The sequence below is a fragment of the Pseudomonas sp. BCRC 81390 genome, from assembly GCF_030341915.1.
In the GTDB taxonomy this organism is placed as follows: domain Bacteria; phylum Pseudomonadota; class Gammaproteobacteria; order Pseudomonadales; family Pseudomonadaceae; genus Aquipseudomonas.
On sequence record NZ_JATAAG010000009.1, the window covers coordinates 55,392 to 111,964 of the forward strand.

At 63.4% G+C, this 56,573-nt stretch carries 51 protein-coding genes (2 of these 51 cut by a window edge); 21 read left to right on the forward strand and 30 right to left on the reverse strand.

Features of this window, described 5'->3' with window-relative positions:
• The 9 genes from QSV36_RS03965 to QSV36_RS04005 form a co-directional block, all read right to left on the reverse strand.
• Nucleotides 1–199: the beginning of a formate dehydrogenase beta subunit gene (locus QSV36_RS03965; RefSeq protein ID WP_289130054.1), read on the reverse strand. Its footprint begins 1,361 nt before the window's first position; 199 of the gene's 1,560 nt are visible here — the first part of the coding sequence; its start codon is at nucleotides 197–199; its stop codon lies off the left edge, out of view.
• Complete coding sequence (locus QSV36_RS03970) at nucleotides 193–675, reverse strand: formate dehydrogenase subunit gamma (RefSeq protein WP_289130056.1); 483 nt, start codon at nucleotides 673–675, stop codon at nucleotides 193–195. The genes QSV36_RS03965 and QSV36_RS03970 overlap by 7 nt, the downstream gene beginning before the upstream one ends.
• Nucleotides 676–982: 307 nt before the next feature.
• On the reverse strand, nucleotides 983–1,639 hold the full coding sequence (locus tag QSV36_RS03975) for a DUF998 domain-containing protein (RefSeq protein WP_289130058.1): 657 nt from the start codon (nucleotides 1,637–1,639) through the stop codon (nucleotides 983–985).
• A gap of 110 nt (nucleotides 1,640–1,749) precedes the next feature.
• A complete protein-coding gene (locus QSV36_RS03980) occupies nucleotides 1,750–2,409 on the reverse strand; it encodes an HAD hydrolase-like protein (protein WP_289130060.1) in 660 nt (219 codons plus the stop codon).
• A 100-nt stretch (nucleotides 2,410–2,509) separates the two neighbouring features.
• Entirely contained in the window at nucleotides 2,510–3,064 is a 555-nt protein-coding gene (locus QSV36_RS03985; RefSeq protein WP_170029128.1) for a helix-turn-helix domain-containing protein, read from the reverse strand.
• A 125-nt stretch (nucleotides 3,065–3,189) separates the two neighbouring features.
• Nucleotides 3,190–4,548, reverse strand: coding sequence for an aspartate aminotransferase family protein (locus tag QSV36_RS03990; RefSeq protein ID WP_289130062.1), 1,359 nt, complete (start codon nucleotides 4,546–4,548; stop codon nucleotides 3,190–3,192).
• A 67-nt stretch (nucleotides 4,549–4,615) separates the two neighbouring features.
• Nucleotides 4,616–5,389, reverse strand: coding sequence for a gamma-glutamyl-gamma-aminobutyrate hydrolase family protein (locus tag QSV36_RS03995; protein ID WP_289130064.1), 774 nt, complete (start codon nucleotides 5,387–5,389; stop codon nucleotides 4,616–4,618).
• 75 nt (nucleotides 5,390–5,464) lie between these two features.
• Nucleotides 5,465–6,811, reverse strand: a complete 1,347-nt coding sequence (locus QSV36_RS04000; RefSeq protein ID WP_289130066.1) for a glutamine synthetase family protein — start codon at nucleotides 6,809–6,811, stop codon at nucleotides 5,465–5,467.
• Between the two features lie 27 nt (nucleotides 6,812–6,838).
• Nucleotides 6,839–7,393 (reverse strand): helix-turn-helix domain-containing protein, encoded by a 555-nt coding sequence (locus QSV36_RS04005; RefSeq protein WP_289130068.1) that lies wholly within the window; start codon nucleotides 7,391–7,393, stop codon nucleotides 6,839–6,841.
• 195 nt (nucleotides 7,394–7,588) lie between these two features.
• Here QSV36_RS04005 and QSV36_RS04010 point away from each other — a divergent pair, with 195 nt between their 5' ends.
• The 7 genes from QSV36_RS04010 to QSV36_RS04040 all read left to right on the forward strand — a co-directional run bounded on the left by QSV36_RS04010 (nucleotide 7,589) and on the right by QSV36_RS04040 (nucleotide 16,611).
• Complete coding sequence (locus tag QSV36_RS04010; protein ID WP_289130070.1) at nucleotides 7,589–7,936, forward strand: metalloregulator ArsR/SmtB family transcription factor; 348 nt, start codon at nucleotides 7,589–7,591, stop codon at nucleotides 7,934–7,936.
• Between the two features lie 19 nt (nucleotides 7,937–7,955).
• Nucleotides 7,956–9,239, forward strand: coding sequence for an arsenic transporter (locus QSV36_RS04015; RefSeq protein ID WP_289130072.1), 1,284 nt, complete (start codon nucleotides 7,956–7,958; stop codon nucleotides 9,237–9,239).
• Between the two features lie 27 nt (nucleotides 9,240–9,266).
• Nucleotides 9,267–9,737, forward strand: a complete 471-nt coding sequence (locus QSV36_RS04020; RefSeq protein WP_289130073.1) for an arsenate reductase ArsC — start codon at nucleotides 9,267–9,269, stop codon at nucleotides 9,735–9,737.
• A gap of 240 nt (nucleotides 9,738–9,977) precedes the next feature.
• Nucleotides 9,978–11,966 carry an acyltransferase family protein gene (locus QSV36_RS04025; RefSeq protein ID WP_289130075.1) on the forward strand — a complete coding sequence of 663 codons (1,989 nt, stop codon included), beginning with the start codon at nucleotides 9,978–9,980 and terminating at the stop codon, nucleotides 11,964–11,966.
• Nucleotides 11,967–12,338: 372 nt separating this feature from the next.
• Nucleotides 12,339–13,349 carry a tRNA dihydrouridine(20/20a) synthase DusA gene (gene dusA / locus QSV36_RS04030; protein WP_289130076.1) on the forward strand — a complete coding sequence of 337 codons (1,011 nt, stop codon included), beginning with the start codon at nucleotides 12,339–12,341 and terminating at the stop codon, nucleotides 13,347–13,349.
• 285 nt (nucleotides 13,350–13,634) lie between these two features.
• The gene (gene tal, locus QSV36_RS04035; protein WP_289130077.1) at nucleotides 13,635–14,561 is read left to right on the forward strand and encodes a transaldolase; all 927 of its coding nucleotides are present in this window, start codon (nucleotides 13,635–13,637) and stop codon (nucleotides 14,559–14,561) included.
• Nucleotides 14,562–14,760: 199 nt separating this feature from the next.
• Entirely contained in the window at nucleotides 14,761–16,611 is a 1,851-nt protein-coding gene (locus tag QSV36_RS04040; protein WP_289130079.1) for an alkaline phosphatase D family protein, read from the forward strand.
• A 139-nt stretch (nucleotides 16,612–16,750) separates the two neighbouring features.
• On the opposite strand, the gene rssC is transcribed toward QSV36_RS04040, so the two are convergent.
• Nucleotides 16,751–17,233 (reverse strand): anti-sigma factor antagonist RssC, encoded by a 483-nt coding sequence (gene rssC, locus QSV36_RS04045; protein WP_051098867.1) that lies wholly within the window; start codon nucleotides 17,231–17,233, stop codon nucleotides 16,751–16,753.
• Nucleotides 17,230–18,414, reverse strand: a complete 1,185-nt coding sequence (gene rssB / locus QSV36_RS04050; RefSeq protein WP_289130083.1) for a two-component system response regulator RssB — start codon at nucleotides 18,412–18,414, stop codon at nucleotides 17,230–17,232. The genes rssC and rssB overlap by 4 nt, the downstream gene beginning before the upstream one ends.
• A gap of 280 nt (nucleotides 18,415–18,694) precedes the next feature.
• Here rssB and QSV36_RS04055 point away from each other — a divergent pair, with 280 nt between their 5' ends.
• A complete protein-coding gene (locus QSV36_RS04055; protein ID WP_289130085.1) occupies nucleotides 18,695–18,994 on the forward strand; it encodes a PilZ domain-containing protein in 300 nt (99 codons plus the stop codon).
• A 55-nt stretch (nucleotides 18,995–19,049) separates the two neighbouring features.
• Here QSV36_RS04055 and QSV36_RS04060 read toward each other — a convergent pair whose 3' ends face one another.
• Nucleotides 19,050–19,757 (reverse strand): MlaA family lipoprotein, encoded by a 708-nt coding sequence (locus QSV36_RS04060; protein WP_289130087.1) that lies wholly within the window; start codon nucleotides 19,755–19,757, stop codon nucleotides 19,050–19,052.
• Nucleotides 19,758–19,956: 199 nt separating this feature from the next.
• On the opposite strand from QSV36_RS04060, the gene pcrP reads away from it, so the two are divergent.
• Nucleotides 19,957–20,520 (forward strand): HAD superfamily inactivated hydrolase PcrP, encoded by a 564-nt coding sequence (gene pcrP, locus QSV36_RS04065; RefSeq protein WP_289130089.1) that lies wholly within the window; start codon nucleotides 19,957–19,959, stop codon nucleotides 20,518–20,520.
• A 122-nt stretch (nucleotides 20,521–20,642) separates the two neighbouring features.
• On the forward strand, nucleotides 20,643–20,906 hold the full coding sequence (locus QSV36_RS04070) for a DUF4404 family protein (protein WP_004376395.1): 264 nt from the start codon (nucleotides 20,643–20,645) through the stop codon (nucleotides 20,904–20,906).
• A 34-nt stretch (nucleotides 20,907–20,940) separates the two neighbouring features.
• Here the strand turns inward: QSV36_RS04070 and queF are convergent, their stop codons facing one another.
• A complete protein-coding gene (queF, locus tag QSV36_RS04075) occupies nucleotides 20,941–21,771 on the reverse strand; it encodes an NADPH-dependent 7-cyano-7-deazaguanine reductase QueF (protein ID WP_289130092.1) in 831 nt (276 codons plus the stop codon).
• A gap of 225 nt (nucleotides 21,772–21,996) precedes the next feature.
• Here queF and cinR point away from each other — a divergent pair, with 225 nt between their 5' ends.
• Both cinR and QSV36_RS04085 read left to right on the forward strand, forming a co-directional pair.
• Complete coding sequence (gene cinR / locus QSV36_RS04080; RefSeq protein WP_289130093.1) at nucleotides 21,997–22,677, forward strand: two-component system response regulator CinR; 681 nt, start codon at nucleotides 21,997–21,999, stop codon at nucleotides 22,675–22,677.
• Complete coding sequence (locus QSV36_RS04085) at nucleotides 22,674–24,026, forward strand: heavy metal sensor histidine kinase (protein WP_289130094.1); 1,353 nt, start codon at nucleotides 22,674–22,676, stop codon at nucleotides 24,024–24,026. The genes cinR and QSV36_RS04085 overlap by 4 nt, the downstream gene beginning before the upstream one ends.
• A 39-nt stretch (nucleotides 24,027–24,065) precedes the next feature.
• Here the strand turns inward: QSV36_RS04085 and QSV36_RS04090 are convergent, their stop codons facing one another.
• Genes QSV36_RS04090 through QSV36_RS04100 form a run of 3 tightly spaced genes read right to left on the reverse strand, consistent with a single transcriptional unit; the run spans nucleotide 24,066 to nucleotide 27,309 of the window.
• Nucleotides 24,066–25,307, reverse strand: coding sequence for a lipoprotein-releasing ABC transporter permease subunit (locus tag QSV36_RS04090; protein WP_289130095.1), 1,242 nt, complete (start codon nucleotides 25,305–25,307; stop codon nucleotides 24,066–24,068).
• Nucleotides 25,308–25,367: 60 nt separating this feature from the next.
• Nucleotides 25,368–26,051: a lipoprotein-releasing ABC transporter ATP-binding protein LolD gene (gene lolD, locus QSV36_RS04095; RefSeq protein ID WP_289130096.1), complete on the reverse strand. Its 684-nt coding sequence runs from the start codon at nucleotides 26,049–26,051 to the stop codon at nucleotides 25,368–25,370.
• Nucleotides 26,052–26,058: 7 nt separating this feature from the next.
• A complete protein-coding gene (locus tag QSV36_RS04100; protein WP_225777045.1) occupies nucleotides 26,059–27,309 on the reverse strand; it encodes a lipoprotein-releasing ABC transporter permease subunit in 1,251 nt (416 codons plus the stop codon).
• Nucleotides 27,310–27,402: 93 nt separating this feature from the next.
• On the opposite strand from QSV36_RS04100, the gene QSV36_RS04105 reads away from it, so the two are divergent.
• Nucleotides 27,403–27,987 carry a PilZ domain-containing protein gene (locus QSV36_RS04105; RefSeq protein WP_289130100.1) on the forward strand — a complete coding sequence of 195 codons (585 nt, stop codon included), beginning with the start codon at nucleotides 27,403–27,405 and terminating at the stop codon, nucleotides 27,985–27,987.
• Nucleotides 27,988–28,019: 32 nt separating this feature from the next.
• Complete coding sequence (locus tag QSV36_RS04110) at nucleotides 28,020–28,742, forward strand: glycerophosphodiester phosphodiesterase (RefSeq protein WP_225777043.1); 723 nt, start codon at nucleotides 28,020–28,022, stop codon at nucleotides 28,740–28,742.
• A 42-nt stretch (nucleotides 28,743–28,784) separates the two neighbouring features.
• Here QSV36_RS04110 and sthA read toward each other — a convergent pair whose 3' ends face one another.
• The 3 genes from sthA to QSV36_RS04125 all read right to left on the reverse strand — a co-directional run bounded on the left by sthA (nucleotide 28,785) and on the right by QSV36_RS04125 (nucleotide 33,019).
• Nucleotides 28,785–30,179 carry a Si-specific NAD(P)(+) transhydrogenase gene (gene sthA / locus QSV36_RS04115; protein ID WP_170029103.1) on the reverse strand — a complete coding sequence of 465 codons (1,395 nt, stop codon included), beginning with the start codon at nucleotides 30,177–30,179 and terminating at the stop codon, nucleotides 28,785–28,787.
• Nucleotides 30,180–30,382: 203 nt separating this feature from the next.
• Complete coding sequence (locus tag QSV36_RS04120) at nucleotides 30,383–31,381, reverse strand: FAD:protein FMN transferase (protein WP_289130105.1); 999 nt, start codon at nucleotides 31,379–31,381, stop codon at nucleotides 30,383–30,385.
• A 174-nt stretch (nucleotides 31,382–31,555) separates the two neighbouring features.
• The gene (locus tag QSV36_RS04125) at nucleotides 31,556–33,019 is read right to left on the reverse strand and encodes a glyceraldehyde-3-phosphate dehydrogenase (RefSeq protein ID WP_186690505.1); all 1,464 of its coding nucleotides are present in this window, start codon (nucleotides 33,017–33,019) and stop codon (nucleotides 31,556–31,558) included.
• A gap of 166 nt (nucleotides 33,020–33,185) precedes the next feature.
• Here QSV36_RS04125 and mfd point away from each other — a divergent pair, with 166 nt between their 5' ends.
• Genes mfd through QSV36_RS04140 form a run of 3 tightly spaced genes read left to right on the forward strand, consistent with a single transcriptional unit; the run spans nucleotide 33,186 to nucleotide 40,545 of the window.
• Nucleotides 33,186–36,635 (forward strand): transcription-repair coupling factor, encoded by a 3,450-nt coding sequence (gene mfd / locus QSV36_RS04130; protein WP_289130110.1) that lies wholly within the window; start codon nucleotides 33,186–33,188, stop codon nucleotides 36,633–36,635.
• 9 nt (nucleotides 36,636–36,644) lie between these two features.
• On the forward strand, nucleotides 36,645–37,217 hold the full coding sequence (locus QSV36_RS04135) for a CsiV family protein (RefSeq protein WP_289130111.1): 573 nt from the start codon (nucleotides 36,645–36,647) through the stop codon (nucleotides 37,215–37,217).
• A 1-nt stretch (nucleotide 37,218) separates the two neighbouring features.
• Nucleotides 37,219–40,545: a DEAD/DEAH box helicase gene (locus tag QSV36_RS04140; protein ID WP_289130113.1), complete on the forward strand. Its 3,327-nt coding sequence runs from the start codon at nucleotides 37,219–37,221 to the stop codon at nucleotides 40,543–40,545.
• A 191-nt stretch (nucleotides 40,546–40,736) separates the two neighbouring features.
• Here the strand turns inward: QSV36_RS04140 and nagZ are convergent, their stop codons facing one another.
• Genes nagZ through QSV36_RS04155 form a run of 3 tightly spaced genes read right to left on the reverse strand, consistent with a single transcriptional unit; the run spans nucleotide 40,737 to nucleotide 43,030 of the window.
• The gene (gene nagZ / locus QSV36_RS04145; RefSeq protein ID WP_289130216.1) at nucleotides 40,737–41,735 is read right to left on the reverse strand and encodes a beta-N-acetylhexosaminidase; all 999 of its coding nucleotides are present in this window, start codon (nucleotides 41,733–41,735) and stop codon (nucleotides 40,737–40,739) included.
• Between the two features lie 22 nt (nucleotides 41,736–41,757).
• Nucleotides 41,758–42,282, reverse strand: a complete 525-nt coding sequence (locus QSV36_RS04150; protein WP_289130116.1) for a L,D-transpeptidase — start codon at nucleotides 42,280–42,282, stop codon at nucleotides 41,758–41,760.
• A gap of 40 nt (nucleotides 42,283–42,322) precedes the next feature.
• Nucleotides 42,323–43,030, reverse strand: coding sequence for a TetR/AcrR family transcriptional regulator (locus QSV36_RS04155; RefSeq protein ID WP_289130118.1), 708 nt, complete (start codon nucleotides 43,028–43,030; stop codon nucleotides 42,323–42,325).
• Nucleotides 43,031–43,281: 251 nt separating this feature from the next.
• Between QSV36_RS04155 and lexA the strand changes: the two genes are divergently transcribed.
• Entirely contained in the window at nucleotides 43,282–43,890 is a 609-nt protein-coding gene (lexA, locus tag QSV36_RS04160) for a transcriptional repressor LexA (RefSeq protein ID WP_114170995.1), read from the forward strand.
• A gap of 13 nt (nucleotides 43,891–43,903) precedes the next feature.
• On the forward strand, nucleotides 43,904–44,380 hold the full coding sequence (gene sulA / locus QSV36_RS04165) for an SOS-induced cell division inhibitor SulA (protein ID WP_289130120.1): 477 nt from the start codon (nucleotides 43,904–43,906) through the stop codon (nucleotides 44,378–44,380).
• A gap of 48 nt (nucleotides 44,381–44,428) precedes the next feature.
• Here the strand turns inward: sulA and QSV36_RS04170 are convergent, their stop codons facing one another.
• The 7 genes from QSV36_RS04170 to QSV36_RS04200 form a co-directional block, all read right to left on the reverse strand.
• On the reverse strand, nucleotides 44,429–44,662 hold the full coding sequence (locus QSV36_RS04170; protein ID WP_289130121.1) for a hypothetical protein: 234 nt from the start codon (nucleotides 44,660–44,662) through the stop codon (nucleotides 44,429–44,431).
• 50 nt (nucleotides 44,663–44,712) lie between these two features.
• Nucleotides 44,713–45,228: a DUF6586 family protein gene (locus tag QSV36_RS04175; protein ID WP_289130123.1), complete on the reverse strand. Its 516-nt coding sequence runs from the start codon at nucleotides 45,226–45,228 to the stop codon at nucleotides 44,713–44,715.
• 90 nt (nucleotides 45,229–45,318) lie between these two features.
• Nucleotides 45,319–47,928 (reverse strand): type I DNA topoisomerase, encoded by a 2,610-nt coding sequence (topA, locus tag QSV36_RS04180; RefSeq protein ID WP_289130125.1) that lies wholly within the window; start codon nucleotides 47,926–47,928, stop codon nucleotides 45,319–45,321.
• 100 nt (nucleotides 47,929–48,028) lie between these two features.
• On the reverse strand, nucleotides 48,029–48,280 hold the full coding sequence (locus QSV36_RS04185; protein ID WP_170029092.1) for a DUF1653 domain-containing protein: 252 nt from the start codon (nucleotides 48,278–48,280) through the stop codon (nucleotides 48,029–48,031).
• 77 nt (nucleotides 48,281–48,357) lie between these two features.
• Nucleotides 48,358–49,533, reverse strand: a complete 1,176-nt coding sequence (gene fadA, locus QSV36_RS04190) for an acetyl-CoA C-acyltransferase FadA (RefSeq protein ID WP_289130127.1) — start codon at nucleotides 49,531–49,533, stop codon at nucleotides 48,358–48,360.
• Between the two features lie 31 nt (nucleotides 49,534–49,564).
• Nucleotides 49,565–51,712, reverse strand: a complete 2,148-nt coding sequence (fadB, locus tag QSV36_RS04195) for a fatty acid oxidation complex subunit alpha FadB (RefSeq protein WP_289130128.1) — start codon at nucleotides 51,710–51,712, stop codon at nucleotides 49,565–49,567.
• Between the two features lie 518 nt (nucleotides 51,713–52,230).
• Nucleotides 52,231–52,668, reverse strand: a complete 438-nt coding sequence (locus QSV36_RS04200; protein WP_289130129.1) for a hypothetical protein — start codon at nucleotides 52,666–52,668, stop codon at nucleotides 52,231–52,233.
• A 110-nt stretch (nucleotides 52,669–52,778) separates the two neighbouring features.
• Here QSV36_RS04200 and QSV36_RS04205 point away from each other — a divergent pair, with 110 nt between their 5' ends.
• Nucleotides 52,779–53,219 (forward strand): universal stress protein, encoded by a 441-nt coding sequence (locus QSV36_RS04205; protein ID WP_056806485.1) that lies wholly within the window; start codon nucleotides 52,779–52,781, stop codon nucleotides 53,217–53,219.
• A 117-nt stretch (nucleotides 53,220–53,336) separates the two neighbouring features.
• Here QSV36_RS04205 and QSV36_RS04210 read toward each other — a convergent pair whose 3' ends face one another.
• Nucleotides 53,337–55,265: an ATP-binding cassette domain-containing protein gene (locus QSV36_RS04210; RefSeq protein ID WP_289130130.1), complete on the reverse strand. Its 1,929-nt coding sequence runs from the start codon at nucleotides 55,263–55,265 to the stop codon at nucleotides 53,337–53,339.
• A gap of 221 nt (nucleotides 55,266–55,486) precedes the next feature.
• Between QSV36_RS04210 and QSV36_RS04215 the strand changes: the two genes are divergently transcribed.
• Nucleotides 55,487–56,573, forward strand: the 5' portion of a protein-coding gene (locus QSV36_RS04215; protein WP_289130131.1) for a transglycosylase SLT domain-containing protein. Its footprint extends 839 nt past the window's final position; the window shows 1,087 of its 1,926 coding nt (coding positions 1–1,087); its start codon is at nucleotides 55,487–55,489; its stop codon lies off the right edge, out of view.

The window sequence follows — 56,573 nt, forward strand, 5'->3', positions numbered from 1 at the left end:
TGAGCGGGCCAAAACCCAGGCGCCCTTGCGCGCTGTCGCACTCCAGCAGTGGCTCCAGCCAGTAGAGCCCACGTGAGCTGGTGCGCTGGATGTCCACCGCCAGCTGGCGGCGTTCGGCCTCGCGCTGCAAGGCATCGGCGACCTGGTCGGCGCCAACCGCACGGGCGACCGAATCACAGGAAATGTACAGCTTCAGCATGCGGCGTCCTCCCGGCAGGCGTTGACCAAGACCCGCAGGCGTTCGGGAGTGAGGCGCGCATGTACCTGGCCATCCAGCTCCAGGGCCGGCGAGCAGGCGCACGCCCCCAGGCAATAGACCGGGCGCAGGCTGATGGCCCCGTCGGCGCTGGTGCCATGGTCGTCCAGTGCCAGCTGTTCACGCAGCTGCGCGGCCAGCGCCTCGGCGCCACGGCTCTGGCACGACTCGGCGCGGCACAGGCGCAGGGTATGGCGTGCCGGCGGCGTAGTGCGAAAATCGTGGTAGAAACTGATCACCCCGCGGACCTCGGCCAGGCTGAGGTTCAGGGCATGGGCAATCTCGGGGACGGCGGCATCGGGGACATAGCCGATGGCGTGCTGGATGGCATGCAGGATCGGCAACAGGGCGCCGGGGGTATCCTTGTCGCGCGCCAGGATGTCGTGGATCACGGGCAGGTGGAGCAAATCATCAGGCATACAGCGGACCTCGGCATCACGGACCCGCCTGAATGGTTGTATGGGCAGGTATCCGGCGTGTTCTGCTGCGGCGCGCCGGCCACGTCACGGTTGCGTGGTGCCAGCGGCCTCCTTGCCTGCGGCCGTACGTCTGCGCGTACTGGTCCGAGGCATCCTGCAAGCATGGCACTTGTGGCGCCGGAGGGTTGCGTGCGAACGACCAGGCGCATCCTGAAACCGACGCGGGGTTCGCACTGCTGTTCGGGCTGCGCGGGCGTACTGTTGCAGGTGCGGCCTGGTGATCAGTGCTTCCGCCTTTGGCAGGCGTTCACAGATGCCGCTGGAGCACCGCTGCAGGCTGTGTCTGGTGGCTACGCAGCGCAGCCCATGCCAGCGCAGCGACCCAGACCACAGACACGCCGTAATTGAGTCGCTGATACAGGCCAAACCCGTGTCCGTCGGCCATGGCTTTGCCCATCATCGCCACGGTGGCGATTGCCAGGACCAGACAAAGCGCAGAGAAGCCTGCGAACACCGACGAGCAGAGCAACCGCTTGCCCAGCCAACACCCCAGCGCGCTCGCCAGCGTCAACGACAGGAACATGACCAGGCCTGCCGCATTGTGGATGTGCTGGGAAATGGAAGGCTGTGCCGGTACGCAGCCCTCGTCACAGGCGAACAGGCCCGTGGCGAAACTGGCCAGGCCGTGAAGCAATATCAACGCAGCGCTGAACAGGGCCAGGCGCGAACCGGCGAAACGGCGCGCCACACCCAACGCGAAAAGCGCGAACAGCAGCCCCAGAGGGAAATTGTTCACCCACGCGGAATACGCATGAGTCGGGGCGCCCTTCGCCCCTAGCTGGCTCATCGCCTGATCGAGGTGGCTGTAGCCCGGATAGCCAAGCGCGGTCAGGGATACGCCAAGCAGGAGCCAGACTGGAATCAAAAGCCCTGCGCCCAGCAAGGCCCGGTCGGTGTTGTTCATGTTGATGCACTCCTTTGCCAGTGATCGATTTCGTCTCGTACAAAACCGCTTCATATCAGGGGAACACGTCAGCCATTACGTTGCCGTTGTTGCAGCGTGCCGAGGGTGATTTACAGTATGCCGTTTGCCGTACTCACCGCCCTGGGGCGTGCTGCCAGGCGCCGCAATTCGCCCACCTCGGCAAACCACTCATGGTCGTGGAGCGTGCGGAATGCTTCAGGGGTACCGTAGCCCCAGGCAACCGCGCCAAATGCGATACCCGCTGTCGCTGCGGCTTCACCATCGGTGGGTTGGTCACCTATATAGATGACCTGCTCTGGCGCCACGCCGAACTTGCGCATCACCCGACGCAAGCGCGATGCCTTGCCGAAAATGGAAGCCCCGCACTCAAAGGCGCGGATATGGCGACAGCTGGGGCCCAGCACTTGCGTGACATTATCCCTGGAGTTGGAAGACACCACTGCCAGGATCAGCCCCTGCTCATCAAGCTGGCTCAACGTATCGGCGATGTCCTGGAACAGCGCGATCGAGCCGCGATGTTTCTTCATCAGGCCGATGAAGGTTCGCGCTACCAGCGGTAGCTTCCAGCGCGGCATGCCGATATGCGACATGATCTCCCGGGCCCCGAGCTTGCGTAAAGCGTCCAGTTCTTCGGGGTGAATACGGCTGAAGGCATGCTTGTCGGCAACCTGGTTGAACACCGCAACGAAGAATGGAAAGGAATCCGCAAGCGTGCCGTCAAAGTCGAAAATGGCAAGCCGGTATGTCATGAGAGGTTCCTTCCTGGCGTGCTGGCAGCCTTCCTGACAGCCGCATGGTCCTGTACTTGATGCCCAAACGCGTTGGTAAGCGTTACCAGCCTTGAGTGCTTCAGCTGAACACCCAGAGCACCCGGGTGGGCTTGTCGGTCAGGTTGGCGTAACGAAAACTGGCATGCGGTTGCAGCTGAAAGCTGTCACTGGCGCGCAGCGTTACCGGCTCGCCGCCATCCAGCCAGACGGTCAGTTCGCCTTCGAGCACGAAGCAGCCCTGTTCCGAGCTGTCGTCGAGGTACTCCTCGCCGCTGCTGGCGCCCGGCTCCAGGTGGCTGTCGAGCATGGAGAATGCCCCCGATATGGTGGGCGATGCCAGCACATCGGTGATGCCGCCGGCCAGATGAAGCGTACGGCGCTCGTGTGGCCGGGTGACCCAGTCGAGCTCACGCGGTTTGTCCAGCTTGTAGAAATAGGCGGTGGAGACACCGAGTTCTTCGCTGATGGCCGTGAGGTCGGCCACGGTTGGCCGCGAGACGCCGCGCTCGACCTGGGAAAGAAAACCCACCGAACGGCCAATGCGCTGGGCCAGTTCGCCCAGGGTCAGGCCCTTGAACTTGCGCAGGTCGCGAATCAGTACGGCCAGGCCTTCGATCTCTTCGTGCACTTTCATGTTGAATCGCGACTATCGGACGGGAAAATTGATGCCCTGAAAAGTACAGGATTCATTGCACAAAGCAAGGTTTCACGTGGGCAGATCGGGGCCGCCTTGCGGCCCCGGATGGCCCTGGCTGGCGCTTAACGAACAGCCTCGTACGTCAGGTCCAGGCACTTGCGGGCCTTTTCCACCAGTTCGTCGATTTCCGCGATGCTGATCACCAGCGGTGGCGCGATGATCATGGTGTCACCGACAGCGCGCATGATCAGGCCATTGTCGAAGCAGTGCTGGCGACAGATCATGCCGACCCCCTTGCCTTGGTAGCGGGCGCGGGTGGCCTTGTCCTGCACCAGCTCGATCGCACCGAGCATGCCCAGGCCGCGCACCTCGCCCACCAGCGGGTGGTCGGCCAGCTCGCGCAGGCGCTGCTGCAGGTAGGATGCGGTCTGCTCGCGCACCTGCTCGATGATCTGCTCGTCGCGCAGGATGCGCAGGTTCTCCAGGCCCACCGCAGCCGCCACCGGGTGGCCGGAATAGGTGAAGCCGTGGTTGAAATCGCCGCCTTCGCTGATCACCTTGGCCACTTCATCACGCACGATCACGCCGCCCATCGGGATATAGCCGGAGGTGAGGCCCTTGGCGATGGTCATCAGGTCGGGCTCGAGGCCGTAATAGTCGCTGCCGAACCACTCACCGGTTCGGCCGAAGCCGCAGATCACCTCGTCGGCGACGAACAGGATGTCGTACCGGGCGAGGGTTTCCTTGACCTTCGGCCAGTAGGTCTGCGGTGGAATGATCACGCCACCGGCGCCCTGGATCGGTTCGGCGATGAAGGCAGCGACGTTGTCCACGCCAACCTCGAGGATCTTCTTCTCCAACTGCTCGGCCGCCCACACGCCAAAGTCGGCCTCGGTCATGTCGCCGCCTTCGCCATACCAGTACGGCTGCGGGATATGCACGATATCCGGGATCAGCCCACCCTGCTGGTGCATGCCGCTCATGCCCCCCAGGCCTGCGCCGGCCACGGTGGAGCCGTGGTAGCCGTTGATGCGGCCGATGATCACCTTCTTCTGCTTCTGGCCCTTGATCGCCCAGTAATGACGGACCATGCGCAGCACGGTGTCGTTGCCTTCGGAGCCGGAGCCGGTGAAGAACACATGGTTCATGCCTGGCGGGGCGACATCGGCGATCGCCTTGGCCAGCTCCAGCGCCGGCGGGTGCGCGGTCTGGAAGAACAAGTTGTAATACGGCAACTGCTTCATCTGCCGGCTGGCGACCGCGGCCAGCTCATCGCGGCCGTAACCGACCGCCACGCACCACAGGCCAGCCATGCCATCGAGTATCTGGTTGCCTTCGCTGTCCCACAGGTACACACCCTTGGCCGAGGTGATGATGCGTGGGCCCTTCTCGGCCAGTTGCTTCACATCGCTGAACGGCGCCAGATGATGGTCGCGGCTCATCGCCTGCCAGGCCAGGGTTTGGGAATTCTGTTCACTCATTGCTTTCACTCCATCTGCTTGCGCAGCCGGGCTGCGCCGTATTTTTGTAAGTTGCGAACGGTGCTGCTCAGGCGGACAGCATCAGCTTCTGGCGCAGTACCGAACGTTGCCGGCAGGCCTTGCCGAAAGACTGGAAGATGGTCAGGTAATGCGGGTTATCCATGACTTGGAACTCCGGGTGCCATTGCACGGCCAGGGCGAACCCCTTGCTGTGCTCCACCGATATCGCTTCGACCAGGCCATCGGGTGCCAGCGCTTCCACCCGCAGCCCGGGGGCCAGCACATCGATACCCTGGCCATGGATGGAGTTGACCTCGATGAGCGCCGGCAACCCCATGCGCTCGAGCATGCCGCCGGGTTCGACATGCAGCGCGTGCCGCGGGCCATACTGCTGCTCGATGGGCTCGTCCTTGCCTTCGCGATGGTCCATGAACAGCCCGGTCTCGTGGACGTTCTGGTGCAGGCTGCCGCCCAGCGCGACGTTCATTTCCTGAAAGCCGCGGCAGATGCCAAGCACCGGCACACCGGCGGCAATGGCCGCACGCATCAGCGGCAGGGTGGTGGCATCCCGCAGCGGATCGTGATGGGTGCCGGCAGCACTGGCCGGGCCCCGGTAGTGGAACGGTTCGATGTTGGACGGCGAACCGGTGAAAATCAGCCCATCCACCACGTCGAGGATATCGGCGCTGTCAATCAGCTCGGCGAGGCTGGGGATCACGATCGGCAACCCGCACGCCGCCTTGGCCGCCGCCCGTGCGTACTTCTCGCTGATGGTCTGGGTGGCATGCTGCTCGATCACGCGGGTGCATGCGGTAATGCCGATCACGGGCACACGTGGCATATCTTCCTCCGGCAAATCCATGTTGCGCGTTGTATTGAAACGCTGGAAAGAGAGGGCTCGGGGGAGCCCAGGTCGCTACAGGAACCAGCGGTATTCGCGGGCGTCGATGTGGCGCATGAAGTCCTGTTGCTCCTGGTACTTGTTTTCGCAATAGACCATCACGAACTCACTGCCCAGTCCTTGGTTGACCACCGGGTGATGACGCATGGCAGCCAGCGCACTGAAGGCCTCCTTGGGGAAATCGATGCCGCTCTGGCGGTTGTCGTTGAGCGGGGCGATGGGCTCGACGCCCCGGTCCAGGCCGTGCTCCATGCCGGTCAGAATGGCCGCCAGCACCAGGTACGGGTTGGCGTCGGCACCGGCCAGGCGGTGCTCGATGCGCAGGTTGCGCGGGTCGGACTCGGGGATGCGAATGCACGCATCGCGATCTTCGAAGCCCCAGCTGGCCTTGCTCGCCGCATTGACCATCGCGCCGTAGCGGCGGTAGGCATTGTGGTTCGGGGCGAAGATCGGCATGCAGTGGGGCAGCAGCTCCAGGCAGCCTGCCACGGCATGGCGCAGCTTGCGTTGCTCGTCAGCCGCCAGGATGTTGTTGCCGGCATCGTCGTACAGGCTGACGTGCACATGCATGCCGCTGCCCGGCGCCTCCAGGTACGGCTTGCTCATGAAGCTGGCCCGATAGCCATGTTTCATCGCCACACCACGGGTGCTGCGGCAGAACAGTGCCGACCAGTCGGCTGCGCTCAGGGCATCATCGCTGTGGAAGAAGTTGATCTCGAACTGGCCCGGGCCCAGCTCGGCGGTGATCACGTTCGCTGGCACGCCTTGCTCGTTGGCAACGTCGACCATCTCGTGCAGCACCGAGGCAAAGCGCGACAACCGCTCGATGTGCATGTTTGGCTGGTCATCCGGGTCGCCGCTTGCCGTGTCGCGCGGGTACTGCGGCAGGCCGTTGGCCAGTTGGCGGTCGAACAGGTAGAACTCCAGCTCGAAGGCCACCACCGGATGGATGCCGCGCCTGGCCAGGCGCTGCAGCACGCGGGCCAGCACCTCACGCGGCTCGAATTCGATCGGCTTGGCAGTGCCGTCGGAGGTGATCAGCATCTGGGCAATCACTTCCTGCTCCCAACGCACCGGCTTCAGGGTACCCGGCACCAGGCGCCGGGCGGCATCCGGGTCGCCATCGGCGAAGCAGTAGTCACCGATCGGGTACAGGCCACCCTGGGTGCCCAGCAACACACAGTTCTGCGGCAGCTTCAACGGCGTGCCGGCAGCCACCTTTTCCAGCATGTCCATGGGGTAGCGCTTGCCGTAGAAGTGCCCGGGGATATCCAGCGCAATCAGGTCGACATAACGTATTTCTGGGTATCTGGCGCGAAATGCGCGCACTTCTGCCAGCAGATCCGGAAAGATGACACTCATCTTCTTGTCCTTGTGAGGTGAACGAATTCAGTTGAAGACCCAGAGCACACGGGTGGTGTTTTCCGTCAGGTTGGCGTAACGGAATTGCGCGTGGGGGTGCAGCTGGAAGCAGTCGTTGGCCTGCAGGGTCACGGCATCACCGTCGTCCAGCCACACCGTGAGTTCGCCTTCGAGCACGAAACAGCCCTGTTCGGAACGGTCGGTCAGGTACGGCTCGCCACTGCAGGCGCCTGGCTCGAGACGGCTGTCGAGCATGGCAAAGGCACCGGTGATGCCCGGTGAAGCCAACACATCGGTGATGCCCGATTCCAGGTACAGCGTGCGCCGTTCATGAGGGCGCGTGACCCAGCTGATGCCACGGGGCTTGCTCAGGTTGTAGAAGTACGCGGTGGAGACGCCGAGCGCTTCGCTGATGGCGGTGAGGTCGGCCACGCTCGGGCGCGAAACCCCACGCTCGACCTGGGACAGGAAGCCCACCGAGCGGTTGATGCGCGCGGCCAGCTCGCCCAGGGTCAGGTTCTTGAATTTGCGCAGGTCGTGAATAAGGATCGCGAGGGCTTCAACCTCTTCGTGCATCTTCATCGATTCGGACTGCCGTGAAATTTTTAGAGTTATTTTTCATGAAAAAATACAGTAAAAATTTCACGAGTCAAGTCCGCTCGCTTGCTTGAAGGTGGTGTCGCGATGGCAAGCCGTCTGGCTCGCGGGCTATCCGCTACTTGCTCATAACATATGGAAATACGTATATTCGACTATCCATATGTAAAGAGCCCCAGCATGATCAGTCCTCCAGAACTCTTCAAAAGCCTGGCCGATGAAACCCGCGCACGTGCCACCCTGCTGATTGCCAGCCTCGGCGAGCTCTGCGTATGTGAGCTGATGTGCGCCCTGGGCGACAGCCAGCCAAAGATCAGCCGCCACCTGGCGCAACTGCGTAGCAGCGGTTTGCTGCTGGACCGCCGCCAAGGCCAATGGGTGTATTACCGCCTCAACCCGGCCCTGCCCGGCTGGGCCATCGAGTTGCTGCAGGTAACCCTGAAAGCCAATGCCCAATGGCTGCAAGCCAATACCGAGCGCCTGCAGAACATGGACGGTCGCCCTGTCCGAACCAGCGCCTGCTGCTAAATCACCTTTCGAGCCTGCCATGCTAGTCGCACTTACCGTTTTCCTGTTCACCTTGATTCTGGTCATCTGGCAGCCCAAGGGCCTTGGCGTCGGCTGGAGCGCCGCGCTCGGCGCGCTGATCGCGCTGGCTGTCGGCGCGGTGTCGCTGGGCGACATCCCGACCGTGTGGGCCATCGTCTGGAACGCCACTGCCACCTTCATCGCCGTCATCATCATCAGCCTGCTGCTGGACGAGGCCGGCTTCTTCGAGTGGGCGGCGCTGCATGTGGCACGTTGGGCCAACGGCAGCGGCTACCGCTTGTTCGCCTTTTGCGTACTGCTGGGCGCCGCGGTATCGGCGCTGTTCGCCAACGATGGGGCGGCACTGATCCTCACGCCCATCGTGATGTCGATGCTGGTGGCCTTGCGCTTCTCGCCAGCAGCCACCCTGGCTTTCGTCATGGCGGCGGGTTTCATCGCCGACACCGCCAGCCTGCCGCTGGTGGTGTCCAACCTGGTGAACATCGTGTCCGCCGATTATTTCGGGCTGGGGTTCGCCGAGTACGCCTCGGTGATGGTGCCTGTGAACCTGGCGAGCGTGGCCGCCACCTTGCTGGTGTTGTTCCTGTACTTCCGTCGCGACCTGCCGAAGCAGTACGCCGTCGAGGCCCTGCCGGTGCCGCGGGCGGCGATTCGCGACCAGGCGACGTTCGTGGTGGGCTGGTGGACGCTGCTGGTCCTGCTGGTCGGCCTGTTCGCCCTGGAGCCGCTCGGTATCCCGATCAGCGCGGTCGCGGCCGTGTGCGCGGCGTTGTTGTTCGCGGTCGCCGCCCGCGGCCATCGGATTTCCACTCGCCGCGTGCTGCGTGAAGCGCCGTGGCAGGTGGTGATCTTTTCCCTTGGCATGTACCTGGTGGTCTACGGCCTGAAGAACGCCGGGCTGACCGACTTCCTCAGCCACCTGCTCGAGCGCTTTGCCGAGCAGGGCGTGTGGGGCGCCGCCATCGGCACCGGCCTGCTGTCGGCAGTGCTGTCATCGGTGATGAACAACATGCCCAGCGTGCTGGTCGGCGCCCTGTCGATCCAGGCCAGTGGCGCCGAGGGGCTGGTGCGCGAAGCCATGGTCTACGCCAACGTCATCGGCTGTGACCTGGGGCCGAAGATCACCCCGATCGGTAGCCTCGCCACGCTGCTGTGGCTGCATGTGCTGGAGCGCAAGGGAGTGCGTATCACCTGGGGTTATTACTTCAAGGTCGGCATTTTGCTGACCCTGCCCGTCCTGCTGATCACCCTGTCGGCGCTGGCATTGCGCCTGAGCCTCTGATATCCGCCCCCGCGCGAGGAGTTTTCCATGCGAGTTCTGTTCATGTGCACCGCCAACAGTTGCCGCAGCATCCTTTCCGAAGCCCTGTTCAACCATATGGCACCTGCAGGGTTCGAGGCGATCAGCGCCGGCAGCTTCCCCAAGGGGCAGGTGCTGCCGCGCAGCCTCACTACCCTGCAGCAGGCCGGCATACCCACCGACGGCCTCAGCAGCAAGGGCAACGATGCCTTCGCCGGCAACCCGCCGGACATCGTCATCACCGTCTGCGACAAGGCCGCCGGCGAAGCCTGCCCGGTATACTTCGGCACTGCCCTGAAAGCCCATTGGGGGCTGGAGGACCCATCCGAGGTCAAGGGTGACGAAACGCTGATCGACGCGGCCTTCCGCGCTACCCTGGGGCATATCCGCAAGCGCTGCGAAGCGTTTTTCAGCTTGCCGTTTGCCTCGCTGGATCGCGACGGGTTGCAAAAAGAGCTGGAGCGCATCGGCGCGCTGTGATTTCTGGCGCCAGGCGAGACGAGTTGAAACAGGCAATCCTGGCCAGCTACAGGATGGCGAAAAGGAACCGTCCGTTGCTCCTTCTTTACTTGAGCGTATACCGGGAAAAGCCGATACCCCGATGGGAAACGCATGTTTACGCGCCACACCAACCTGTCCCTGACATCACGACGGCATCAGTTGTAGAATCCGCAACCTTTACCACTCCTTACCAGGGCTGCGCCCTCCGAAAGGGATTTCATGAGCAAAGCATTAGCGTACCGCCCGGATATTGACGGTCTGCGGGCCGTGGCCGTCCTGGCGGTTACGATCTTTCATTTCAGCAAGCAGTGGATGCCAGGTGGCTTTGTCGGCGTCGACATTTTCTTCGTCATTTCCGGCTATCTGATCACCGGCATCGTCGCCAGGCAGATCGCTGCAGGAACCTTCTCATTCGCCGACTTCTACATGCGCCGCGTTCGACGGATCTTCCCGGCAGCGCTGTTCGTCACGTTGGTGACACTAATAGCCGGTTCCGCCCTGATGCTGCCGGCGGATGCGCTGCAGCTCTCCCAATCAGCTGTCGCCGCGACCTTCTCGGCAGCGAACATTTTCTTCTGGAAGTTTCTGGATACCAGTTACTTCGCAGCATCCTCCGACATGGTGCCGCTGCTTCACATGTGGTCACTCGGCGTCGAGGAGCAGTTTTATCTGGTATGGCCAGGATTGCTCTTACTGTTGCTCAAGTTCGGTGGGCGCAGACTTGTTGTGCTGACGGCCTGTCTCGCTGCGGTGGCCTCGTTCTGGTACGGCCAGTCCAGACTCATTGCAGACCCTACGTTCGCCTACTACATGCTTCCTTCGCGGGCCGGAGAGCTTTTGATCGGTGCGCTCGCCTACTTCAGTTGTGAAGCAGCGCGCGATCGGATCACCGCTCGCGCAGCCTCAGGCCTGGCTTATGCCGGCGCCGTATTGGTGATTCTGTCCTTGATCTTCATCCGTGAAGAGGACGGATTCCCTGGTTTCATCTCCGCTGTACCGGCCTTGGGCGCAGCGCTGATCATCGCGGGATGCGCATTCTCCTCGAACCTGGTGGGTAAGCTGCTTGCGCTGAAACCCATGACTTCCGTTGGCCTGATTTCGTTCTCCCTGTACCTCTGGCACTGGCCCGTTCTGGCGCTTTACCGCTATTCGTTCGGCGAACTTACCCTGTTCGGTGGGCTGGCATGCGCTGCAGCGATAAGTGCGCTGACACTGGTCTCTTACTTCTGTATCGAAAAGCCGTTCCGCAATTCGAAGAGCAGCCTGAAAACGTTGACCATCGGCATGGCTGCCGCCTCGGTCTGTGCGGTATCTGCCATGACCATTCAATCGAACGGTATGTTCGGCCCACTCACGCCGAATGGCTATGCTGAAAAGCTCAAAGCGCTGGATGACAACACAGGCCCCGCCCACGCCTACCCGTACGTATGCCAAGGAATGCCAAAGCCTGGGATCATTTCTAACCCGAAATGCGTCGTGGGCACTGGCCCAACGGATGCGATCCTCTTCGGTGACTCCAATGCCGCTCATTTCATGGGCTACTTCAAAGTGCTGGCGGACCACTACGGCTTCTCGCTGCGAAACCTTGAACACCCCTCTTGCCCACCTTTCCCCGGAAACCTGAGCCAAAAGTATGTGGTCAAGGGCTATCAGGAAAGCTGCCCAGCCTTCAACCAGATGGTTCGGCAAAATCTCGCCCCATACAAAACAGTCATTATTGGCGGAACCTGGCAAGGGTATTCACAGAACCCAAACTTTGAAGCGGACATGCGCGAAACGCTCAAGCAACTGACCGCAGCCGGAAAAAACGTCATCATCGCGCTGCGCGCACCCGGCTTTGTCGACTACGACAAAGAGTGCACCCGTAAATCGGTGAAAATACCGTTTGCCGATTGCGAAAAACGCTCTGCCTACGCGGATAAGGGCGACCTTTCCGCAAACGAAAAGATTCGCTTGATAGCGAAGGGCTTCGTCAACGTCCAGACATTCAGCATTCGTAACCTGATTTGCAAGGACGGAACTTGTTCTGCCTACCTGAACGGCAAACCACTGTATTACGACCCGGGCCATCTGAGCATTCCAGGCTCGGAAATGCTGGGGGTCGAGGCGATCAAGCACAACCTTGTTCCGACCGAAGTCTTGTCGCTACTGCTGCCGAAGCAGGCCGTCGGTTACGTTTCCCAGGAAAACAGCAAGCTGCGCGAGTAGCGGTCGGCCGGCAGACGTCACCCCAAGATCAGGAAGCCCTGTAGCAGGCGGGAGCCGGCATTGCTGTCGGCTGTCGCAGGCTTTAAGCAGCAGGACATGTGACCGTTTTCGGCGGTACTGGCCGCCGGTTTCAGACGGTATTGGGTTAACAAGCAGGTTTCGGGCGAACGTCCGGGGTTCTTGATAGACTAGGCCAACTGTTTCCCGAGGCGGATCTGGACGGTACAGCTGACCGTCCCATCGCCCCGCCCTGCTTTGACCGCTGCCATGATTTCCGTTGGTACAAACGTCTTTGGCGGTGGTACATCGTACCAATGCCGCACCAAAAACGCCCCAGAACCCCGGAAAGCGGCACAAACCGTGTAGACCAAAATGCCCCTAGAATCAGCCTCGAAGCCACAAACCACGCGCCCTGAGCCTTCTCGCCGCTTCAGCGTTGCGCCGATGATGGACTGGACCGACCGCCACTGCCGGTTCTTCCTGCGCCTGCTCTCCAGGCAAACCCTGCTTTACACCGAAATGGTCACCACCGGCGCCCTGCTGCACAACGACGCCCAACGATTCCTGCGCCACGATGCCTCCGAGCACCCGCTGGCCTTGCAACTGGGCGGCAGCGTGCCGGCCGAGCTGGCCGCCTGCGCCCGCCTGGCCGAAGAAGCTGGCTACGACGAGATCAACCTCAACGTCGGCTGCCCCAGCGACCGGGTGCAGAACAACATGATCGGCGCTTGCCTGATGGCCCACCCGGCGCTGGTGGCCGATTGCGTGAAGGCCATGCGCGATGCGATGTCGACCCCGGTGACGGTCAAGCACCGCATCGGCATCAATGGCCGTGACAGCTACGCCGAGCTGTGCGACTTCGTCGGCCAGGTGCGCGAGGCCGGTTGCCGCAGTTTTACCGTGCACGCACGCATCGCGATCCTGGAAGGGTTGTCGCCGAAGGAAAACCGCGAGATCCCGCCGTTGCGCTATGACGTGGCGGCGCAGTTGAAGGCGGACTTCCCGGATCTGGAAATCGTGCTCAATGGCGGCATCAAGACCCTGGCCGAATGCCAGGCGCACCTGCAGACCTTTGATGGCGTGATGCTCGGGCGCGAGGCCTACCATAACCCCTACTTGCTGGCCGAGGTGGACCAGCAGCTGTTCGGCAGTGAAACGCCGATTGTCAGCCGTAGCGAGGCGCTGGCGCAGTTGCGGCCTTATATCGTCGCGCACATGCAGGCCGGCGGCGCCATGCATCACGTTACCCGGCATATCCTGGGGTTGGCCCAAGGGTTCAAAGGCGCGCGGCGGTTCCGTCAGTTGCTGTCGGCAGACATCCACAAGGCAGCGGAGCCGTTGGCGGTGTTCGACCAGGCGGTGGAGCTGTTGCAGGGGCGCTGAGCAATTTCCCGGTGAAGCAGGCGGCGCGATGGTTGCCCCTGCCTTGCCGGTGTTCGCGGGCATGCGCACTGCCAAAACGCGTGTGCAGCCTCTGGATCTATAGCAAGACAGTTACGCCAGCCAGTGGATCTGCCGTCAGGCAACCCGCTGCGGAACCTCAGGGCAGCTTGCGACTCGAATCTTCACCTTTCGCACAGCCCTTCCCGGGCAAGCCCGTGCCCAGGCCCTTGAGCGGCCGTCGGGGCTCGGGTAATGTCGAGTCATTGCACAGGACAGAGCACGCCCATGACCTCCAAGCTGGAACAACTCAAGCAGTTCACCACCGTGGTCGCCGACACCGGGGACCTGGACGCCATCACCCGGCTGAAACCGGTCGATGCCACCACCAACCCGTCGCTGTTGCTCAAGGCCGCCGCCATCCCCGGCTATGCCGACCTGCTCAAGCAGGTGAAAGCCGATGCCAAGGGCGACGTCGACCTGGCCTGCGACCGCTTCGCGGTGGCCGTGGGTTCGGGCATCCTCAAGGTCATTCCGGGGCGCATCTCCACCGAGGTGGATGCCCGCCTGTCGTTCGATGAGCCAGCCCTGCTGGCCAAAGCCCGCAAGCTGATCGAACTGTACGAGGCCGCCGGCGTGGGCCGCGACCGTGTGCTGATCAAGCTGGCTTCCACCTGGGAAGGCATCCGCGCCGCCGAGAAGCTGGAAAAGGAAGGCATCCAGACCAACCTCACCCTGCTGTTCTCTTTCGCCCAGGCCCAGGCCTGCGCCGATGCCGGGGTGTTCCTGATTTCACCCTTCGTGGGGCGTATCTACGACTGGTACAAGAAAAGCACCGGCCAGGAATACGTCGGCGCCGAAGACCCGGGCGTGCAGTCGGTCACGCGCATCTACAACTACTACAAGGCCAATGGTTACAACACCGTGGTCATGGGTGCCAGCTTCCGCAATATCGGCCAGATCGAACAACTGGCTGGCTGCGACCGCCTGACCATCAGCCCCGAACTGCTGCAGCAATTGAGCGACGACCAGGGCGATCTGCCACGGGTACTGCAACCGGGCAAGGCCGGCGAGGCCAAGCAACAGCTGAACGAAAGCCAGTTCCGCTGGGCGATGAACGAAGATGCCATGGGTACCGAGAAACTGGCCGAGGGCATTCGCCAGTTCGCCCGGGACCAGGAAAAGCTTGAGAAGGTGATGGCCGAAAAGGCCTGATACATCTCGCGTCTGCCTGACGGGCGGGAAGTGTTCAGCATTTTCCGCCCGTCTGTGTATCTGGCGTAAGTTGTGCACTGAATTCCTGGGCCTGTTCGCGGGCAAGCCCGCTCCCACGGGATTGCGACAGGCCCGAGGTTGTCGCCATACCTGTGTGGGCTTGCCCGCGAAGAGGCCCGCATAGCCACCCGAGCTGTCGATGACCTCCACTACCCCATTGCCCCTCGTTCTCGCCGGCCCGATCCTGCGCCGCCTGGAACCCCAGCGCCTGGCCATCTGGCTAGTTGCCAACCAACCGCTGCAAGCCGAATTCACCTGCACGGCAGGCGAAGCACAGGCCGATTGCCAGGTGGTTGCAGTGGGCCAGCACGCCTTCATCCACTTGCTGGACATCCACTTCGCTCGCCCCCTGCCCTGCAATCAACTGCTCGAATATGACCTGCTGATCAACGGCCAAGGCACTGCTGACTGGGCACCGCACCTGCTCTACCCCGGCGCCCGTCGCCCAAACCTGGTACTGCGCGACCGCCTCGACCACCTGCTGCACGGTTCCTGCCGCAAGCCGCATCACCCGGCCGCCGACGGCCTGCTGTGTGCCGACCGCCTGCTGCAGGCCTGCACAACACCGGCTGATCGCCCCGCCATGCTGCTGATGACCGGCGACCAGGTGTACGCCGACGACGTCGCTGGCCCGATGTTGCGCGCCATCCATGCCCTGATCGCACGCCTGGGCCTGTTCGACGAGCCCTTGGAAGGCGCCGTGGTGGCCGACAGCCAGGCGCTGTACCGCCACCCGGCCTGCTACTACCACCGCGCCGACCTGTTGCCGGCCCAGGAGCGCAACGAGACCCTGCGCGAACGCTTTTTCGGCGGCAAGCGCAAGCCGATCTTTTCCTCCAGCAATGCCGACAACCACCTGGTGACCTTCGCCGAGGTCATGGCCATGTACCTGCTGGTATGGTCACCCGTGCCCTGGCAACTGGTGACCTTGGGCATGCCCGACGACCTCACTGCTTCACGCCAGGCCCGTTACCAGCAGGAGCTGCCGCTGATCCAGGCGTTTGCCGACAACCTCGGCCAGGTAGCACGGGTGATGGCCCACCTGCCCTGCCTGATGATCTTCGACGACCACGACATCACCGACGACTGGAACCTGTCGGCGCAATGGGAGGAAACCGCCTATGGCCACCCCTTCTCGCGGCGGATCATCGGCAACGCCCTGCTCGGCTACCTGCTGTGCCAGGCCTGGGGTAACGACCCGGACGCTTGCAAGGCACTGATCGGACAATGCCAGGCGCTTGGCAGCCAGCCCCAGGATGAGCTGATCGGCGAGCTGCTGCGCTTCCAGGGCTGGCAGTTCAGCCTGCCCAGCAACCCGCCCTTGCTGGTGCTGGACACCCGCACCCGCCGCTGGCGCAGCGAAAGCAGCCTGGCCAGACCGTCCGGCCTGCTGGATTGGGAAGCGCTCAGCGAGCTGCAACAAGCACTGCTGGACCACCCGTCGGCGATCATCGTGTCGCCTGCGCCGATCTTCGGCGTGAAGCTGATCGAGACGGTGCAGAAGGTATTCAGCTGGTTGGGCTACCCACTGCTGGTGGATGCCGAGAACTGGATGGCCCATCGCGGTGCCGCGCAGGTCATTCTCAACATCTTCAGGCACTCGCGCACGCCGGGGCATTACGTGGTGTTGTCCGGCGACGTGCATTACTCGTTCGTTTATGAAGTGCTGATCCGCCACCGCCAGCGCAGCCCGCATTTGTGGCAGGTTACCAGCAGCGGGATCAAGAACGAGTTTCCCAGGCGCTTGCTGGACGTGCTCGACCGCCTCAACCGCTGGCTGTATGCGCCGCGCTCGCCGCTCAACTGGTTTACCAAGCGCCGCGAGATGGAGGTAGTGCCGCGTACGCCCAGCCGTAGCAAGGCCGGCGAGCGGTTGTGGAATGGCGCGGGCCTGGGGCAGGTTTTCTTCGATGAACAGGGGCGGCCGGCGCGGGTCTGCCAGCTGGATGCAGGCGGAGCTGAGGCGACCGAGTTTGTTGGCAGAACATAGCCAGGCAGAGTGACTGTGTTGTCCCGTGCCTGTCCTTTCGCGGGCGCGCCCGCCCCTGCAGAAATCTCTTCAAGCCAGCAGGCAACGTGGTAGCTGTGGGAGCGGGTCTAGCCGCGAGATGGCCGGCGCAGGCTGACGATCAGGTACGCTCCAGCGCACTGACCAGGTCGTGGAAGGCTTCGCGGTTGGAGTCGTTCAGGCCCATGAGGATCTTGTGTGCCTCCAGCACCTTGGAACGCACCACGTCCTCGTTCTGGTCCTGCGACGGCAGGTCGGTCAGGCACTCCGGGCACGGAATCGGACGATCGACGATGTTGAACACCTGATCGAAGCCCATCGACTGCAACAGCCGGGAAATGTCCGGGTTGGTGGTGACCACGGTCGGCAGCAGGCCCACTTTCTGCCGCGACAGGATCGACAGCTTGGCCAGCAGGCCCAAGGTGGTGCTGTCGATGCTCTCGGTTTCAGTCAGGTCGATGACAATCGCCGAGAAGTTCAACGCCGTGAAAATCTTCTCGATCGTCGCATCCAGCGCCGAACACAAGGTCAGACGCACTTCACCGACAAATTTCAGTACAAAGGTACCGCTCTGCTCGGCGAACTGGATTCTACCGGTACTCATTGAAGGTTCCTGCTCAACACCAATAGGGCGATATCATCCGGCATCTCCCCAAGCGTAGCCAATCCAAAACGTTGACGCAGCCCATCCAGGCTGCCACCTGCTGCCCTGACGATTTCCGGCAGGGCGGTTTCTTTATCTTTGAGCGTGTCACCCGGCAAAAGGTCCAGAATGCCGTCGGACATCAGGCTGAGGCTGAAGCGCGGCGGCAGTTCCACGACCAGGTCCTGGTACACAGCCTCGTCGAACAACCCCACCGGCAGGCCGCGGCCTTCCAGGTAGCGGGTATGCTCAGGGGTATGCAGCACGGGCAGGGGCAGATGGCCGCCTACCGCGTAGGTCAGCAGGCCGGTGTCCTCGTCGATCACCCCGCCGACCATGGTCACGTGCTTGCCCAGCTTGCAGTTGATCAGCCCACGGTTGATGTGGCTCAGCACCTGGGACGGCTTGAACTCGCGCATCTTGCCGCTGCGCTTGAATTCGAACAACAGCCGCGTGGTCATGAACTTCAGCAGCACGGTGACGAACGCCGACGACGCGCCATGCCCGGAGACATCGGCGAGGTAGAAGGCAATGCGCCGCTCGTCCACCCGGAAGTAATCGGCAAAGTCACCCGACAAGTACAGCGACGGGATGATCTGGTGCTCGAAGGCGAACTCGCCGGCCACCCAGGGGCTTTCCGGCAGCATGTTCATCTGTACCTGACGACCGGCGGTCTGGTCCTCCTGCAGCAAGTGCAGGCTGGCTTCCAGTTCGCGGTTGGCGGCTTCGAGCTTGTCGCGGTAGCGCTGGTTTTCCAGCACCAGGCGCGAACGGTCGAGGGCCCGGCGCACCGAGTGCTCGAGCACTGCCAGGTCTTCCAGCGGCTTGATCAGGTAGTCGGCCGCGCCCAGGCGCAACGCTTCCACCGCATCGCTCATGACACCGGCCCCGGACACCACGATCACCGGCAACTGCGGCGCGCGCTCGCTGACCTGGCGAATCAGCTCGAGGCCGCCCATCTGCGGCATGCGCAGATCGCAGATCACGAGGTCGGGCTGGTGTTCTTCGAAGACCTGAAGCCCCTGCTGGCCATTGCCGGCCTGGAGGACGCTGAAACCACTGTCTTCAAGATAGGCGGCGAGGCTCGCACGGACCACGTCGTCGTCATCGATGATCAGCAGCGTTGCACTGGTTTTCTGCATGTGGGCGAACGGCGCCGATTGGGTTGGTGCAGCGGTGTCGGCAAGGCAGACGGCCAGCTACGGGAATTCTCTATGGTCACACTCTACTTGAGTTGTAGGACAAGAACACCTGCCAGGCAACTGTCCGGCAACTGTGAGAGCGACCTTGTAAGGCGCAGACGGTACTCCCATCCGGCAGGCGTTTCAAGCATGCAAGGGTCGACCTCGCCGCACTTTACAGCGCAAATCACCGGGAGTTATAAGAAAGTCGTCCAGCGCAACCCGACAGGAAGCATGCAGCATGCCCCACACGCCCTCCAGCCATGCCGAAAAACGCGACTTCATCCGCATGCGCATCGACGCCGAGGTCAGCCTGCTGCATGAAGGCCAGGTAATTGCGGCGGTGTGCCTGGACCTGTCCAGCAGCGGCATGCAAGTGCAAGCCGCGCAACGCTTTCAGGTGGGGGACCGTATCGAGGTGCGGATCGAATCCGAGCATCCAGCGCTAAAGGGGCTGCATGCCAGTACCGAAGTCGTGTGGATTGCCGACCAGCCGGGTGGCCAGCAGAAGTTCGGGTTGCGGATTCTGGCCATGCATTGATCGCCCTGCCTGGCGTTCCCGCACGGGAATCGCGCAGGGCCAGGCAGGCGGCAGATCAGAAGTCGTCTTCGACTTCGCCATCCTTGACCTTGAACTCGCGGTTCTGCAGGTAGGCGTTGCGAACGAAGATGTACTTGTCACCCTGGATCAGCTTCTCCGCCGACAGCAGGTTGGCGCGGGTGTCAATCACGTCCAGAGCGAAGATCGAGTTGCGCGTCGGCACATGGTCGATGTAGCGGTAGGGTTCGGTATAGGTGTCCGGGTACTTGGCCACGCCGTCACGCACGGTACTCGGGCCCAGCAACGGGATCACCACGTACGGGCCACTCGGTACGCCCCAGTAGCCGAGGGTCTGGCCGAAGTCCTCGTCGTTGCGCTGCAGCCCCATCCGGGTGCCGACATCGAAGAAGCCGCCCAGGCCGAAGGTGGTGTTGACGATCAGTCGCGCAGTGTCCACGCCTGCGGCATGAGGCTTGAGCTGCAGCAGGTCGTTGGCCAGGTTGGTCACGTCACCGAGGTTGCGGAAGACGTTGTGGATGCCGTCTTCGAGGAACTGCGGGGTGACCGCCTGGTAGCCCTTGGCCAACGGCTTGAGGGCATAGGTGTCAAGGGCATCGTTGAAGCGGAAGATCGGGCGGTTGACCGCTTCCCAGGGATCTTCCTCGGTGGCGGCCTGGGTAGCCGCCACGGGCGCCAACAGCATGCTGGCACAGACACAGGCCTGGGTGACTCGTTCGATCACACTGGCACCGATCCTACGCATAGGTGTTTCTCCATCGGATTTCTCGGCCGCAAGCGCAACGGGGGCGCTGCTGTACGGCGGCAGTATAGAGGCTTGCGGGCTGATAAGCAGCTTTACACAGCGTTGCTCAATAATTTGTGAACAAAGGTTGCGCCGTGCACGCCGTCACAGGGCGGTAACAATCGCCCAATAGCCTGCGGAGTATTTGAGGGAAGTTGCCATGGATGCTGCACCCGCCTTCACCGCTGTGCTGTTCGGCTTGCGCGGCTGCCTGGTGCACACCGCCAATGGCGCGCCGTCGCCCGCCCCAGGCGCGCTTGCCACCCTTGCCAGCCTGCGCCAACGCCAGGTGCCTTGCATCTGGCTGGATGAGCTCGACAACAGCCAAGGCCAGCGCCTGGCCCAGGTACTGCCCGACTGGTTGCCGGGGCATACCGTGAATGGCACGCGCTGGCCGGCGCCGAACGCCTGCTGGCAGGCGCTGATGACGCTGCACAGCGCACGCCTGGATGGCTGCGTGCTGGTCAGCGGCGAGCCGCGGCTGCTGCAGTCTGGCCTCAATGCGGGACTGTGGACGGTGGGGTTGGCCGCGTGCAGTCCGTTCTGCGACCTCAATTCACGGCAATGGCAGGCCATGACCGCGCAGCAACAGGACCTGGCCCGGGGCAAGGCGACGCTGGAACTGTTCAGCCTGGGTGTACATTCGGTGATCGACCACCTCGAAGCGCTGGACACCTGCCTGGAGGATATCGCCCAGCGGCGGCACAAGGGCGAAAAACCCTGATACAGCAGCGTTGATACGGATCATGCAAAGCTGCGGCAGGTGGATTACGCTGAACACAAGCCAGAACCTTTGCCGCTTCGCTGAGGTCCATGGCTTGCCAAGCCATTGATGGAGAACTGCCAATGCCTGCCCGCGAATTGCAAGAGCGCCTGAACAGCTTGCGCGAGCAACTGGACCGCAACGTGCCGCTTTCGGACGAAGAGCTGGCCGCGCTACATGAAGAAGCACGCCAGATCGAGGCGCAACTGAAACTTGAAGAAGCCACGCCAGACAACAACCTGGTGGACGGCGTGAACCTGGCGATCGAGCGCTTCGAGGCCGACCACCCCGACCTCACCGCCACCCTGCGCAGCATTGCCAACTCGCTGCACAGCATGGGCATCTGAAAACCAACGGGGCCGCAACAGCGGCCCCGATACCTTACTGGCGAACCAGACGCTGGTTCTGCGGGCTGATCGCGCGGGTGCTGCGGTACGGGTTGATATCCAGCCCGCCGCGGCGCACATAGCGCGCATACACCGTCAGATACTCTGGCTGCAGCAGGTTCTTCAGATCCAGGTAGATCCGCTCCACGCATTGCTCATGGAAGTCGGCATGCTGGCGGAAGCTGATCAGGTAGGTCAGCAGGCTGGCAGGGTCCAGCGCCCTGCCCTTGTACTCGACCACCACGCTGCCCCAGTCCGGCTGGCCAGTGACCGGGCAGTTGGATTTCAGCAGGTGACTGTGCAGGGTTTCCGCCACCACCTGGTCAGGGCTGCAACGCAGCAGTTCGGGCTGCGGCTGCTGGTAGTTGCTGATGGCAACGTCCAGTGCATCGATGCACTGACCCGGCAGGGCCACCACACCCTGTGCCTCGACTTCGGCCAGGCTGCGCACCTTCACGCCTACCGGCTTGCCGGCAGCGGCGGACAGGTCTTTCTCCAGGCAGGCCTGGAGCTCGCCAGACGACGCGAATACGGTCTGGTTCAGCGAATTCAGGTACAGCTTGAACGACTTGGACTCGATGATATTCGGCGAATCGGCCGGGATGGCAAACTCGCCGATGGCGACTACCGGCTTGCCAGAGGGCAGCAGCCAGCTCAGCTCGAAGCAGTTCCAGTAATCCACGCCCCGCCAGGGCAAGGTCTGGGCAGTGACCCCCAGTTCGGCCCACTTCGCGGTGCGCGGGATCGGGAACAGCAACTGCGGGGAATAGGTGGCAATGTATTCGCTGGACTTGCCCAGCGGGGAATGTTCGGCAGCGGGATGCATGGAAACTGACCTGAAGGTTCGAAATTGCGCCTAGTCTACCGGTTTTGCGCCCCGCCTTGCAGCGCAAGTCACCGGGCGGTTACCGGGGAATTACAACTTTGTCAGTTTGCGCGTGCGGCTGCCTGGTCACGTATCATCTCGGCCAAAGCCTGCGCTGTCACTGTGGGAGCGGGCGTGCCGGCTCCCACAGTTTGCGGCGCCGCTACCTGGAGCTAATGCCACCCAATGAAACTGCTGATTGTCGAAGACCAGGCCCGCACCGGCCAGTACCTGAGCCAGGGCCTGAACGAAGCCGGCTTCGCCACCGAACTGGCCACCGATGGCGAGACCGGCCAGTTCCTGGCCCTGACCGGCGACCACGACCTGCTGATCCTCGACGTGATGCTGCCTGGGCGGGATGGCTGGCAGATTCTCCAGGCCGTGCGCCAGGCCGGCCTGGATACACCGGTGCTGTTCCTCACCGCCCGCGACGCCGTCGAAGACCGGGTACACGGGCTGGAGCTGGGCGCCGATGACTACCTGATCAAGCCGTTCGCCTTCTCCGAATTGCTGGCACGGGTGCGCAGCCTGTTGCGTCGGGGCACCAGCCCCAGCCAGGACGCCACCCTGAGCCTGGCCGACCTGCGACTGGACCTGATCCGTCGCCGCGCCGAGCGCGCCGGCCAGCGCATCGACCTGACCGCCAAGGAGTTCGCCCTGCTCGAACTGCTGCTGCGCCGCCAGGGCGAGGTGCTGCCCAAATCGCTGATCGCCTCGCAGGTGTGGGACATGAATTTTGACAGCGACACCAATGTGATCGAGGTAGCCATCCGCCGCCTGCGCCTGAAGATCGACGACCCGCACCCGAACAAGCTGATTCACACCGTGCGCGGCATGGGCTACGTCCTCGAAGAGCGCGAGGCATGATGCGCCGGGTGTCCCTCGGCAGCCGCCTGGCCCTGCTGTTCGCCGCCTGCACGGCCGCCGTCTCGCTCGGCGCTGGCCTGATCTTCAGCCAGGCCAGCGCGCAGCACTTCGTCGAACTGGACCAGCAACTGCTGGACTCGCGCCTGTCGCTGTTCCGCACCCAGCTGGCCGGCATCACCACGCCGGCCGAGCTGCAGGCGCGCCTGCCTGCCCTGCGCGATGAATTGGGCCACCAGGCCGACCTGGCCCTGCGCATCAGTGGCAGCGACGGTGCCACCTGGTTCGAAAGCCGCAGCGGCCTGCCCCTGGCACCGCTGCCCGACGGGCTGGCGACCCTGCATGAACAAGGCACGGACTACCGCAGCCTGGCCACGCACCTGGTACCAGGCGCTGCGCAATCGCCACAGCTGACCCTGTACCTCGACATCACTCACCACCAGCACTTCCTGCAGGGCATGCAGCGCCTGATCTGGCTGACGGTCGGTCTGTCGGCGCTGGCGACGGCACTGCTCGGTGCCTGGGCCACACGCCGCGGGCTGCGCCCATTGCGGCAGATGGGCCAGGTGGCCGCCGGCGTGTCGGCGCGGTCGTTGACCACCCGCCTGCCGGTGGCGCAGATGCCCGAGGAACTGGCCGAGCTGGCCACGGCCATGAACGCCATGCTGCAGCGCCTGGACGATGCCTTCCAGCGCCTGTCAGCGTTTTCTGCGGACATTGCCCACGAGCTGCGCACACCGCTGTCCAACCTGCTGACCCATACCCAGGTCACCCTCACCCGCCCGCGCAGCCTCGAGGAGTACCGCGAGGCCCTGCATGGCAACCTGGAGGAGCTGCAGCGGATGGCGCAGATGATCAACGACATGCTGTTCCTGGCCAAGGCCGACCATGGCCTGCTGGTACCGGGGCGAGCGCCGCTGGCGCTGCATGAGGAAGTGGATGCGCTGCTGGAGTACTACGCCCCGCTGGCCGAGGACAGCGACATACAGCTGTCGCGCGAGGGCGCGGCCCTGCTGCAGGGCGACCGACACATGCTGCGCCGAGCGCTGTCCAACCTGCTCGACAATGCCTTGCGCTTTACCCCGGCGGGTGGACAGATACGGGTGACGCTGGCGCCTGGGCCGACGCTGTGCGTGGCCAATACCGGAGGGGACATCGACCCGGCAGCATTACCGTGCCTGTTCGACCGTTTCTACCGGGTGGACCCGGCACGGCGCGAAGGCAGTAGCGAGCATGCGGGGCTGGGGCTGGCGATTACCCGGTCGATCGTGCAGGCCCATGGCGGGCGCATTCGGGCTGAATGTGAGGATGGATGGACACGGTTCGTAATCGAGTTCACTGAAGGTCGGTGAACCGGGGGCTGCTTTGCGCCCCCAAATCTCAAGCAGAGATCAGACCGCCAGGCCAATCGCCGGCTGTACCTGCGATGCGCGGTAGGCCGGGTAGATGGTCGCCAGGAAGCTCATCACCAACCCGGCCGTGCAGATGATCGCCACATCGCCCCACTGCAACTGCGATGGCAGGCTGCTGATGAAGTACACATCCGAAGTAAAGATGTGCTGCCCGCTCACCCGCTCCAGCCAGCCGACGATCTGGCTGACATTGAACGCTGCAATCACCCCCAGCACGCCGCCAATCAGCGTACCGACGATGCCGATCAGGCTGCCCTGGACCATGAACGTGCCCATGATCTGTGCCGGGGTGGCACCCAGGGTGCGGAGGATGGCGATGTCCGGGCCCTTGTCGTTCACTACCATCACCAGGGTGGCGATGATGTTGAACGCGGCCACCGCGATGATCATCATCAATAGCAGGCCGATCATGGTCTTTTCCATCTTCATGGCGCTGAACAGGCTGCCCTGGGTATGCGACCAGTCATCGGCACGGTAGGCGTCGCCCAGCCTGGCGGCGATGGCCTTGGACACCTGCGGCGCGGCATACAGGTCGTGCAGCTTCAGGCGCACGCCCTGCACCTGGCCCGGCGCCCAGCGCTGCATGGCGCCAGCATCGGCCACGTGGATGTAGGCCTGCGAGCCGTCCAGCTCGGCCCCCACCTTGAAGATGCCGACCACGGTCAGGCGCTGCATGCGCGGGGTGATACCGCCGGGTTCCTTGCTGATTTCCGGCACGATCAGGGTCAGCTTGTCACCCGTGTTGAGGCGGAAGCGGCGCGCGGTCAGCTCGCCGATGACCACACCGTACTCGCCCGGCTGCAGGTCCTGCAGGCGGCCCTGGACGATATGCTGGCCGACGATCGAGACCTTGCCCTCCTCGGCCGGGTCGATACCGCCGACCTGGATCGGCTGCATGGCGCCCTTGTACGACAGCATGCCTTCCATTTCGCTAATCGGCGCTGCCGCCACCACTGCCGGGTCCTGCAGGGCTGCGTCGGCCACCTTGTGCCAGTCGTCCAGCGGCTGCACGCCAAGGAGGGCGGCATGCGGCACCAGGCCGAGAATGCGCGAGCTCATTTCACGCTGGAAACCGTTCATCACCGACAGCACCACGATCATCGCCAGCACGCCCAGCGACAGGCCGATCATCGAGGTCATCGAGATGAACGAGATGAAGTGGTTGCGGCGCTTGGCTCGGGTGTAGCGCGCGCCAATGAAGATGGGCAAGGGTCTGAACATGTACGGAAACACCCAATGAAAACAGGAAAACGGGGCGGCGCGGCCACCCCGTGCAGTCGATCAGATCGCCACCAGGTGGCCGTCGTCGAGCTTCAGCACGCGGTCCATCTGGCGTGCCAGGTTGAGGTCGTGGGTCACCACCAGGAACGCGGTGCGCGAGGCACTGGACAGTTCCTGCATCAGTTCCTGGATGCCCTGCGCGGTGTGGTGGTCGAGGTTGCCGGTCGGCTCGTCGAGCATCACCAGACCCGGGCGGTTGACCAGCGCCCGGGCTATCGCCACCCGCTGGCGCTCGCCGCCGGACAGCTCGGCCGGCTTGTGGTTGAAGCGGTGGGCCAGGCCCACCCGCTTGAGCAGCGCCTCGGCACGCTCGCGGGCCTCGGCAATGGGGGTACGGCCGATCAGCAACGGCATGCACACGTTTTCGATGGCGGTGAATTCCGGCAACAGGTGGTGGAACTGGTAGACAAAGCCCAGTTCCCGGTTGCGCAGCAGGCCACGGGCCCGCTCGCCCAGCGCCGACAGCTCCTCGCCAGCCAGCCAGACGCTGCCCTGGGTCGGCCGGTCGAGGCCACCCAGCAGGTTGAGCAAGGTACTCTTGCCGGAGCCCGAACTGCCGACGATGGCCACGCGCTCACCGGCGTGCAGCTCGAGGTTGAGCCCGGACAGTACCTGCACCGACTCCGGGCCCTCGTCGTAGGACTTGCCCAGGTTGCGGCAACTCAGAACGGCTTTATCACTCATGCGCGACTCACTCATAACGTAGCGCCTCTGCAGGCTGGGTGCGCGCCGCACGCCAGGCCGGGTACAGGGTGGCGAAGAAACTCAGGACCAGCGCCGCGGCACAGACCATGTACACGTCCTGGGCCTGGATCTGCGATGGCAGGTAATCGATGAAGTACACGTCGGCATTGAGGAACTTGTGCCCGATCAGTTTCTCGATGCCGGCGATCACCGCACTGACGTTCAGCGCGGCGACGATCCCGACCACGGCGCCGATCAGGGTACCGATCACCCCGATCACCGTGCCCTGGACCATGAAGATGAGCATGATCTGCCCGGGCGTGGCGCCCAGGGTGCGCAGGATGGCAATGTCGCCGCGCTTGTCGTTGACCACCATCACCAGCGTGGAAATGATGTTGAACGCCGCCACCGCCACGATCAGCAGCAACAGCAGGCCGATCATGGCCTTTTCCATGCGGATCGCCTGGTACAGGTTGCCATGGGTGCGGGTCCAGTCACGGCTGTAGAACTCCTGCTCACCCAGGCGCTGGGCGATGTCCCAGGCCACTCGCGGGGCCTGGAACAGGTCGTCGAACTTCAGGCGCAGGCCCTGCACCTGGTCGGGTTTCCAGCGGTGCAGGCGGGACAGGTCGCTGATGTTGGTCAGGCCCAGGTAGCCGTCGATTTCGCCCGCCCCGACGTGGAAGGTACCGACCACGGTGAAGCGCTTCATGCGCGGGAACATGCCGGCCGGGGTCACGCTGACCTCGGGGGCGACGAAGGTGAGCTTGTCGCCAATCGACACGCCCAGCTTGGCCGCGGCCTTGTCGCCGATCATGATGCCCCATTCGCCCGGCGCCAGCTGGTCGAGGCGGCCCTGCAGGACGAATTTGTCGATGATCGACACCTCGCGCTCACGGGCCGGGTCGATGCCGTTGAGCAGCACCTTCTGCACCTTGCCGTCATGGGTCAGCAGGCCCTGCATCTGGGTGAACGGCGCAACTGCCAGCACCTGCGGATTCTGCTTTACTTGTTGGGCAAGGGCCGGCCAGTCGGCTATGGGCTGGCCGCTCTCCAGCGTGGCATGCGGGATCATGCCCAGCACGCGGGTGCGCATCTCGTGGTCGAAACCGTTCATCACCGAGAGCACCACGATCATCACCACCACGCCCAGGGCGAGGCCGATCATCGAGGTCAGGGAAATGAACGATACGAAGTGATTGCGACGTTTGGCACGGGTATAACGCGTGCCGATGAATGCGAAAAGAGGTCTGAACATGTCGGGGCTTGTTCGGATGAAAGGGAACGTCCTTGTGGCGAGGCGCCTACGGCGGCTTTACACTCGGACCACCGCCGCCACCTTGGGTTCGCCATGACGACATTAGACGAAGAAGATCGCCGCGAATACTACCGCATCGAAGATCAGATCGCACTTCAAATCAGCCCCCTCAGCGCGGCCGAAGCCCTTGACGCAGATGTGTTGCAAGATGATTCGCCGCTGTTCAACCTGCTCAGCGAGCTGCACCTGTCCGACTTCGAGTCGCAGCACCTGCTACGCCAGCTGAGCGAAAAGGACCGCACCCTCGCCGCCTTCCTGCGCGCGCAGAACAAACGTCTCGACCTGCTCAGCGCGGTGGTTGCGCAGACCCTGATCGGCGAAGTGGGCCCACTCCGGCCGGTGGTCATTTCCGAGGGCGGCATCGAGTTCACCCAAGCCACGCGGCTGGCCCCCGGTACCCGGGTAAAGGTGAAGATGGTGTTGATGCCACGCGCCCATGGCTTGCTGCTGCGCGGCAAGGTCACCCATTGCGACCCGCGCCCGCAGGGCGGCTTCGAGGTCGGCAGCGAATTCACCGACATGACCGACGCCCAGCGTCAACTGCTGGCCCGCTACATCCTGCAGCGCCAGCAACAGCAACGGCGCCAGCAGCTGGAACAGAACGACCCCGCCTCCTGAGCCCAACCTTTCCCTGATTTGAAGGAACGAACGTGACCCTGATCTACGGCCATCGCGGCGCCAAGGGCGAAGCGCCCGAGAATACCCTGAAGAGCTTCCAGCAATGCCTGGCTCACGGCGTGACGCGCTGCGAGCTGGACCTGCACCTGTCGGCCGACAACGAGCTGATGGTGATCCACGACCCTACCCTCAAGCGCACCACCGGCAAGCGCGGCAAGGTGGTCGAGCACTCGGCCGCCGACCTGGTCAGGATCGACGCGCGCAAAGGCGGTCCCGGCCATGTCCAGCCCTGCCCGATCCCGCGGCTGGAAGAACTGTTCCAGAAATGCCCGTTCGAGCATTGGCAACTGGAAGTGAAAAGCGCCTCACGCACCCGCGCCGCCACCACCGTGCTGGCGATCCGTGAACTGGCCCAGCAGTACGGCCTGCTGGACAAGGTGACCATCACCTCGAGTTCGCGCGAAGTGCTGGGCGCGGCACAGGAACTGGTACCGGATGTGAAACGCGGGCTGGTGGCCGAATACGCCTGGCTCGACCCATTGAAGGTAGCGCAGAACTACGGCTGTGACCTGCTGGCATTGAACTGGACACTGTGCACGCCGGAGCGCCTGCTGAAAGCGCAGAGCCAGGGGTTGCACGTGTCGGTGTGGACGGTCAACGAACCGGCACTGATGCGCCGGCTCGCTGACTTTGGCGTGGACAGCCTGATTACAGACTTTCCCGGTTTGGCCAAGACCACCCTCGGGCAGGGTTGAAATCGGTCTCTCCGACCGGCTCAGGCCACCGGTCGGAGCCGCTCAAAAAAGCCGGTTCAGGCCGTCGTAGGCAGCTACCCGATAGGCTTCGGCCATGGTCGGGTAGTTGAACGTGGTGTTGACGAAGTACTTCAGGTTGTTCAGCTCACCCGGCTGGTTCATCACCGCCTGGCCGATATGGACGATTTCCGAAGCCTGGTAGCCGAAGCAGTGCACGCCCAGCACTTCCAGGGTTTCGCGATGGAACAGGATCTTCAGCATGCCTTGCGGCTCGCCGGCGATCTGCGCACGGGCCATGCTCTTGAAGAAGGCCTTGCCCACTTCGTACGGTACCTTGGCCTGGGTCAGCTCTTGCTCGTTCTTGCCGATCGAGCTGATTTCGGGAATGGTGTAGATGCCGGTCGGCACGTCATTGACGAAACGCCAGCTGCCATTGTCGACGATGCTGCCCGCGGCCGAGCGGCCCTGGTCGTGGGCGGCACTGGCCAGGCTTGGCCAGCCGATCACGTCACCGGCACCGTAGATATTCGGCACGCTGGTGCGGTAGCTCTCGTCGACCTCGATCTGGCCGCGGCTGTTGACCTTGATGCCGATGTTTTCCAGGCCCAGCTTGTCGGTGTTGCCGGTACGGCCGTTGCACCACAGCAAGGCGTCGGCCTTGATCTTCTTGCCCGACTTCAGGTGCAGGATCACCCCGTTGTCCAGGCCTTCGACACGCTCGTAGTCTTCGTTGTGGCGCACGGTGATGTTGTTGTTGCTGAAGTGGTAGCTCAGCGCCTGGGAAATTTCCGAATCGAGGAAACTCAGCAGCTGACCACGGTTGTCCACCAGTTCCACCAGCACGCCGAGGCCGCTGAAGATCGAGGCGTACTCGCAACCGATCACGCCGGCGCCGTACACGATCAGCTTGCGCGGGGTGTGGCTGAGGCTGAGGATGGTGTCGCTGTCGTAGACGCGCGGGTGGTTGAAGTCGATGTCGGCCGGGCGGTAGGGGCGCGAGCCGGTGGCGATGATGATGTGCTTGGCGTTGAGCTTTTCCACCACGCCGTTCGGGCACACCACTTCGATGGTCTGCTCGTCGGCGAAGCTGCCAGTACCGACGAACACATCGACGCGGTTACGGGCGTAATAGCCGGTGCGCGATGCCACCTGCTTGGCAATGACCTTCTCGGCGCTCTTCAGCACGTCGGGGAACGAGAACCAGCGCGGCTCGCCGATGGCACGGAACATCGGGTTGGTGTTGAACTGCATGATCTGCCGCACCGAGTGACGCAGTGCCTTGGACGGGATGGTACCCAGGTGGGTGCAGTTGCCCCCGACCTGGCGACGGCTGTCGACCATCGCCACCTTGCGCCCTGCTTTGGCGGCGTTCATTGCCGCACCTTCCCCGGCCGGGCCGGAACCCAGCACCACTACGTCGTAGTTGTAGACAGCCATGCGTACTCCTTCAGAACTGGCCCGCAAGCCACGGTCGCTCGCGGGGCGCGATCATGCCGCCGGGGCGTCATGAGAAAATTCGGGTGCAGTCTAATCAAGCGTGAACGCCGCGCACATTAACCCTTGGTCGCGTCGTAGGCCAGTTTTGCCCGCACTACATGTGGTTCACCCACTCCCTGGCGCGATCATCCCTGCTTGTGCTTTCACTCGCCTTTCACTGCCCGCTCGAACGCGGGCGTAGCTCGGGAGACGAAGCCACCCTCGGCCCGAGTCACCAGAACAGCCGGCAGGCCATGTGTCATGGCAAAATCCCAGCCGCGCTGCGGGCCGAGGATCAACAGCAGCGTCGAGTAGCCGTCTGCCCGCAGAGCCGAGGCATCGAGCACGGTGACCGCGGCCAAGTCATGTTGCACCGGGCGCCCGAGGCGGGCATCGAAGATGTGCGAATAGCGCCGGCCATTGTCCTCGAAATAATGCCGATAGTCACCCGAGGTTGATACCGAAAGGCCATTGAGCGGAATGACCTGACGGGCGATCTGGCGGTCTTCGCGGGGCAGCTCCAGGGCGATGCGCCAGGGACTGCCGTCAGGCTTGCGCCCGACGGCCTTGAGCTCACCGGTCACTTCGGCGACGAAGCTGGCTACGCCCATGGCCTGCAGGCGCGCGGCGATCAGGTCGACGGCATGGCCGGCGGCAATGCTGTTGAAGTCGAGCTGCACCGGGGCGTCCTTGCACAGGGCCTGGCCCTGGACGTACAGGTGCCGGTAGCCGACCCGCTGGCGCGCCTGGGCCAGGGACTGCGGGTCGGGCACCCGCATGTGGCGCGCCTGCGGGCCGAAGCCCCACAGGTCGAGCAACGGCTCGACGGTAAGGTCGAAGGCGCCGTCGCCCTGCTCGGCCAGGTGCTGGCCGAATGCAACCAGCTCAAGCATGTCGGGCGGCAAGGCCATGCACTGGTTGGCGGGCAGCAAGTTGAACTGGCTGACGGTGGAGTCGCCGCGGTAGGTTGAGTAGTGCCGATCGATGCCGTTGAGGATGGCCTCGACCGCCGCCTGGACTTGGGCCGGCGCCGGGCCGCCAGGCTCGCGGACGTACTGGATGCTATAACTGCTGCCCATGGTCGGGCCACCCAGGCGTTCGACGGTCCGGCCTTGGTTACAGGCGGTCAGGAGCATCAGGATGAACAGGAGGGCTGTGCGCAAAGGGTGGGTTCTCGGTGGCTGTGCTGGCCTTATCGCGGATAAACCCGCTCCACAGGATATGCACCGCCTGTGTAGGCGGATTTATCCGCGATCAGGCCAGCACAGACAACACAAAATCTGGATAAAAAAACGGGAACCCGAAGGTTCCCGTTTTTTCATTGCCTTACAAGCGAATCAGCGCGGAAACGCTGGCGGGTTCACACCGGCCATCTCTTCCATTACGCGAACCACCTGGCAGCTGTAACCGAATTCGTTGTCGTACCAGACGTACAGGACAACGCGGTTGTCGTTGGCGATGGTCGCTTCAGCATCAACCACACCGGCGTGGCGCGAGCCGACGAAGTCGGTCGAAACCACTTCCTGCGAGCTGACGTAGTCGATCTGCTTGTGCAGTTCCGAGTGCATGGCGGTCTGGCGCAGGTACTCGTTGATCTCGTCGCGCGAGGTCGGCTTTTCCAGGTTCAGGTTCAGGATCGCCATCGAAACGTTCGGCGTCGGTACGCGAATGGCGTTGCCGGTCAGCTTGCCCTTGAGCACTGGCAGGGCCTTGGCGGCAGCAGTGGCGGCGCCGGTTTCGGTGATGACCATGTTCAGCGGCGCGGCACGGCCACGGCGGCTGCCCTTGTGGAAGTTGTCGATCAGGTTCTGGTCGTTGGTGAACGAGTGAACGGTTTCGACGTGGCCGTTGACGATGCCGTACTGGTCGTTGATGGCCTTGAGTACCGGCACGATGGCGTTGGTGGTGCAGGAAGCGGCCGAGATGATCTTGTCATCGGCAGCGATGTCACCGTGGTTGATGCCGTGCACGATGTTCTTCAGCGCGCCCTTGCCAGGTGCAGTGAGGATCACGCGGGCAGCGCCCGGGCAGGCCAGGTGCTGGCCCAGGCCGTCGGCATCACGCCATACGCCGGTGTTGTCGACGATCAGCGCGTTCTCGATGCCGTACTGGGTGTAGTCGACTTCGCTCGGGCTCTTGGCGTAGATCACCTGGATCAGGTTGCCGTTGGCGGTGATGGTGTTGTTGGCTTCGTCGATGGTGATGGTGCCATCGAACGGGCCGTGCACCGAGTCACGGCGCAGCAGGCTGGCACGCTTGACCAGGTCGTTTTCGGCGCCCTTGCGCACGACGATGGCACGCAGGCGCAGGCCGTCGCCGCCACCGGTCTTCTCGATCAGGATGCGCGCCAGCAGGCGGCCGATGCGACCGAAGCCGTACAGGACAACGTCGGTACCCTTGCGCGCCGAAGCGTTCTGCTGGCCAACCACCTCGGCCAGTTCCTCACGGACGAACTGCTCGGCAGTACGGCCATTGCCTTCCTGCTTGAACTTGTTGGCCAGCTTGCCGAGGTCGACCGAGGCGGCGCCCAGTTTCAGCTCGCTCATGGCCTTGAGCAGGGGGAATGTCTCGTGGACGGACAGTTCGGTTTCGTCGGTTTGACGATGGCGCGCAAAGCGGTGCGCCTTGAGGATCGAGATAACCGAACGGTTGATCAGGCTACGGCCATAAATCGAGCTCACCACATTGTTGTTGCGGTAGAGCTGACCGATAAGCGGGATCATCGCTTCAGCCAGGGCTTCACGATCGATCCACTCACCAAGACACTGGTCGGGCTTCTGAGTCACGGGAACCTTCCACATGTAGGGACAGAAAAAAGGGGCTACATTATGACGCCCCAACGCGTAACCGGCAATGAGCGCCTGTCGCGGCACGCGAGCCAGCGTTCATGCCCTTTCGAGCCTGACAGCCGGCACCGTCACCGGTACAATCGATCTCTTTGCCGCAACGCTTGGAGTGCAATCTCCCGTGTCAGTTCTGCGCCTACCGCAAATGTCGGCCACGGCCGGCAAACAAACCTGGGGTAATCTGCCCGGGACCGCCCTCAGCCTGGCCATCGCCGAGGCCGCCAGCAGCGCGGGCCGCTTCACCCTGCTGCTGACTGCCGACAGCCAGGCAGCCGATCGTCTGGAACAGGAACTGCGCTTCTTTGCCCCGGACCTGCCGGTGCTGCCGTTCCCCGATTGGGAAACCCTGCCCTACGACCTGTTCTCACCGCACCAGGACATCATCTCCCAGCGCATCGCCAGCCTGTACCGCTTGCCGGAGCTGAGCCATGGCATCCTCGTGGTACCGGTCACCACCGCCCTGCACCGCCTGGCACCAACCCGCTTCCTGCTGGGCAGCAGCCTGGTGCTGGACGTCGGCCAGACCATCGACGTCGAACAGATGCGCACGCGCCTGGAAGCCAGCGGCTATCGCTGTGTCGATACCGTCTACGAGCATGGCGAGTTCGCCGTGCGCGGGGCGCTGATCGACTTGTTCCCGATGGGCAGCAAGCTGCCCTACCGCATCGACCTGTTTGATGACGAGATCGAAACCCTGCGTACCTTCGACCCCGAGACCCAGCGCTCGATCGACAAGGTCGATTCGGTACGCCTGCTGCCGGCACGCGAGTTCCCGATGCAGAAAGAGGAAGTGACCCGCTTCAAGGCGCGCTTCCGCGAACGCTTCGATGTCGACTTCCGCCGCAGCGCGATTTTCCAGGACCTGGCCAGCGGCATCATCCCCGCCGGTATCGAGTACTACCTGCCGCTGTTCTTCGAAGAAACTTCGACCCTGTTCGACTACCTGCCGGCCGACACCCAGGTGTTCTCGCTGCCCGGCGTGGAACAGGCTGCCGAGCATTTCTGGAACGATGTGCGCGGGCGTTATGAAGACCGCCGTGGCGACCTGAGCCGGCCCTTGCTGCCACCTGCCGAGCTGTTCCTGCCGGTGGAAGACTGCTTTGCCCGGCTCAAGCAATGGCCTCGGGTGGTGGTCAGCAGCGAGGACCTCGAGCCCGGGGTGGGCCGCGAACGCTTCCCGGCACGCGCACTGCCCAACCTGGCGATCGAGGCCAAGGCCAACCAGCCGCTGGCCGAACTGGCCAATTTCCTCGACCAGTTCCCTGGCCGCGTGCTGTTCACCGCCGAATCGGCGGGCCGCCGCGAAGTGCTGCTGGAGCTGCTCGAGCGGCTGAAACTGCGACCACATAGCGTCGATGGCTGGGCCGATTTCATCACCGGCGCCGAGCGCCTGGCGATCACCATCGCCCCGCTGGATGACGGCCTGCTGCTGGACGACCCGGCTATCGCCCTGGTCGCCGAAAGCCCGCTGTTCGGCCAGCGCGTGATGCAGCGCCGCCGCCGTGACAAACGCGGCGAAACCGCCAACGACGCGGTAATCAAGAACCTCACCGAACTGCGCGAAGGCGCACCGGTGGTGCACATCGACCATGGCGTCGGCCGCTACCTGGGCCTGGCCACGCTGGAAATCGAGGGCCAGGCCGCCGAATTCCTTACCCTCGAATATGCCGAAGGCGCCAAGCTGTACGTGCCCGTGGCCAACCTGCACCTGATTGCCCGCTACACCGGCAGCGACGATGCCCTGGCGCCGCTGCACCGGCTGGGCTCGGAGGCCTGGCAGAAGGCCAAGCGCAAGGCCGCCGAACAGGTACGCGATGTCGCCGCCGAGCTGCTCGACATCTATGCCCGCCGCGCCGCGCGCAAGGGTTATGCATTTGCCGACCCGGCCGCCGACTATGCCACCTTCAGCGCCGGCTTCCCGTTCGAGGAAACCCCGGACCAGCAGGCCGCGATCGAAGCCGTGCGCGCCGACATGCTGGCGCCCAAGCCGATGGACCGCCTGGTGTGCGGCGACGTCGGTTTCGGCAAGACCGAAGTGGCCATGCGCGCGGCATTCATTGCCGTACACAGTGGCCGCCAGGTGGCCGTGCTGGTGCCCACCACCCTGCTCGCCCAGCAGCACTACAACAGCTTCCGCGACCGCTTCGCCGACTGGCCGGTGACCGTGGAAGTGATGAGCCGCTTCAAGTCGGCCAAGGAAGTGGCCGCTGCGGCCGCCGACCTGGCCGAAGGCAAGATCGACATCCTCATCGGCACCCACAAGCTGCTGCAGGACGACGTGCGCTTCAAGGACCTGGGCCTGGCCATCATCGACGAAGAGCACCGCTTCGGTGTGCGCCAGAAAGAACAGCTCAAGGCCCTGCGCAGCGAGGTGGACATCCTCACCCTCACCGCCACGCCGATTCCGCGTACGTTGAACATGGCCGTGGCGGGCATGCGCGACCTGTCCATCATCGCCACGCCACCGGCGCGCCGCCTGTCGGTGCGCACCTTCGTCATGGAGCAGAACAAGAGCACGGTCAAGGAGGCGCTGCTGCGTGAATTGTTGCGCGGTGGCCAGGTGTACTACCTGCACAACGATGTGAAAACCATCGAGAAATGCGCCGCCGACCTTGCCGGGCTGGTCCCCGAGGCGCGCATCGGCATCGGCCATGGGCAGATGCGCGAGCGCGAGCTGGAACAGGTGATGAGCGACTTCTACCACAAGCGCTTCAACGTGCTGGTGGCCTCGACCATCATCGAAACCGGCATCGACGTGCCCAGCGCCAACACCATCGTCATCGAGCGTGCCGACAAGTTCGGCCTGGCCCAGCTGCACCAGCTGCGCGGCCGGGTTGGCCGGAGCCACCACCAGGCCTACGCCTACCTGCTGACACCCACCCGGCAGAAGGTCAGCGCCGACGCCGAGAAACGCCTGGAGGCGATCGCCAACACCCAGGACCTCGGTGCCGGCTTCGTGCTGGCCACCAACGACCTGGAAATCCGCGGTGCCGGCGAGCTGCTGGGCGAAGGCCAGAGTGGGCAGATCCAGGCGGTGGGCTTCACCCTGTACATGGAAATGCTCGAGCGCGCAGTCAAGGCGATTCGCAAGGGTACCCAGCCGAATCTGGAGCAGCCGCTGGGCGGTGGCCCGGAAATCAACCTGCGCCTGCCGGCCCTGATCCCCGAGGACTACCTGCCCGACGTGCATGCGCGGCTGATCCTGTACAAGCGCATCGCCTCGGCCGCCGACGAGGAAGGCCTCAAGGACCTGCAGGTGGAAATGATCGACCGCTTCGGCCTGCTGCCCGAGCCGACCAAGAACCTCATGCGCCTGACCTCGCTCAAGCTGCAGGCGGAAAAGCTCGGCATCAAGAAAGTCGATGCCGGCCCCAATGGCGGCAAGATCGAGTTCGAGGCCGAGACTCCGGTCGACCCGCTGACCCTGATCAAGCTGATCCAGGGCCAGCCCAAACGCTACAAGTTCGAAGGCGCCACCCAGTTCCGCTTCCTGGTACCGATGGAACGCCCCGACGAACGCTTCAATACCCTGGAGGCGCTGTTCGAGCGCCTGACCCCACAGCCTGCTTAAGGAAGACCCATGCGTGCCATCCGTTGCCTGACCCTGCTGCTGGCGCTGTTCGCCCCGGCTGCCTTCGCCGAAGGCCTGTATCAGGTAGAAATGATCCTGGTGCGGCAGAACAGCGTGCCCGCCTTTACCAGCCCGTTTGCCCCGGAAAACTGGAGCGCCGGCGCTCCGCGCCTGGAAAAGGACGCCGAGCGTCGCCTGGCGCTGGAAGACGAAGCCACCCGCCTGGAAGCCACCGCCGATTACACCGTGCTGATGCACAAGGCCTGGCAGCAGCGGGTCGGCAGCGAACCCAGCCGTATCGCCCTGGGCGAAGGTGCCGAGCAGTTCGGCCATTTCCCCATCGAAGGTAACCTGAGCATTGCCGAGGGCCGCTTCATCGCGGTCGAGGCCAATTTCTGGGTCAACCAGCTGGACGGCAACGGCAGCGTGCTGCAAAGCGAGCAGTTCAAGCAGAGCAACAGCAACGTCAAGGGCGGGCAACTGACCTTCCTTGACGGCGGGCACCTGGCGCTGCTGCTGAAGGTAACTCCTCCGGGCACGCCGAAGATGCCGGTGATGGACCCGGAGATGATGGAGCAGTGATGTGAGCAGCGGCGATGCGCAGCAACTGCTGAGGGCCCACCCGAACTGGGTGAGGTTCCTCGACGCCGGCGCGCTGGCACGAGGCCGCGATTATGCGGCGCAAGAGCGGACGCGCATCCTGTCGCAGCATGGCGCAACGGTCGAGGCAATCTGCAAGGGCTCGGCCGGCCAGACCTACCAGCAGACCATCCAGCTGGTCCTCAATCACGGTGACCTGCGTGTGTTCGGGCGCTGCTCCTGTCCCGTCGCGCTCAACTGCAAGCACTGCGTTGCAGCGTTGCTGCAACTGCAGGACGGTACCGGCGGCCTTGGCGGCGCAGCCCCACCGGAGCAGGCCGCACTTGCGCTGCCACCGGCCCTCAACCTGTGGGTCCAGGCACTGGAGTCACCGTCCCCACCCGCTGCCTCGCGCGAACCGGCACGCAAAGGCCCGGCAATCTATTACCGTATCCAGCTGGATCAAGAGCAATGGTGGCTCGAACCGATCAAAGGCACCCGGCAGACAGACGGCACACTGAAGATCGGCCGCATCGCCTCAATGCCCGAGATGATCTACTACACCCCCCGCTACGTCACGGAGGACGACGCGCGGCTGCTGCGCCTGATCGATGCCCGCAGCAAGACGATCACGCCCGTGGTGCAGCTGGAAGGCAAGCAGGGTGCGGAGCTCTACAGCTACGCCCTGGCCACTGATCGCCTGCTGTTCGAAGACGACGCTGCGCCGCTGTCTCCCGGGCCGGAGCTGCATGCCGAGTTCCGCTGGGTCAGGCTGGACAATGGCAGCTACCGCGGCGCCTGGTATCACGACGACCAGCTGCCGTTGCAGGTACTGCCCATCGAGCCCATGTACTATGTCGACAGGCATTCGCATCAGACCGGCAAGCTGCGCCATGACCTCGACCCCTTCATTGCCAGCCAGCTCGCGCGTGCACCTGTTGTTCCCGAACACCTGGTGGTTCCCTTGAGCCATCGATTGAACGCCTTGAACCGCCACGTCCCCACTCCCACAGCCGTGAGCACCCGGCAAATCGACGACCTCACGCCAAGAGGGAGGCTGACCCTGGGCAGCCTCGAATTCAGTGCCTACATGCCCAAGACCGGCCGCATGCAACGGCAGATGCAACACCGTGCCGCGCTGGCATTCGACTACGACGGCCTGCGCACCAGCGGCAGCGACGACAAACCGCTGACCCGCCTGGTCGGCGACACCAGCCAGCGCATCCGCCGCCAGCCGCAGGCCGAGCAGGCGCTGCGCAAGGTGCTGCGTGACCTCGGCTTCAAGCCTGCCACCCGGCAGAGCAAGGCATTGCCCGACAGTGCAGGCGAGATGCTCCAGCTCCCCGACGACGAAGCCTGGCTGCGTTTTGCCCGCGCCGGCCTGCCACGCTTGCGCGAGGCCGGCTGGGACATCGATATCCAGCGCGACTTTGCCTTCAACCTGCAAGAAGTTGACGACTGGTACGCCAGCATTGACGAAGCACCCGGCCATGAATGGTTCGACCTGGAGCTGGGCATCGTGGTCGATGGCCAGCGCCACAGCCTGCTGCCGATCGTGCTGCAACTGCTACGCAGCAACCCGGAACTGCTGCGCCCCAGTGAACTGGCCCGGCGCAGCGATGACGAGCACCTGCTGCTCGACCTCAACCGCGGGCGCCTGGACGCCCCGGCCTTGCGCGTCGCCCTGCCCTACGGGCGGATCAAGGCGGTCATGGGCACCCTTGGCGAGCTGTACCTGCACGAAGATGCCACAGGCCCATCGCTGCGCCTGGACCGCGCCGATGCCGCGCGCCTGAACGAGATCGAAGGGCTGCCACTGCATTGGGAAGGCGGCGAGCATGTGCGCGATCTCGGCCGCCGTCTGCGCGATGCCCGCGACCTGCAGGTGCAACCACCGGCCGGCCTGCAAGCCAGCCTGCGCCCTTACCAGCAACAGGGCTTGAACTGGCTGCAGGCGTTGCGGGAAATGGGCACCGGCGGCATTCTGGGCGACGACATGGGGCTGGGCAAGACCTTGCAGGCGCTGGCACACCTGCTGCTGGAAAAGGCTTCTGGCCGCCTGCAAATACCGGCCCTGGCCGTCATGCCCACCAGCCTGATACCGAACTGGCTCGACGAAGCTCACCGCTTCGCCCCCGGCCTGCGGGTATTGGCCCTGCACGGGCCAGGGCGCAGCAAGCATTTCGCCAACCTGCACGCTTATGACCTGGTGCTGACCACCTATGCCCTGGCCCCCCGCGACCTCGAACACCTGCGCGCCCAACGCTGGCACGTACTGGTACTGGACGAGGCGCAGAACATCAAGAGCAGCACCAGCAAGGCCGCCCTTGCCGTGTGCGAGCTGCAGGCCGGGCAGCGCGTGTGCCTGACCGGTACGCCGATGGAGAACAACCTCGGCGAGCTATGGTCGATCTTCCACTTCCTCATGCCTGGCTGGCTGGGCGACCTGAAACGCTTCAACCAGGACTACCGCACACCGATCGAGCGCCACGGCGACAGTGAGCGCATGGCCCACCTGGCCAAGCGCATCCGCCCATTCATGCTGCGCCGCACCAAGGAACAGGTGGCCACCGAGCTGCCGGCCAAGACCGAGATGGTGCACTGGGTCGAGCTCAGCGATGCCCAGCGTGACACCTACGAGGCCGTGCGGGTGGCCATGGACAAGAAGGTCCGCGACGAAATCGCCCGCAATGGTGCCGCACGCAGCCAGATCGTCATCCTCGACGCCCTGCTCAAGCTGCGCCAGGTCTGTTGCGACCTGCGCCTGGTCAAAGGTGTGGAAAGCAAGGGCAACCAGGCGGACAAGGGCAAACTGGGCGCGCTGCTGGAAATGCTCGACGAGCTGCTCAGCGAAGGGCGCCGGGTGCTGCTGTTTTCGCAGTTCACCTCGATGCTGGCGTTGATCGAGGAAGAGCTGAACAAACGCAAGATCCGCTACAGCCTGCTGACTGGCGATACCCGCGACCGGCGCACGCCGGTGCAGCAATTCCAGCAGGGTGACAGCGAAGTGTTCCTGATCAGCCTCAAGGCAGGTGGCGTGGGGTTGAACCTGACAGCTGCCGACACGGTGATCCACTTCGACCCCTGGTGGAACCCGGCCAGCGAAAACCAGGCCACTGATCGCGCCTATCGCATCGGCCAGGACAAGCCGGTGTTCGTGTTCAAGCTGATTACCCGGGGGACAGTGGAAGAAAAGATCCAGCTGTTGCAGCAAGAGAAGGCGGCGCTGGCGGCGAGCCTGCTCGATGGCGGACAGGCCGGGCAATGGCGGCTGGGGGATGAAGAGATCGAAGCGCTGTTTGCGCCGCTGCCGGGGAAGCGCGGGCGGTAGCCCGAACCCTTCGCTACCGGCACCGGCCTCTTCGCGGGCACGCCCGCTCCCACAGGTACGGCACCGCCTTGAAGGCACCGATATCCTTGTGGGAGCGGGTTTACCGCGAAGAAGCCGGCACAGGCACAACACTCATTTCGAAACCAGCGCTGCACCTGCGGGAGCGGGCGTGCCCGCGAGGGCCAACGCGGTCAATCGACCAACTGCGCTTCCCGCAACGCCCCCAACGCCTCCATCCAGCGCGGTTGCTGGCGATAATCCGTTCGCGCGAACCCTTGCCCACGCATCCGCGCAATCCGCGGCGACGGCTTGACCTTCATCCGCTGGGCCGCGCTGAGCGCCAGCTCTGCCGCCGCCCGGTCGTTGCACACCAGCCCCATGTCGCAGCCCGCAGTCAAGGCCGCCTCGATCCGGCTGGCCGCGTCGCCGACCACATGCGCACCGGCCATCGACAGGTCATCACTGAAGATCACCCCGTCAAAGCCCAGCTCGCCACGCAAGATGTCCTGCAGCCAGCGCCGCGAAAAGCCGGCCGGCTGGTTGTCGACCTGCGGGTAAATGACATGTGCCGGCATCACTGCCGCCAGCTGCCCGCTCAAGCGGGAGAACGGCACCAGGTCAGCTTGGCGCAATTGCTCAAGGCTGCGCTCGTCGGTAGGAATCGCCACATGCGAGTCCGCCTCGGCCCAGCCATGGCCGGGGAAATGTTTGCCACACGCCGCCATGCCCGCCGCGTTCATGCCGCGGATGAACGCCCCGGCCAGCTGCGTGGCACGCAGCGGGTCACCCTCGAAGGCGCGGCTGCCAACCACCGCACTGCGCTGGTGGTCAAGGTCGAGCACCGGGGCAAAGCTGAGGTCCAGGCCAACCGCCAGCACCTCGGTCGCCATCAACCAGCCGCACTGCTCGGCCAGGTATTCGGCGTTGTCGTTGTCGGCCAGCGCACGCATGGCCGGCAAGCGCACAAAACCCTGGCGCAGGCGCTGCACACGCCCGCCTTCCTGGTCCACCGCCAGGATCAGGTCGGGGCGGATGGCACGAATCGAGGCGCACAGCTCACGCACCTGGCGCGGGCTGTCGATGTTACGGGCAAAGATGATCAGGCCGGCCACTTCAGGCTGGCGCAGCAGGTGGCGGTCTTCGGCGGTCAGCCATTTACCGGCGATATCCACCATCAAGGAGCCTTGCAGGCTGACAGTCATGGGTAATCCTTCATTGAAGACTGAGAGAAGCCCACTGGGGGCAAGCGGCCTGCTCGATACGCACCAGGCAATGCGCCGGCACCCGTTCGAACAGGCTGAGCAGATCAGTGTTGCGCAGGCGTATGCAGCCATGGGACAGCGCCACGCCCATGGGTTCCGTATCCGGGGTGCCGTGCAGGTAGATATAGCGGCGGAAGGTATCGACCGCGCCAAGGCGGTTGACCCCCGGTTCGCAACCGCTGAGCCAGAGGATGCGGGTGAGGATCCAGTCCCGGCCGGGATATTGCGCCTGCAAGGCCGGCGACCACACCTCGCCGGTCCAGCGCCGCCCGGCCAAGACCGCATTCAGCGGCAGGCCTGCACCGATCTTCGCCCGCACCTGGTGCAAGCCACACGGCGTGCAACCGGAACCATTGCGCTCACCCGCACCGTTGCGCGCCGTGGAAACCGGCAGGCGCAGGCACAGCTGGCCACGGGCGAAGCCATACAGGCGCTGGTCGGCAAGGGAAATGTGCAACAGATCAAGATCGGACATGGGCGCTAGCTTAGCCGAAGCGCCCTGCCCCGCCCAGCCTTCAGGCCTTGGCAGTGGCGCTAGCGCTCTTGCTGCGCGGGCGCAACTGGGCGGCGGCCATGGCCGCGTCGGTGACGCCGCTGTCGGCACGCATGCCTGCAGCGAGGAATGGCACCATCAGGCGCATCACCTGCTCGATCGAGGTATTGATACCGAAGTCGGTCTCGGCGATCGCCCGCAGGGCCTTGATACCGGACATGCTGAAGGCTGCTGCACCGAGCATGAAGTGCACGCGCCAGAACAGTTCGAGTGGCGGAATGCGCGGCGCAGCTTCGTTGACCAGCAGCATGTAGCGGCGGAACACCTTGCCGTACATGTCTTCCAGGTAGCGCCGCAGGTGGCCCTGGCTCTGGCTGAAGGCCAGGCCCAGCAGGCGCATGAAGATCGACAGGTCGTTGTTGCTGCGTGGCTGCACGGCCAGGGCCTGCTCCACCAGCATTTCCAGCAGTTCCTCGAGGCTGGGCTTGTGCTCCGGCTTGGCCTGACGCCGCTCCAGCTCACGCTCGAGGCTGGCGCAGAATGGCCCGAGGAAGCGCGAAAATACCGCCTGGATCAGCGCCTTCTTGGAGCCGAAGTGATAGTTGACCGCCGCCAGGTTGACCCCGGCCTTGCTGGTAATCAGCCGCAACGAGGTTTCGGCGAACCCCCTTTCCGCGAACAGCTGCTCGGCAGCATCGAGAATGCGTTCAACGGTTTCCGATTGGGCCATGACTACTCCGACTACTCCGCCAGACAAACAGGTGTTTGAAACATACGTTTCAGCCCTGCTTCTGTCAAGGCTCGGTGACCGCTCGGTCGCCATTAAAAGGCGCCGTGCTTCACGCTGCAAGCCTCAAAACAGGAGCGGCGCCCGCCGGGGGCTACAGCGCCATTTCGCAGCTTTCTTGCTGCGCATAGCTTGCAGCGCACCCAGTACTGTATATAATCCCAGTCACTGTACAAAAAGACAGAGCGCCCAACATGTTGAAACTGACGCCACGCCAAGCCGAAATTCTCGCGTTCATCAAGCGTTGCCTGGAAGACAACGGCTTCCCGCCGACGCGCGCCGAGATCGCTCAGGAGCTGGGCTTCAAGTCGCCCAACGCCGCCGAGGAGCACCTCAAGGCCCTCGCCCGCAAAGGTGCGATCGAGATGACCCCGGGCGCCTCTCGTGGCATCCGCATCCCTGGCCTGGAAGCCAAGGCCGAGGAAAGCGGCCTGCCGATCATCGGCCGGGTTGCCGCCGGCGCACCGATCCTCGCCGAACAGCACATCGAGCAATCCTGCAACATCAGCCCCGACTTTTTCCACCCCCAGGCCGACTACCTGTTGCGCGTGCACGGCATGAGCATGAAGGACGTCGGTATCTTCGATGGCGACCTGCTGGCGGTGCATACCTGCCGCGAAGCACGCAACGGCCAGATCGTCGTGGCCCGAATCGGCGATGAAGTCACCGTCAAGCGCTTCAAGCGTGAAGGCAGCAAGGTCTGGCTGCTTGCCGAAAACCCCGAATTCGCCCCCATCGAAGTCGACCTGAAAGAACAGGAACTGGTAATCGAAGGTTTGAGCGTCGGCGTCATTCGCCGCTGATCCAGGAGGCGTCATGCAGCAGTTCATTCACGCACCCGAGCAAGCCCAGTTGCCATTGTTCGAAGCATTCCTCGCCCAGCCCGTATTGCCAGGCCTGAAAGCCAGCGAAGTGGCGCGCAAGAGCAGCCAGCCCGAGCTGTTCAGCGAACTGTCGTTGCGCGGCGCCCCCGGGCACTGCCACAGCCTGCTGGCGCCGGTTCTGCGCGAATTGAGCGAAGAAGACGAGAGCCGCTGGCTGACCCTGATCGCCCCGCCGTCAAGCCTGACCCAAGCCTGGCTGCGCGACGCCGGGCTCAACCGTGAACGCATCCTGTTGCTGCACCCTCGCGGCAATCAAAGCCCGCTGCAACTGGCCTGCGAGGCGTTGCGCCTGGGCCGCAGCCATACAGTGGTCAGCTGGCTGGGCAATATCAACGCCACTGCACGCCAGCAATTGCTGCGTGCCGCCAGCATCGGAAACGCACAAAGCCTGAACATCCGCCTCGGCTGATGTTCAGGCTTTGCCTGCTTTAGCTAAACACCTGACAGTTGCTGTCTATCAATGCAGCACGCGTGGCCCTTCATCACGCTCGAGCTCGCCATCCATCAGGCGACCGGCCATCTGCACGCCCACACTGAGCATGGCCTTGGCCACTTCCACATGCTGGCCCTGCAGGAACGCCTTGGCGTCTTCCGAGAAATGCAGGGTTACCAGAGAGCCCTCATCCTCGGCGCGACGCAGTTCGATGCGGCCATCAGGCAACTCGACAATTTCCAGAAACGACGTAGACATAAATGGCAGTTCTCCGCGAAAGGCCAGTATTGTACCAGCCGTAGCGGCTATCAGCACTCACTCAACGCGTCACGGAAACGTCTTACAAGGCCCTTGAGGTTGCTACGCCAGCTTTCCAGTTCGGCGCGTGACAGCGCCGGATGCTCGGGCTCATCGAGATTGACGGCCTGAATCAGCGGCTGGGTAACGTCGGTTTTTGGTGTTTTCTTCGCGACCGGTGGTCGGAACAAATCGGCATAAGCAGCTAGCATCTGCGCCAGCCAGGTTTCACGCTGACGGGCCAGCTCCAGCAGCTCGGCCACTTCCGGGATGGCGATGCCGTTCAGGGCGTCGTCGGCCAGTGCTTGGTCGACAGTCGCAACGACAGGCAAGCGGTAGAAGCCACCAATCTCATGGCACAGCCCCAGCAGCGCGCCGTACAGGTGAAACAGCGCCGATTCACGCTCAGCCTGGACCAGGCCCTGGGCGTTCATTGCCTGGCTTTGTTCGGCCTTGGCCATGGACTCCAGGGCGAGGCCGGCGAAGAACAATTTCTGGTTGGTGCGGGTGTAGAGTTCCTGGGCCATCTCGGTGCCCTCCCATGAGGCTGCAAGGCGGATAGCTGCATCATAAATGATTGGGGCCGCAAAGCGGCCCCCAATCACAGCACTCAAGGATCAGCGCTTGTCTTCAACCTTCCACGCATTGCCGTCGTAGAACGCCTTCCAGCCGGTCGGCTTGCCATCGACTTCGGACTGCACGTACTGCTCCTTGGTCTTGCGGCTGTAGCGGATCACTGCGGGGCGACCATCCGGGTCTTTCTGCGGTGCATCGCACAGGAAGTGGTACTTCGGATCGATCTCGTGCTTGTGCGGCACGATTTCCAGCACCAGCGGCGCCCGCGTCTCACGGTTCTTGGGGAACTGGCTGGCAGCCAGGAACAGCCCCGAAGCGCCATCACGCAGCACGTAGGTATCGTCAACCTTCTCGCACTTGAGCTCAGGCATATCCACCTTGTCCATCTTCGGTGGCGCTGCCTCGCCGCTCTTGAGCAGCTTGCGGGTGTTCTTGCAGGCCGGGTTGGTGCAACCGAAGAACTTGCCGAAACGGCCGGTCTTCAGCTGCATCTCGCTGCCGCACTTGTCGCATTCCAGGCTCGGCCCTTCGTAGCCCTTGATGCGATAGTTGCCCTCTTCGATTTCATAGCCGGCGCAATCCGGGTTGTTACCACAGATGTGCAGCTTGTGCTTCTCGTCCAGCAGGTAGGCGTCCATCGCCGTGGCGCAGATCGGGCAGCGGTGCTTGCCTAGCAGCACACGGGATTCCGATTCACCCTCGTCGTCAGCGGCAATCTCATCGCCCGGCACCAGGTTCACGGTGGCCTTGCAGCGCTCTTTCGGCGGCAGGCTGTAGCCCGAGCAGCCGAGGAAGACACCGGTCGAGGCCGTACGAATCATCATCGGGCGGCCACATTCCTTGCACGGAATGTTGGTCATGGTCGGCTGGTTGGCGCGCATGCCGTCTTCGCTGGACTCGGCAGTCTGCAGCTTCTTGCTGAAGTCGCCATAGAACTCGTCGAGCACGTTCTTCCAGTCACGCTCACCCTGGGCCACGTCGTCGAGGTTCTCTTCCATGTCGGCGGTAAAGCCGTAGTCCATCAGGTTGGAGAAACTCTCGGACAGGCGCTCGGTGACGATGTCGCCCATCTTCTCCGAGTAGAAGCGGCGGTTGTGCAGGGTCACATAGCCACGGTCCTGGATGGTCGAGATGATCGCCGCGTAGGTCGACGGACGGCCGATGCCGCGTTTCTCCATTTCCTTGACCAGGCTGGCTTCGGTGAAGCGCGCCGGCGGCTTGGTGAAATGCTGGCTCGGGTCGATCTGGATCAGCTTCAACGCTTCACCCTGGACCATTTCCGGCAACACGTCGTCTTCGCCCGGCTTGCTCTGCTGCGGCAGCACACGGGTGTAACCGTCGAACTTGAGGATACGGCCCTTGGCTCGCAGCTCGAAGTCGCCAGCAGCCACGGTGACGCTGGTGGACAGGTACTGCGCCGGCGGCATCTGGCAGGCCAGGAACTGACGCCAGATCAGCTCGTACAGGCGCTCGGCGTCGCGCTCCATGCCACTGAGCTTGGTCGGGTGGGTATTGACGTCGGAAGGACGAATCGCTTCGTGCGCCTCCTGGGCGCCTTCCTTGCTGCCATACACCAGCGGCGCATCCGGCAGGTACTGCTTGCCGAATTCACGTTCGATGTAGCTGCGCGCCATGTCCAGGGCGTCGGCCGACAGGTTGGTCGAGTCGGTACGCATGTAGGTGATGTAGCCGGCTTCATACAAGCGCTGGGCCATCATCATGGTTTTCTTCACCCCGAAGCCCAGGCGGTTGCTGGCCGCCTGCTGCAGGGTGGAGGTAATGAACGGCGCCGACGGCTTGCTGCTGGTAGGGCGGTCTTCGCGCTTGACCACGCTGTAGCTGGAGGCCTTGAGCTTTTCCAGCGCAGCCATGGCCTGGGCTTCGTTCAGCGGCTTGAAGGCCTCGCCCTTTTCGCGCGCCACTTCGAAGCGCACCTTGGCGTTCTTGGCGGTGCCGAGGTCGGCGTGGATTTCCCAGTACTCTTCCGGAATGAACGCACGGATCTCGCGCTCGCGCTCCACCACCAGCTTCACCGCCACCGACTGCACACGGCCGGCGGACAGGCCGCGGGCAATCTTGGCCCACAGCAGCGGCGAAACCATATAGCCGACCACACGGTCGAGGAAGCGCCGCGCCTGCTGGGCATTGACCCGGTCGATGTCCAGCTCGCCCGGCTGCGAGAAGGCATCCTGGATCGCCTTCTTGGTAATTTCGTTGAACACCACACGCTTGTAGCGGCTGTCGTCACCGCCGATGGCCTCGCGCAGGTGCCAGGCAATGGCTTCCCCTTCACGGTCCAAGTCGGTTGCGAGATAGATGGTGTCGGCGTCCTTGGCCAGGCGGCGCAGCTCTTCGATCACCTTTTCCTTGCCGGGCAGGATCTCGTACTTGGCCTTCCAGCCGTGGTCCGGGTCGACGCCCATGCGTGCGACCAGCTGGCGGCGGGCCTTTTCCTTCGGCGACAGCGCCGGAGCCTCACCCGCGGCCTTGCCACGCTTGGCGGCCGGCTCTTTGCTGGCGCTGGCCGAACCGCTGGTGGGGAGGTCTCGGATATGGCCGATACTCGACTTCACCACGTACTGGTTGCCCAGGTACTTGTTGATGGTCTTGGCCTTGGCCGGGGATTCCACAATGACCAGCGATTTGCCCATGGATCGGAGTATTCCTGAATCTGAAGATAAAAAACGCGTCAGGTGCCAGACGCGGCACCGCTATATATAGTGGCAAAAGTGTGAGGTCAAGTTCGGACTATCACGCTTGCGACTTGCCCAGCAGCCCGGACAGCCCCTCTTCGGCCTTGACCAAAGCAAAGCGTGGCACCTGCTCGCCGTCAACCTCGACGGACTCCTGGAACATCGAAAGTGGCCGTACCCAGAAGCTGTAATCACCATACAGGCATTGGTAGAAGACCATCCACTCTTCGCTTTCGGAGTGCCGCGCAACACTGAAGACACGGTACTCAGGCCCTTTGTAATGCCGGTATATGCCTGGTTGTATCTGCATGTTGCCCACCCTCTTGAAAAAAACCTGAAAAAAACAAAACCGGGGCACAAGGCCCCGGTCACTGTCCGCCAACGCGATCAGACGCGTTCGAAGACAGTGGTGATACCTTGGCCGAGGCCGACGCACATGGTCGCCACCCCGAGGGTACCGCCATTCTGCTTCATGACGTTGAGCAGGGTGCCGGAAATCCGTGCCCCGGAGCAACCGAACGGGTGGCCCAAGGCAATGGCGCCGCCGTGCAGGTTAACCTTCTCATCCATCTTGTCGAGCACTTTCAGATCTTTCAGCACTGGCAGGGCCTGTGCAGCGAAGGCTTCGTTGAGCTCGATGAAGTCGATGTCGGACATGCTCAGGCCGGCACGCTTGAGGGCTTTCTGGGTCGATGGCACCGGGCCGTAGCCCATGATCGCCGGGTCGACACCGGCCACGGCCATGGCACGGATGACGGCCAACGGCTGAATGCCCAGGTCCATGGCGCGCTGCCCGGACATGACGATCATGCACGAAGCACCGTCGGTGATCTGCGACGAGGTACCGGCAGTGACGGTGCCGCCCTTCGGGTTGAACGCCGGCTTGAGCGCCGCCAGGCCTTCGAGGGTGGTTTCCGGGCGAATGGTTTCGTCGAAGTCGAATACCTTGAGGAAGCCGTTCTCGTCATAGCCCTGCATCGGGATGATCTCATCCTTGAACTTGCCTTCGACCGTGGCCTTGTGGGCCAGCTGGTGCGAACGCAGGCCGAACAGGTCCTGTTGCTCACGGGTGATGCCGTGCATCTTGCCGAGCATTTCCGCGGTCAGGCCCATCATCCCGGAAGCCTTGGCGGCATGCAGCGACAGGTGCGGGTTGGGATCCACGCCATGCATCATGCTGACGTGGCCCATGTGCTCCACGCCACCGACCACGAACACGTCACCGTTACCGGTCATGATGGCCTGGGCGGCGGTGTGCAGTGCGCTCATCGACGAGCCACACAGGCGGCTGACGGTCTGCGCTGCGGAGGTGTGCGGGATCTGGGTCATCAGCGAGGCCATACGGGCAATGTTCCAGCCCTGTTCCAGGGTCTGGTTGACGCAGCCCCAGATCACATCCTCGACCTCTTTCGGGTCGACCTTGTCGTTGCGTTCCAGCAACTTGCTGATCAGGTGCGCCGACATGTCTTCGGCACGGGTATTGCGGTGCATGCCACCCTTGGAGCGGCCCATTGGCGTGCGACCGAAGTCGACAATCACCACGTCTCTTGGATTCAGGCTCATATCAAATCTCTCGCTCTAGCTCGTTGACCGCTCAGTTGAAGAAGCGCTGGCCGTTCTTGGCCATTTCACGCAGCTTGGCAGTCGGGTGGTACAGCGGCCCCAGGTCGGCGTATTGATCAGCCAGGGCAACGAATTCGGCCACACCGATCGAGTCGATGTAGCGCAGCGCGCCACCGCGGAAGGGAGGGAAGCCAATGCCATAGACCAGGCCCATGTCGGCTTCGGCAGCGGTTTCGACGATGCCGTCTTCCAGGCAACGCACGGTCTCCAGGCACAGCGGGATCATCATCCAGTTGATGATGTCTTCGTCGCTGACTTCACGCTGCTCGAAGACGATCGGCTTGAGCACGTCGAGCACGCTGGCGTCGGCGACCTTCTTCGGCTTGCCGCGCTTGTCGGTTTCGTAGGCATAGAAGCCTTTGCCATTCTTCTGGCCCAGGCGGTTGGCCTCGTACAGGGCATCGACCGCCGAGCGACGCTCGTCCTTCATGCGGTCCGGGAAGCCTTCGGCCATCACGTCGCGGCCGTGGTGGCCGGTGTCGATGCCGACCACGTCCATCAGGTACGCCGGGCCCATCGGCCAGCCGAACTTTTCCATGACCTTGTCGATACGCACGAAGTCGACGCCGGCACTGACCAGCTTGGCGAAACCGCCGAAGTACGGGAACAGCACACGGTTGACCAGGAAGCCCGGGCAGTCGTTGACCACGATCGGGTTCTTGCCCATTTTCTTGGCATAGGCCACGGTGGTGGCGACGGCCACTTCACTGGACTTCTCGCCACGGATCACTTCCACCAGCGGCATCATGTGCACCGGGTTGAAGAAGTGCATGCCAACGAAGTTTTCCGGGCGCTTGAGCGCCTTGGCCAGCAGGTTGATGGAAATGGTCGAGGTGTTCGAAGCGAGAATCGCATCGTCTTTGACCTGGCCTTCCACTTCCGCCAGCACGGCCTGCTTGACCTTCGGGTTCTCGACCACCGCTTCGACCACGATGTCGACGTTGGCGAAGTCGCCATAGGACAGGGTCGGGCGAATGGCGTTGAGTGCCTCGGCCATCTTGGCCGGGGTCAGGCGGCCTTTCTCGACGCGGTTGCCGAGCAGCTTGGAGGCCTCGTTCAGGCCCAGCTGGATGGCTTCCTCGCGGATGTCCTTCATCAGGATCGGCGTGCCCTTGACCGCCGACTGGTAGGCAATGCCGCCGCCCATGATGCCGGCACCGAGCACCGCGGCCTGCTTCACGTCGCGAGCGATCTCGTCATGCGCCTTGGCCTTGCGCTTGAGTTCCTGGTCGTTCAGGAACAGGCCGATCAGGCTTTCGGCGACCGAGGTCCGGGCCAGCTTGGCAAAGCCTGCGGCTTCCACTTCCAGGGCCTTGTCACGGCCGAAGTTGGCCGCCTTCTGGATGGTCTTGATGGCTTCAACCGGGGCCGGGTAGTTCGGGCCAGCCTGGCCGGCAACGAAACCTTTGGCGGTTTCGAAGGCCATCATCTGCTCGATGGCGTTGAGCTTGAGCTTTTCCAGCTTGGGCTGACGCTTGGCCTTGTAGTCCAGTTCACCGCTGATGGCACGCTTGATCAGGTCGAGGGCACCGGCCATGAGCAGTTCAGGGGCGACCACGGCATCGACCGCACCTACCTTGAGGGCGTCTTCGGCGCGGTTTTCCTTGCCGGCGGCGATCCACTCGATGGCGTTGTCCGAACCGATCAGGCGCGGCAGGCGCACGGTACCGCCGAAGCCCGGGTAGATGCCCAGCTTGACTTCCGGCAGGCCGATCTTGGCGCTGCTGGACATGACCCGGTAGTCGGCAGCCAGGCACATTTCCAGGCCACCGCCCAGGGCGATGCCGTTGATGGCCGCGACGGTCGGCACTTCGAGGTCTTCGAAGGCGTTGAAGATGCGGTTGGCTTCCAGATTGCCGGCGACCAGTTCGGCCTCGGGCAGCTTGAAGTTGTCGACGAACTCGGTGATGTCGGCGCCGACGATGAACACGTCCTTGCCACTGCTGACGATCACGCCCTTGACCGAAGCGTCGGCCTGGATGGCGTCGACAGCCTGGCGAAGCTCGTTCAGGGTCAGGCGGTTGAACTTGTTGACGGACTCACCCTTGAGGTCGAACTTGAGCTCGACGATGCCACTTTCAAGAGCCTTAACCGTGATGGCTTTACCTTCGTAAATCATCAACTGATCTCCACGATATGGAAGCTGAACGTACACGCCGATCGCTGCAGCAAAAGCAGGCCAAGCTGCCCTGCCCCAGGCACACCCGTCAGCGCGCTAGTCGGAAGTATGGCTTGGCGTGACATACAAACGCTCAATTCATACGCCCGTTTGATTTGGGTGTGCACACATTCTCCGAAAAGATCGGCGTTGTCAAATGCTCACGCGCGGGGTGAAAACGCGACTTTCCGGTCATTTTGTATCGCCCAGGTACCAAACATGATGACAGTGATCGCTGACCATTCATGTCAGCGATTGACCACCGGCGACGGGAAAACGCTTGCGTTTTTTTTAGCTTGCGCGGCAATTCCTGGCAGCTACACTGCCACTTGCTTGCATGAATACCCGGCCTGCCTGGCCTTTCTGCGCAGCAGAACGCAAAGCGGCGACTTGGCATCCCACCCCTTCAGGGTATGCCAAGCCGCCGCTTTGTCGTTGTAGAGGTTCAACAAGCGCCGCGTACCCTCGCAGGACAGCTCTCAGGCCAGGGTCTCGAGGACGTAGGCAACATCCTGCAACACAGCCGTTTCGCCCCGCTCGGTCCAGTACAGCGCGATCATCCGTGCATCGGCTTCAACCTTGTAGACGCTTGCGGGCAAGCGCGCCAAAGGCTCCATGAAACGAGGGTCTTCACAGGGCTCGCGCCACTGGTTCCACCAAACCCCGGGGCTGACCTGCCAGAAGCTGAAGCTGTCCGCATGCCCGCGACGGCGCGCACGGTGGTATTGCGGGCACGGGCTTGGCGGCTGCCTTTCCAGCCAGTGCGGCCACTGCTGCGGCGCCAGTTGCATGGCCAGGCCCATGCGCCGTGCCTCCAGGCGCAGCTTCATCTGCTCATTCTGCTTGCGCGAGGTGCGCAGCCAGGAAAGCGGGCTGAGAATCAGCGCAAGGATTGACACCACCAGCAATACCGTCATATCAGTAGTTCCCATAAAACGTTGCAAATGAGCCGGTTAGCCATTTTTCACGGAAGACCCGCCCGAAAGCGACCATACTTCTTCTATCGCGATTGTCAGGAGTTCCGCTCATGCAATACGAACATCTTCTGGTCGCCGTCGACCTGACCGAAGAATGCGACCCGGTGATCAAACGCGCCATGGCGCTGGCGGCGCCGTCGAATGCCAAGGTGTCACTGGTACATATCGTCGAGCCGATGGCCATGGCGTTCGGCGGTGACGTACCCATGGACCTGTCGCAACTGCAACAGCAGCAGTTCGACCAGGCCAAGGAGCGCATGGAACGCCTGTTCAACAAGTACCCGGACATCCACCGCGGCGACTCGCACCTGACCTATGGCCAGCCACGCCAGGAGATCCACCAGCTGGCCAAAGACCAGAAATGCGACCTGATCGTGGTCGGCAGCCATGGCCGGCATGGCCTGGCGTTGTTGCTCGGGTCTACCGCCAATGACGTGCTGCACGGCGCGCCGTGCGACGTGCTGGCAGTGCGGTTGCAGAAGAAAGAATGATTCAGCCTGTGCCGGCCTTTTCGCGGGGCAAGCCCGCTCCTACAGATACCGCACATTGCTTGGTACCTGTAGGAGCGGGCTTGCCCCGCGAAGGGGCCAGTACAGACTAAAAACCGATCAACCTTCCAGCTCGGCCCAGCGCTCGACCAGTACATCCAGCTCGGCCTGCAGCTTCTCGATCTTCGCCAGCACTGCCGAGGTTTCCGCAATCGGCCGCTGATAGAAGCCCGCCGCATTCACCTCTTCCTGAGCTTCGGCCATGCGCTGCTCCAGCTCGTCGATCTGCCCTGGCAGCATCTCCAGCTCACGCTGCAGCTTGTAACTGAGCTTCTTCTTCGAACTGTCGGCCGCCGCGACAACCGGCGCCGGTGCGGGCTTGGCCTCGACCTTCTCGACCACCGCGCTGTTGAGCTCGGACTTGCCGCCCTTGCTTTCGGTCACGCCCAGCAGTTTCGGCGAACCACCCTGGCGGATCCAGTCTTCATAGCCCCCCACGTATTCGCGCACCTTGCCCTCGCCCTCGAACACCAGGGTGCTGGTGACGACGTTGTCGAGGAAGGCCCGGTCGTGGCTGACCATCAGCACGGTGCCCTTGTAGTTGGACAGTACCTCCTCAAGCAGCTCGAGGGTTTCCACGTCGAGGTCGTTGGTCGGTTCGTCCAGCACCAGCAGGTTGGCCGGCTTGCTGAACAACTTGGCCAGCAACAGCCGGGCACGCTCACCACCGGACAACGCCTTGACCGGCGTACGGGCACGCTGCGGGCTGAACAGGAAGTCGCCCAGGTAGCTCAGCACGTGGCGGTTCTGGCCATCGATCTCGATGAAGTCGCGGCCTTCGGCCAGGTTGTCGATCACCGTCTTTTCCAGGTCCAGCTGGTGGCGCATCTGGTCGAAGTAGGCCACTTCCAGCTTGGTCCCGCGCTCCACCTTGCCCGAGGTCGGCTGCAGGTCGCCGAGCATCAGCTTGAGCAAGGTGGTCTTGCCGGTACCGTTGGCACCCAGCAGGCCGATGCGGTCCTCGCGCTGCAGGACCATGGAAAAATCCTTCACCAGCATCGGCCCGTCCGGGTGATGGAAGCTGACGTTCTCCAGCACCATTACCTGCTTGCCGGACTTTTCCGCCGCCTCGATCTGGATATTGGCCTTGCCCTGGCGTTCGCGGCGCTCGCTGCGCTCCACGCGCAGGGCCTTCAGCGCACGTACACGGCCTTCGTTGCGCGTACGGCGGGCCTTGATGCCCTGGCGGATCCACACCTCTTCCTGGGCCAGGCGCTTGTCGAACAGCGCGTTGGCGGTTTCCTCGGCGGCCAGCGCGGCCTCCTTGTGCACCAGGAAGCTGGCATAGTCACCGTTCCAGTCGATCAGGCCGCCACGGTCCAGCTCAAGGATGCGCGTGGCCAGGTTCTGCAGGAAGGAACGGTCGTGGGTAATGAACAGCACCGCGCCGTTGAAGCCGCGCAGGGCCTCTTCGAGCCAGGCGATGGCACCGATGTCCAGGTGGTTGGTCGGCTCGTCAAGCAGCAGCAGGTCGGGCTCCGAGACCAGCGCCTGGGCCAGCAGCACGCGGCGGCGCCAGCCACCGGACAATTCGGCCAGGGTCTTGTCGGCCGGCAGTTGCAGGCGGCTGAGGGTGCTTTCCACCACCTGCTGCAGGCGCCAGCCGTCACGGGATTCCAGCTCGTGCTGGACATGCATGAGTTTTTCCAGGTCTTCATTGCCCTGGATATTCAGGCTCAGGTGATGGAACTGCGCCAGCAACTCGCCGACACCATCCAGGCCGGCGGCCACCACGTCGAACACTGTACGCTCGTCGGCCACCGGCAGCTCCTGTGGCAGCTCGCCGATCTTCAGCCCCGGGGCACGCCAGATCTCGCCATCGTCGCCCTTCTGCTCGCCCTTGACCAGGCGCAGCATGCTTGACTTGCCGGTGCCGTTGCGGCCGATGATGCACACCCGCTCGCCACGAGCGATCTGCCAGGACACGTGGTCCAGCAGCGGCATGGCGCCGAATGCAAGGGACACATCGCTGAATTTGAGCAGGGTCATGTTGGTCTCCATAAATCGGGCGCGCATTCTACCTGACTTGGCCCCGGACGGCATCTGCCTGGCCGGCGGGCGAGGGTTTGACGACATCTGATCGAACTTAATATCCCGATACAAGCACAGTGCTTTCACCCGCCGCCGGCAAACAGCTAAGCTAAGGCAATAGCTTCCAACAGTGCTGGCTCCGCCGTCACTTCCCCATGGTTCAACTGCCCGGACGTATCATGCGCAGCCGCCTGTTACATATTGCATCCTGCCTGCTGCTGACTGCCGCCACCTGCGCGGCGCAGGCCGCCGACCTTACCTTGCAACGCCAGTACTACGACGAGGCCAAGCGCGCGCTGGCCAAGGGCGACAAGGGCCCATACCTGCGCTATGCCCAGGCCCTCAGCGACTACCCGCTGACGCCCTACCTGGCCTATGACGAGCTCACCGCCCGCCTGAAAAGCGCCAGCAACCAGGAAATCGAAGACTTCCTCGCCAAGCACGGCGACCTGCCCCAGGCCAACTGGATGAAACTGCGCTGGTTGCGCTGGCTGGCCGAACGCGGCGATTGGAACACCTTCGTCAAGTACTACGACCCCAAGCTCAACTTCACCGAACTGGACTGCCTCAACGGCCAGTACCAGCTCAGCCATGGCCTGCGCGCCGAAGGCTTCGCCACAGCTGAAAAACTGTGGAACGTCGGCAAGTCGCAGCCGGCCACCTGCGACACGCTGTTCGCCATGTGGGCGGCGGAAGGCCAGCTGACCGAGGCCAAGCGCTGGCAACGCGCCAAGCTGGCGGCCCAGGCACGCAACTACAGCCTGGCCAACAACCTGGTCCAGACCCTGACCACCCTCGGCCCGCAGGGGCGTCTGCTGGTCGACGTGGCGCAAAAGCCCGAACTGCTCAACCAGCCGTCGCGCTTCACCCCGGCCAACGAAGCCATGTCCGACGTGGTCAGCCTCGGCTTGCGCCGCCTGGCCCGGCAGGACCCGGAACGGGCCATGGCGCTGCTCGACGACTACGCCCAGCGCATGCATTTTTCCCGCGACGAGAAAGTGGCCATCGCCCGTGAGATCGGCCTGACCCTGGCCCGTCGCTACGACCCGCGCGCGCTCGACCTGATGACCCGCTACGACCCGGAGCTGCGCGACAACACCGTCAGCGAGTGGCGCCTGCGCCTGCTGCTGCGCCTGGGCCGCTGGGAAGATGCCTATGAGCTGACCAGGCGCTTGCCGCAGGACCTGGCCAGCAGTAGCCGCTGGAAATACTGGCAAGCCCGCAGCCTGGAGCTGGCGCAGCCGAACAACCCGCAAATCCCGTTGC

Excerpts from the sequence above, each read along its gene's own strand:
- rssB (WP_289130083.1), bottom strand. The coding sequence starts at position 18,414 with ATGCAGAAAACCAGTGCAACGCTGCTGATCATCGATGACGACGACGTG.
- QSV36_RS03975 (WP_289130058.1), bottom strand. The coding sequence starts at position 1,639 with ATGAACAACACCGACCGGGCCTTGCTGGGCGCAGGGCTTTTGATTCCA.
- pcrP (WP_289130089.1), top strand. The coding sequence starts at position 19,957 with ATGGATGCTGCACCCGCCTTCACCGCTGTGCTGTTCGGCTTGCGCGGC.
- QSV36_RS04185 (WP_170029092.1), bottom strand. The coding sequence starts at position 48,280 with ATGCAGATACAACCAGGCATATACCGGCATTACAAAGGGCCTGAGTAC.
- QSV36_RS03990 (WP_289130062.1), bottom strand. The coding sequence starts at position 4,548 with ATGAGTGAACAGAATTCCCAAACCCTGGCCTGGCAGGCGATGAGCCGC.
- QSV36_RS04100 (WP_225777045.1), bottom strand. The coding sequence starts at position 27,309 with ATGTTCAGACCTCTTTTCGCATTCATCGGCACGCGTTATACCCGTGCC.
- cinR (WP_289130093.1), top strand. The coding sequence starts at position 21,997 with ATGAAACTGCTGATTGTCGAAGACCAGGCCCGCACCGGCCAGTACCTG.
- QSV36_RS04020 (WP_289130073.1), top strand. The coding sequence starts at position 9,267 with ATGCGAGTTCTGTTCATGTGCACCGCCAACAGTTGCCGCAGCATCCTT.
- QSV36_RS04055 (WP_289130085.1), top strand. The coding sequence starts at position 18,695 with ATGCCCCACACGCCCTCCAGCCATGCCGAAAAACGCGACTTCATCCGC.
- queF (WP_289130092.1), bottom strand. The coding sequence starts at position 21,771 with ATGCATCCCGCTGCCGAACATTCCCCGCTGGGCAAGTCCAGCGAATAC.
- lexA (WP_114170995.1), top strand. The coding sequence starts at position 43,282 with ATGTTGAAACTGACGCCACGCCAAGCCGAAATTCTCGCGTTCATCAAG.
- sulA (WP_289130120.1), top strand. The coding sequence starts at position 43,904 with ATGCAGCAGTTCATTCACGCACCCGAGCAAGCCCAGTTGCCATTGTTC.
- QSV36_RS04010 (WP_289130070.1), top strand. The coding sequence starts at position 7,589 with ATGATCAGTCCTCCAGAACTCTTCAAAAGCCTGGCCGATGAAACCCGC.
- QSV36_RS04025 (WP_289130075.1), top strand. The coding sequence starts at position 9,978 with ATGAGCAAAGCATTAGCGTACCGCCCGGATATTGACGGTCTGCGGGCC.
- QSV36_RS04005 (WP_289130068.1), bottom strand. The coding sequence starts at position 7,393 with ATGAAGATGCACGAAGAGGTTGAAGCCCTCGCGATCCTTATTCACGAC.
- QSV36_RS03980 (WP_289130060.1), bottom strand. The coding sequence starts at position 2,409 with ATGACATACCGGCTTGCCATTTTCGACTTTGACGGCACGCTTGCGGAT.
- QSV36_RS04040 (WP_289130079.1), top strand. The coding sequence starts at position 14,761 with ATGACCTCCACTACCCCATTGCCCCTCGTTCTCGCCGGCCCGATCCTG.
- QSV36_RS04105 (WP_289130100.1), top strand. The coding sequence starts at position 27,403 with ATGACGACATTAGACGAAGAAGATCGCCGCGAATACTACCGCATCGAA.
- QSV36_RS04090 (WP_289130095.1), bottom strand. The coding sequence starts at position 25,307 with ATGTTCAGACCCTTGCCCATCTTCATTGGCGCGCGCTACACCCGAGCC.
- topA (WP_289130125.1), bottom strand. The coding sequence starts at position 47,928 with ATGGGCAAATCGCTGGTCATTGTGGAATCCCCGGCCAAGGCCAAGACC.
- QSV36_RS04170 (WP_289130121.1), bottom strand. The coding sequence starts at position 44,662 with ATGTCTACGTCGTTTCTGGAAATTGTCGAGTTGCCTGATGGCCGCATC.
- QSV36_RS04070 (WP_004376395.1), top strand. The coding sequence starts at position 20,643 with ATGCCTGCCCGCGAATTGCAAGAGCGCCTGAACAGCTTGCGCGAGCAA.
- lolD (WP_289130096.1), bottom strand. The coding sequence starts at position 26,051 with ATGAGTGATAAAGCCGTTCTGAGTTGCCGCAACCTGGGCAAGTCCTAC.
- dusA (WP_289130076.1), top strand. The coding sequence starts at position 12,339 with ATGCCCCTAGAATCAGCCTCGAAGCCACAAACCACGCGCCCTGAGCCT.
- sthA (WP_170029103.1), bottom strand. The coding sequence starts at position 30,179 with ATGGCTGTCTACAACTACGACGTAGTGGTGCTGGGTTCCGGCCCGGCC.
- QSV36_RS04060 (WP_289130087.1), bottom strand. The coding sequence starts at position 19,757 with ATGCGTAGGATCGGTGCCAGTGTGATCGAACGAGTCACCCAGGCCTGT.
- QSV36_RS04150 (WP_289130116.1), bottom strand. The coding sequence starts at position 42,282 with ATGTCCGATCTTGATCTGTTGCACATTTCCCTTGCCGACCAGCGCCTG.
- QSV36_RS04175 (WP_289130123.1), bottom strand. The coding sequence starts at position 45,228 with ATGGCCCAGGAACTCTACACCCGCACCAACCAGAAATTGTTCTTCGCC.
- QSV36_RS04135 (WP_289130111.1), top strand. The coding sequence starts at position 36,645 with ATGCGTGCCATCCGTTGCCTGACCCTGCTGCTGGCGCTGTTCGCCCCG.
- QSV36_RS04015 (WP_289130072.1), top strand. The coding sequence starts at position 7,956 with ATGCTAGTCGCACTTACCGTTTTCCTGTTCACCTTGATTCTGGTCATC.
- QSV36_RS04155 (WP_289130118.1), bottom strand. The coding sequence starts at position 43,030 with ATGGCCCAATCGGAAACCGTTGAACGCATTCTCGATGCTGCCGAGCAG.
- QSV36_RS03985 (WP_170029128.1), bottom strand. The coding sequence starts at position 3,064 with ATGAAAGTGCACGAAGAGATCGAAGGCCTGGCCGTACTGATTCGCGAC.
- QSV36_RS04200 (WP_289130129.1), bottom strand. The coding sequence starts at position 52,668 with ATGACGGTATTGCTGGTGGTGTCAATCCTTGCGCTGATTCTCAGCCCG.
- QSV36_RS04210 (WP_289130130.1), bottom strand. The coding sequence starts at position 55,265 with ATGACCCTGCTCAAATTCAGCGATGTGTCCCTTGCATTCGGCGCCATG.
- fadA (WP_289130127.1), bottom strand. The coding sequence starts at position 49,533 with ATGAGCCTGAATCCAAGAGACGTGGTGATTGTCGACTTCGGTCGCACG.
- QSV36_RS04085 (WP_289130094.1), top strand. The coding sequence starts at position 22,674 with ATGATGCGCCGGGTGTCCCTCGGCAGCCGCCTGGCCCTGCTGTTCGCC.
- QSV36_RS04205 (WP_056806485.1), top strand. The coding sequence starts at position 52,779 with ATGCAATACGAACATCTTCTGGTCGCCGTCGACCTGACCGAAGAATGC.
- QSV36_RS03970 (WP_289130056.1), bottom strand. The coding sequence starts at position 675 with ATGCCTGATGATTTGCTCCACCTGCCCGTGATCCACGACATCCTGGCG.
- fadB (WP_289130128.1), bottom strand. The coding sequence starts at position 51,712 with ATGATTTACGAAGGTAAAGCCATCACGGTTAAGGCTCTTGAAAGTGGC.
- QSV36_RS03995 (WP_289130064.1), bottom strand. The coding sequence starts at position 5,389 with ATGCCACGTGTGCCCGTGATCGGCATTACCGCATGCACCCGCGTGATC.
- rssC (WP_051098867.1), bottom strand. The coding sequence starts at position 17,233 with ATGAGTACCGGTAGAATCCAGTTCGCCGAGCAGAGCGGTACCTTTGTA.
- QSV36_RS04000 (WP_289130066.1), bottom strand. The coding sequence starts at position 6,811 with ATGAGTGTCATCTTTCCGGATCTGCTGGCAGAAGTGCGCGCATTTCGC.
- QSV36_RS04125 (WP_186690505.1), bottom strand. The coding sequence starts at position 33,019 with ATGTGGAAGGTTCCCGTGACTCAGAAGCCCGACCAGTGTCTTGGTGAG.
- tal (WP_289130077.1), top strand. The coding sequence starts at position 13,635 with ATGACCTCCAAGCTGGAACAACTCAAGCAGTTCACCACCGTGGTCGCC.